45 protein-coding genes and 1 other RNA gene (2 of these 46 cut by a window edge) are annotated in these 57,671 nt (G+C 70.9%); 15 read left to right on the plus strand and 31 right to left on the minus strand.

Going from position 1 to position 57,671, the window contains the following annotated elements; translation table 11 throughout:
• The 3 genes from DEJ02_RS01985 to DEJ02_RS01995 form a co-directional block, all read left to right on the plus strand.
• Positions 1-366: the 3' portion of an HRDC domain-containing protein gene (locus DEJ02_RS01985; protein ID WP_258378644.1), read on the plus strand. The gene continues 972 nt to the left of window position 1, outside the view; the window shows 366 of its 1,338 coding nt (coding positions 973-1,338); the start codon falls outside the window, past its left edge; its stop codon occupies positions 364-366.
• A gap of 128 nt (positions 367-494) precedes the next feature.
• Entirely contained in the window at positions 495-1,712 is a 1,218-nt protein-coding gene (locus DEJ02_RS01990; RefSeq protein WP_027465475.1) for a thiolase family protein, read from the plus strand.
• Between the two features lie 2 nt (positions 1,713-1,714).
• Complete coding sequence (locus tag DEJ02_RS01995) at positions 1,715-3,853, plus strand: 3-hydroxyacyl-CoA dehydrogenase NAD-binding domain-containing protein (RefSeq protein WP_111031818.1); 2,139 nt, start codon at positions 1,715-1,717, stop codon at positions 3,851-3,853.
• Positions 3,854-3,984: 131 nt separating this feature from the next.
• Here DEJ02_RS01995 and DEJ02_RS02000 read toward each other — a convergent pair whose 3' ends face one another.
• The 6 genes from DEJ02_RS02000 to dut form a co-directional block, all read right to left on the minus strand.
• Complete coding sequence (locus DEJ02_RS02000; protein ID WP_146249203.1) at positions 3,985-4,572, minus strand: hypothetical protein; 588 nt, start codon at positions 4,570-4,572, stop codon at positions 3,985-3,987.
• A 305-nt stretch (positions 4,573-4,877) separates the two neighbouring features.
• Entirely contained in the window at positions 4,878-6,815 is a 1,938-nt protein-coding gene (gene dxs / locus DEJ02_RS02005) for a 1-deoxy-D-xylulose-5-phosphate synthase (protein WP_111031820.1), read from the minus strand.
• A 109-nt stretch (positions 6,816-6,924) separates the two neighbouring features.
• Positions 6,925-9,741 carry an aconitate hydratase AcnA gene (gene acnA, locus DEJ02_RS02010; protein WP_111031821.1) on the minus strand — a complete coding sequence of 939 codons (2,817 nt, stop codon included), beginning with the start codon at positions 9,739-9,741 and terminating at the stop codon, positions 6,925-6,927.
• A gap of 128 nt (positions 9,742-9,869) precedes the next feature.
• Entirely contained in the window at positions 9,870-10,649 is a 780-nt protein-coding gene (locus DEJ02_RS02015) for a DUF3159 domain-containing protein (RefSeq protein ID WP_111031822.1), read from the minus strand.
• A gap of 32 nt (positions 10,650-10,681) precedes the next feature.
• A complete protein-coding gene (locus DEJ02_RS02020; protein ID WP_027465470.1) occupies positions 10,682-11,404 on the minus strand; it encodes a DUF3710 domain-containing protein in 723 nt (240 codons plus the stop codon).
• Entirely contained in the window at positions 11,401-11,892 is a 492-nt protein-coding gene (dut, locus tag DEJ02_RS02025) for a dUTP diphosphatase (RefSeq protein ID WP_071403948.1), read from the minus strand. Before dut ends, DEJ02_RS02020 begins: the two co-directional genes overlap by 4 nt.
• A 63-nt stretch (positions 11,893-11,955) precedes the next feature.
• On the opposite strand from dut, the gene DEJ02_RS02030 reads away from it, so the two are divergent.
• Entirely contained in the window at positions 11,956-12,387 is a 432-nt protein-coding gene (locus DEJ02_RS02030) for a DUF3093 domain-containing protein (RefSeq protein ID WP_111031823.1), read from the plus strand.
• A 128-nt stretch (positions 12,388-12,515) separates the two neighbouring features.
• Here DEJ02_RS02030 and DEJ02_RS02035 read toward each other — a convergent pair whose 3' ends face one another.
• Positions 12,516-12,815 carry a DUF4193 domain-containing protein gene (locus DEJ02_RS02035; protein ID WP_017886098.1) on the minus strand — a complete coding sequence of 100 codons (300 nt, stop codon included), beginning with the start codon at positions 12,813-12,815 and terminating at the stop codon, positions 12,516-12,518.
• A gap of 298 nt (positions 12,816-13,113) precedes the next feature.
• On the opposite strand from DEJ02_RS02035, the gene sepH reads away from it, so the two are divergent.
• Positions 13,114-14,142, plus strand: coding sequence for a septation protein SepH (gene sepH / locus DEJ02_RS02040; RefSeq protein ID WP_181440251.1), 1,029 nt, complete (start codon positions 13,114-13,116; stop codon positions 14,140-14,142).
• Positions 14,143-14,172: 30 nt separating this feature from the next.
• On the opposite strand, the gene DEJ02_RS02045 is transcribed toward sepH, so the two are convergent.
• Positions 14,173-15,339, minus strand: coding sequence for an alkaline phosphatase family protein (locus tag DEJ02_RS02045; protein ID WP_181440252.1), 1,167 nt, complete (start codon positions 15,337-15,339; stop codon positions 14,173-14,175).
• 43 nt (positions 15,340-15,382) lie between these two features.
• Here DEJ02_RS02045 and DEJ02_RS02050 point away from each other — a divergent pair, with 43 nt between their 5' ends.
• Complete coding sequence (locus tag DEJ02_RS02050; protein WP_111031869.1) at positions 15,383-17,869, plus strand: DNA topoisomerase (ATP-hydrolyzing) subunit A; 2,487 nt, start codon at positions 15,383-15,385, stop codon at positions 17,867-17,869.
• A gap of 243 nt (positions 17,870-18,112) precedes the next feature.
• On the opposite strand, the gene DEJ02_RS02055 is transcribed toward DEJ02_RS02050, so the two are convergent.
• Positions 18,113-20,239, minus strand: a complete 2,127-nt coding sequence (locus DEJ02_RS02055; RefSeq protein WP_071403953.1) for a type IIA DNA topoisomerase subunit B — start codon at positions 20,237-20,239, stop codon at positions 18,113-18,115.
• A gap of 167 nt (positions 20,240-20,406) precedes the next feature.
• On the opposite strand from DEJ02_RS02055, the gene DEJ02_RS02060 reads away from it, so the two are divergent.
• On the plus strand, positions 20,407-20,631 hold the full coding sequence (locus DEJ02_RS02060) for a hypothetical protein (protein WP_017886093.1): 225 nt from the start codon (positions 20,407-20,409) through the stop codon (positions 20,629-20,631).
• 133 nt (positions 20,632-20,764) lie between these two features.
• Here the strand turns inward: DEJ02_RS02060 and DEJ02_RS02065 are convergent, their stop codons facing one another.
• The 5 genes from DEJ02_RS02065 to DEJ02_RS02085 form a co-directional block, all read right to left on the minus strand.
• Complete coding sequence (locus tag DEJ02_RS02065; RefSeq protein WP_111031825.1) at positions 20,765-21,538, minus strand: type 1 glutamine amidotransferase; 774 nt, start codon at positions 21,536-21,538, stop codon at positions 20,765-20,767.
• Complete coding sequence (locus tag DEJ02_RS02070) at positions 21,535-22,794, minus strand: MurT ligase domain-containing protein (protein WP_111031826.1); 1,260 nt, start codon at positions 22,792-22,794, stop codon at positions 21,535-21,537. Before DEJ02_RS02070 ends, DEJ02_RS02065 begins: the two co-directional genes overlap by 4 nt.
• A gap of 6 nt (positions 22,795-22,800) precedes the next feature.
• A complete protein-coding gene (locus DEJ02_RS02075) occupies positions 22,801-24,060 on the minus strand; it encodes an RNA polymerase sigma factor (protein ID WP_027465462.1) in 1,260 nt (419 codons plus the stop codon).
• A 193-nt stretch (positions 24,061-24,253) separates the two neighbouring features.
• Positions 24,254-25,573 (minus strand): nitrate/nitrite transporter, encoded by a 1,320-nt coding sequence (locus DEJ02_RS02080; protein ID WP_111031827.1) that lies wholly within the window; start codon positions 25,571-25,573, stop codon positions 24,254-24,256.
• 157 nt (positions 25,574-25,730) lie between these two features.
• Positions 25,731-26,660: a proteasome assembly chaperone family protein gene (locus DEJ02_RS02085; RefSeq protein ID WP_027465460.1), complete on the minus strand. Its 930-nt coding sequence runs from the start codon at positions 26,658-26,660 to the stop codon at positions 25,731-25,733.
• 76 nt (positions 26,661-26,736) lie between these two features.
• Between DEJ02_RS02085 and DEJ02_RS02090 the strand changes: the two genes are divergently transcribed.
• The 3 genes from DEJ02_RS02090 to sucB all read left to right on the plus strand — a co-directional run bounded on the left by DEJ02_RS02090 (position 26,737) and on the right by sucB (position 31,330).
• Positions 26,737-28,227: a leucyl aminopeptidase gene (locus DEJ02_RS02090; protein ID WP_111031828.1), complete on the plus strand. Its 1,491-nt coding sequence runs from the start codon at positions 26,737-26,739 to the stop codon at positions 28,225-28,227.
• A gap of 156 nt (positions 28,228-28,383) precedes the next feature.
• Positions 28,384-29,757: a dihydrolipoyl dehydrogenase gene (gene lpdA / locus DEJ02_RS02095; protein ID WP_111022800.1), complete on the plus strand. Its 1,374-nt coding sequence runs from the start codon at positions 28,384-28,386 to the stop codon at positions 29,755-29,757.
• A 70-nt stretch (positions 29,758-29,827) separates the two neighbouring features.
• Positions 29,828-31,330: a 2-oxoglutarate dehydrogenase, E2 component, dihydrolipoamide succinyltransferase gene (sucB, locus tag DEJ02_RS02100; protein ID WP_111031829.1), complete on the plus strand. Its 1,503-nt coding sequence runs from the start codon at positions 29,828-29,830 to the stop codon at positions 31,328-31,330.
• An 87-nt stretch (positions 31,331-31,417) separates the two neighbouring features.
• Here sucB and DEJ02_RS02105 read toward each other — a convergent pair whose 3' ends face one another.
• On the minus strand, positions 31,418-32,227 hold the full coding sequence (locus DEJ02_RS02105) for a hypothetical protein (RefSeq protein ID WP_146249204.1): 810 nt from the start codon (positions 32,225-32,227) through the stop codon (positions 31,418-31,420).
• 128 nt (positions 32,228-32,355) lie between these two features.
• On the opposite strand from DEJ02_RS02105, the gene DEJ02_RS02110 reads away from it, so the two are divergent.
• Positions 32,356-33,072: a DUF4191 domain-containing protein gene (locus tag DEJ02_RS02110; RefSeq protein WP_027465455.1), complete on the plus strand. Its 717-nt coding sequence runs from the start codon at positions 32,356-32,358 to the stop codon at positions 33,070-33,072.
• A 576-nt stretch (positions 33,073-33,648) separates the two neighbouring features.
• On the opposite strand, the gene DEJ02_RS02115 is transcribed toward DEJ02_RS02110, so the two are convergent.
• Positions 33,649-34,104 (minus strand): RDD family protein, encoded by a 456-nt coding sequence (locus DEJ02_RS02115; protein WP_071244549.1) that lies wholly within the window; start codon positions 34,102-34,104, stop codon positions 33,649-33,651.
• A gap of 141 nt (positions 34,105-34,245) precedes the next feature.
• On the opposite strand from DEJ02_RS02115, the gene glnA (DEJ02_RS02120) reads away from it, so the two are divergent.
• The gene (gene glnA, locus DEJ02_RS02120; RefSeq protein WP_027465453.1) at positions 34,246-35,670 is read left to right on the plus strand and encodes a type I glutamate--ammonia ligase; all 1,425 of its coding nucleotides are present in this window, start codon (positions 34,246-34,248) and stop codon (positions 35,668-35,670) included.
• Positions 35,671-36,064: 394 nt separating this feature from the next.
• On the opposite strand, the gene DEJ02_RS02125 is transcribed toward glnA (DEJ02_RS02120), so the two are convergent.
• From DEJ02_RS02125 to DEJ02_RS02150, 6 genes are all read right to left on the minus strand, one after another.
• Positions 36,065-37,492, minus strand: coding sequence for a UDP-glucose/GDP-mannose dehydrogenase family protein (locus tag DEJ02_RS02125; RefSeq protein WP_111031831.1), 1,428 nt, complete (start codon positions 37,490-37,492; stop codon positions 36,065-36,067).
• Complete coding sequence (locus DEJ02_RS02130) at positions 37,489-39,075, minus strand: glycosyl hydrolase (protein ID WP_111031832.1); 1,587 nt, start codon at positions 39,073-39,075, stop codon at positions 37,489-37,491. Before DEJ02_RS02130 ends, DEJ02_RS02125 begins: the two co-directional genes overlap by 4 nt.
• Positions 39,068-40,702 (minus strand): glycosyltransferase family 2 protein, encoded by a 1,635-nt coding sequence (locus tag DEJ02_RS02135; RefSeq protein ID WP_111030163.1) that lies wholly within the window; start codon positions 40,700-40,702, stop codon positions 39,068-39,070. The genes DEJ02_RS02130 and DEJ02_RS02135 overlap by 8 nt, the downstream gene beginning before the upstream one ends.
• A 548-nt stretch (positions 40,703-41,250) precedes the next feature.
• Positions 41,251-44,202 (minus strand): bifunctional [glutamine synthetase] adenylyltransferase/[glutamine synthetase]-adenylyl-L-tyrosine phosphorylase, encoded by a 2,952-nt coding sequence (locus DEJ02_RS02140; protein ID WP_111031833.1) that lies wholly within the window; start codon positions 44,200-44,202, stop codon positions 41,251-41,253.
• A 36-nt stretch (positions 44,203-44,238) separates the two neighbouring features.
• Positions 44,239-45,576 carry a type I glutamate--ammonia ligase gene (gene glnA / locus DEJ02_RS02145; protein ID WP_027465449.1) on the minus strand — a complete coding sequence of 446 codons (1,338 nt, stop codon included), beginning with the start codon at positions 45,574-45,576 and terminating at the stop codon, positions 44,239-44,241.
• Positions 45,577-45,701: 125 nt separating this feature from the next.
• On the minus strand, positions 45,702-45,881 hold the full coding sequence (locus DEJ02_RS02150; RefSeq protein WP_111023013.1) for an SPOR domain-containing protein: 180 nt from the start codon (positions 45,879-45,881) through the stop codon (positions 45,702-45,704).
• A 184-nt stretch (positions 45,882-46,065) separates the two neighbouring features.
• Between DEJ02_RS02150 and map the strand changes: the two genes are divergently transcribed.
• From map to rnpB, 3 genes are all read left to right on the plus strand, one after another.
• On the plus strand, positions 46,066-46,929 hold the full coding sequence (map, locus tag DEJ02_RS02155) for a type I methionyl aminopeptidase (RefSeq protein WP_071403965.1): 864 nt from the start codon (positions 46,066-46,068) through the stop codon (positions 46,927-46,929).
• 41 nt (positions 46,930-46,970) lie between these two features.
• Positions 46,971-47,720, plus strand: a complete 750-nt coding sequence (gene ppgK, locus DEJ02_RS02160; RefSeq protein ID WP_027465446.1) for a polyphosphate--glucose phosphotransferase — start codon at positions 46,971-46,973, stop codon at positions 47,718-47,720.
• A gap of 172 nt (positions 47,721-47,892) precedes the next feature.
• Positions 47,893-48,253, plus strand: an RNA gene (rnpB, locus tag DEJ02_RS02165) — RNase P RNA component class A.
• A gap of 548 nt (positions 48,254-48,801) precedes the next feature.
• Here rnpB and DEJ02_RS02170 read toward each other — a convergent pair.
• The 9 genes from DEJ02_RS02170 to DEJ02_RS02210 all read right to left on the minus strand — a co-directional run.
• Positions 48,802-49,536 (minus strand): zinc ribbon domain-containing protein, encoded by a 735-nt coding sequence (locus tag DEJ02_RS02170; RefSeq protein ID WP_027465445.1) that lies wholly within the window; start codon positions 49,534-49,536, stop codon positions 48,802-48,804.
• Between the two features lie 2 nt (positions 49,537-49,538).
• The gene (locus DEJ02_RS02175) at positions 49,539-50,384 is read right to left on the minus strand and encodes a Nif3-like dinuclear metal center hexameric protein (RefSeq protein ID WP_111031834.1); all 846 of its coding nucleotides are present in this window, start codon (positions 50,382-50,384) and stop codon (positions 49,539-49,541) included.
• A 134-nt stretch (positions 50,385-50,518) separates the two neighbouring features.
• Entirely contained in the window at positions 50,519-51,616 is a 1,098-nt protein-coding gene (locus tag DEJ02_RS02180) for a hypothetical protein (RefSeq protein WP_111031835.1), read from the minus strand.
• 106 nt (positions 51,617-51,722) lie between these two features.
• Positions 51,723-52,346: an alpha/beta hydrolase gene (locus tag DEJ02_RS02185; RefSeq protein ID WP_111031836.1), complete on the minus strand. Its 624-nt coding sequence runs from the start codon at positions 52,344-52,346 to the stop codon at positions 51,723-51,725.
• A 64-nt stretch (positions 52,347-52,410) separates the two neighbouring features.
• A complete protein-coding gene (locus DEJ02_RS02190; RefSeq protein ID WP_111031837.1) occupies positions 52,411-53,394 on the minus strand; it encodes an AraC family transcriptional regulator in 984 nt (327 codons plus the stop codon).
• 129 nt (positions 53,395-53,523) lie between these two features.
• Positions 53,524-53,937: an ATP-binding protein gene (locus DEJ02_RS02195; RefSeq protein ID WP_110863868.1), complete on the minus strand. Its 414-nt coding sequence runs from the start codon at positions 53,935-53,937 to the stop codon at positions 53,524-53,526.
• Positions 53,937-54,272, minus strand: coding sequence for an STAS domain-containing protein (locus tag DEJ02_RS02200; RefSeq protein ID WP_017886068.1), 336 nt, complete (start codon positions 54,270-54,272; stop codon positions 53,937-53,939). The genes DEJ02_RS02195 and DEJ02_RS02200 overlap by 1 nt, the downstream gene beginning before the upstream one ends.
• Before the next feature lie 59 nt (positions 54,273-54,331).
• On the minus strand, positions 54,332-55,540 hold the full coding sequence (locus DEJ02_RS02205) for a multidrug effflux MFS transporter (RefSeq protein WP_258378645.1): 1,209 nt from the start codon (positions 55,538-55,540) through the stop codon (positions 54,332-54,334).
• 181 nt (positions 55,541-55,721) lie between these two features.
• Positions 55,722-57,671, minus strand: partial view of a phosphoenolpyruvate carboxylase gene (locus tag DEJ02_RS02210; RefSeq protein WP_111022923.1) — the 3' portion only. 708 nt of this gene lie beyond the right edge of the window; only the last 1,950 of its 2,658 coding nucleotides appear in the window; its start codon lies off the right edge, out of view; it ends in the stop codon at positions 55,722-55,724.

Genomic DNA, 57,671 nt, shown 5'->3' on the forward strand with positions numbered 1-57,671 from the left:
GTCGAGGAAGGTCGCACCACCGAGGACCTCCCCCGTCTCCGCGGTGCCGGCGAGGCGACGCTGCCCCCGCCCCGCGCCTGGGCGGACCGCAACCCGGCCGCCGACCGCCGGTACAAGGCCGCGCGCGCCGCGGTGACGAAGCGTGCCGAGGAGCTCGACATCCCCCTCGAGAACCTGCTCACGCCGGAGACACTCCGGCTCGTGTCGTGGGCCCCGCCGTCGCCGGTCTCGACCGAGCTGGTCGGCGCAGCCCTCGCCGAGCACGACGCCCGCCCGTGGCAGGTCGAGGAACTCGCGTCGATCATCGCGTCGGCCTTTGTCGCTGCTGCACAGCGGCCCGCGGCGACGGACGACGACGAGTCGTAGGAACTGCCCAACCGGCATGCGGCCGCCCAGGCTGGGGGCATAGCGTCGGGAGGGTCGCCGGGCGAGGCCCGGCCAGGCCGGAGCGACCTGCGTTCCGGCCCGATCGATGAGGATCTGGGAGGCCCGGATTGCCAAAGGCATCAGACGTCGTGTTCGTGGACGGCGTTCGCACACCGTTCGGACGAGCCGGCGAGAAGGGGGTGTTCTGGAAGACCCGGTCCGACGACCTCGCGGTGCACGCGATGCGCGGACTGCTCGACCGGAACGCCTTCGACACCGCAGCGGTGGACGACGTCGCCGTCGCGGCCACCACGCAGCAGGGTGACCAGGGGCTGACGCTCGGGCGCACCGTCGGCATGCTCGCGGGTCTGCCGAAGTCGGTGCCCGGCTACGCGATCGACCGCATGTGCGCCGGTGCCATGACGAGCGTCACGACGCTCGCCGGCGCCATCGCCTTCGGCGCCGCCGACATCGCGATCGCCGGTGGTGTCGAGCACATGGGCCGGCACCCGATGGGCTTCAACGCCGACCCCAACCCGCGCTTCGTCGCGGAGCGCATGGTCTCGAGCGACGCCCTCGTCATGGGCGCCACCGCCGAGCGCCTGCACGACCGCTTCCCCGCGATCACGAAGGACCGCACGGACGCCTACGCCGTCCAGTCCCAGCAGCGCTACGCCGCTGCCTGGGCGAACGGCAAGCTCCAACCGGACGTCATCCCGGTCGAGGTCAACAAGGGCGACGGCTGGGACGTCGTCAGCACCGACGAGCCGCCGCGACCGGGGACCACCCTGGAGGCTCTTGCCGCGTTGAAGACGCCGTTCCGGCCCCACGGACGGGTCACCGCCGGCAACGCCGCGGGTCTCAACGACGGTGCCACCATGAGCCTGCTCGCGTCCGAGGACGGCGCGAAGCAGCACGGACTGTCGACGAAGATGCGCATGGTCTCGTTCGCCTTCGCCGGCGTCGAACCAGAGGTCATGGGCGTCGGCCCGGTCCCCGCGACCGACAAGGCCCTGTCGAAGGCCGGCCTGTCGATCGACGACATCGGCCTGTTCGAGATCAACGAGGCGTTCGCCGTCCAGGTGCTCGCGTTCCTCGACAACTACGGCATCGCCCAGGACTCCCCGAACGTGAACGCCTGGGGCGGCGCGATCGCCGTCGGCCACCCGCTCGCGTCGAGTGGTGTCCGGCTGATGAACCAGCTCGCCGCACAGTTCGCCGAGCGACCGGACGTCAAGTACGGCATCACCACGATGTGCATCGGGCTCGGCCAGGGCGGCACCGTCATCTGGGAGAACCCGAACCACAGCAAGTCGGCCGAGCGTTCGGCTCGGAAGGGGGCGTGACCATGACCATCGTCGACAACGACCGACTGGCCGAACTCAGCGAGGACGAGGTCGTCACGCACTCGTTCGTCAAGCACGTCACGATGCCCTCGGGTGGCACGCTGGCGCTCATCACGCTCGACAACGGCAAGGACTACAAGCGGCCGAACACCCTCGGGCCCCGCACGCTCCGTGAGCTGTCCGGTGTGCTCGACACCCTGAAGACCGAGGCCGCCGCCGGCACGATCCAGGGCGTCGCCATCACCGGCAAGGAGTACTGCTTCGCGGCCGGGGCCGACCTGTCCCAGGCAGCCGCAGTCCCGTCGCGCGAGGCCGCCCACGACCTGGCCGCACTCGGGCACGCCACGCTCCGCAAGTTCGCCGACCTCGGGGTGCCGTCGTTCGCGTTCGTGAACACCCTGGCGCTCGGTGGTGGGCTCGAGATCGCCCTGCACTGCACCTACCGGGCGTTCTCGTCCGCGGCGCAGGGCATCGGCCTGCCCGAGGTGTTCCTCGGCATCATCCCCGGCTGGGGCGGCGCGACGCTGCTCCCCCGCCTGATCGGTCCGGAGCGCGCGCTCCGCGTCATCGTCGAGAACCCGCTCAAGAACAACCGTCTGATGGACGGCCCGGCCGCGGTCGAGATCGGCATCGGCGACGTGCTCGTCCCGTCCGTCACGTTCCTGCCCTCGGCCGTGGCCTGGGCGGACGGCGTGATCACCGGAACGACCAAGGTGGTGCGGAAGAACGAGCCGGGCATGCTCGAGAAGGCCGCATGGGGCACCGTCGTCAAGGTCGCCCGCGGACAGGTCGCGTCGAAGATCGGCACCGTGCCGAAGTCGCCGTTCCGGGCGCTCGACCTCGTCGCCGCCGCCAAGTCGGGTTCGCTCGACGAGCGGTTCGCCGACGAGGACGAGGCCCTCGCCGACCTCATCTCGGGCGACCAGTTCGCCGCGTCGATGTACGCCTTCGACCTCGTGCAGAAGCGTGCGAAGAAGCCCGTCGGCGCTCCCGAGGGCGTCGAAGCGAAGAAGATCACGAAGGTCGGTGTCCTCGGCGCCGGGCTGATGGCGTCGCAGTTCGCGCTGCTGTTCGCCCGACGCCTGGGCGTCCCCGTCGTCATCACCGACGTCGACCAGTCCCGTGTGGACGCCGGCGTCGAGCGGATCCGCGGCGAGGTCGCGAAGCTGCTCGACAAGGGCCGGATCTCCCCCGACGACGCGAACCGCATCACCGCACTCGTCAGCGGCTCGGTGTCCTACGACGCCTTCGCCGACGCCGACTGGGTGATCGAGGCCGTCTTCGAGGAGATGACCGTCAAGCAGGAGGTCCTCCGGAAGATCGAGCAGGTCATCGCACCGGACGCCATCCTCGCCACGAACACGTCGTCGCTCTCCGTCGACGAGATGGCGTCGGTCCTCACCAACCCGGAGCGGCTCGTCGGCTTCCACTTCTTCAACCCGGTCGCGGTCATGCCGCTGCTCGAAGTGGTGCGTGCCGCGAAGACCTCGGACGAGGCCCTCGTCACGGCCCTCGCCGTCGCGAAGACCCTGAAGAAGACCGCGATCATCACCGCGGACCAGCCGGGCTTCGTCGTCAACCGGGTGCTCGCGCGGGTGCTCGGCGAGGCGATGCGCGGCGTGGAAGAGGGCACCTCGTTCGACACCGTCGCCCAGGGTGCCGCACCACTCGGCCTGCCGATGTCACCGTTCGAGCTGCTCGAGCTCGTCGGGCTGCCGGTCGGCGCGCACGTGCTCGATTCGCACCACGCGGCCTGGCCGGAGCGCTTCTACCCCGGTGACGGGCTGAAGAAGATCGCCGAGCACGGGACGATCCTGACCCGCGACAAGAAGGGCAACGCGACCGGGTACGACCCCGCCGCCGTGAAGCTCGTCGCGCCGTCCAAGAAGGATGCGAAGCCCGTCGACGCCGCCGAGATGCAGCGCCGGTTCGAGGACGCCCTGGCCGACGAGCTGCACCGCATGCTCGAGGACCGGGTCGTCGAGCACGTCCAGGAGATCGACCTCGGGCTCATCCTCGGTGCGGGCTACCCGTTCCAGGCCGGTGGGATCAGCCCGTACCTCGACCGTTCCGGAGCGTCCGAGCGGGTCTTCGGCGGCACCTTCCACGAGCCCCGGATCGTCGGCCCCGCCTCCCGCTAGAGCCGACTCGGTCTCGAAGGCCGCACCGCCGCACAACCAGAGTCACCCCGAACCGCGGATCGCCGTGGTTCGGGGTGACTCCGGTTGTGCCGGACGATCGCGAACCGCCGCCATCGTCAGCAGCCCGGACGTCAGCCGCCCACGCAGTCGTTGCTGCCGCTGAAGCACGGTGGCACCGACGGCCGCGGCGCCGGCGGATCGGGCGGCTCGTTGTCGTACGACGTGAAGTAGGCACCGCTGTGCGTCACGACGAGCACGTAGTCCGCCCCGCTCGCCCGCACGGCATCGTCTCGTCGGTCGACGCCGAGTCCCGGCGCGGACTGCACGACGGACGATCCGTCCGGTTGCCACAGTCCGAGTGACTGGTCCCAACCCCGGACCCGGACGACGGCGAACCGGTCCTGGCCGACATCGCTGCCGAGTGCGATCGGCTGCCGCCCACCGACGTCGACCAAGGACGGTGTCGATCCGTCCGGCCGGATCGCCTGCGCCACGAGGTCCTCGTCGGTCAGGCCGCCCGCACGAAGCGCTGGGCCGACGATGCGCACCGCGTCGACCGGTGTGGTCGCACCGTCGATCGTGTAGACCGCTCCGGCGTCGAGCCGGCACGTGGTTCCTGCAGCGGGCTGGAGGAAGCCGGAGTTGCTCGCGTGCCCGCAGGAGTCGGTCCAGGTGGCATCGACCCGGTGGACCGCTTCCCCGCCATCCCAGTCGATCACGCGGTGCATCGTCTGTCTGGCACCGACCCGGGCATCAGCACCGAGCTCCGGCGCGACCGAACCGTCGTTCATCGCCGAACACCCCGAAGTCAGCGCCAACACGCCGAGGCAGAGCCCCACCGTCATCGTCCTGAGCCCCCGTCGCATGTGGCGATCCTGCCAGACGTCCCCGTGGCACATGCCCCTCGCGGCATGGCAGCACGGCGGCAAGGCGGCCTCCCACCGAACCAGGTTCCGGACACAGCACCGCGGAGGAACGTGGTGCCGTGTCCGGAACCTGGTTCCGAGCGGTCGGCCGTCAGGCGTCAGCGGTCGGACGCCGCCGACTCGCGGGACCGCGCGGGCTTCGCCTGCGGCAACTTCGTCCCGACGACCTGATCGATGACGTCGCGGGCGATGGCCTGCGCCGTCAGCCCCGCGTCGGCGAGGATCTGCGACCGGGTCGCGTGGTCGATGAACGCGTCGGGCAGCCCGAGCTCGTTGACCCCGGTGTCGACCCCGGCGGCACGGAGGTCCTGCCGCAGGCGGGTCCCGACGCCGCCGACGCGCACGCCGTCCTCGATGGTGATCACGAGTCGGTGCGTCCGCGACAGCTCGATCAGCGACGTCGGGATCGGCACCACCCAGCGCGGGTCCACGACGGTGACGCCGATGCCCTGCGCCTCGAGCAGCGCCGCGGCCTCGAGTGCCACCGGCACCATCGACCCGACGGCGACGAAGAGCACGTCCTCGACGTCGTCCGCGGCGGCGTGCAGGACGTCCACACCATCGGGGAGACGACGGACCGCGGGGATGTCCGGTCCGACCTGCCCCTTCGACCACCGCAGCACGGTGGGGGCGTCGTCGACGGCGATCGCCTCGCGGAACTCCTCGCGCAGGGTCGCAGCATCGCGGGGTGCGGCGATCCGGATCCCTGGCACCACCTGCAGCAGCGCGAGGTCCCACATGCCGTGGTGGGAGGGGCCGTCCGGGCCGGTGATCCCGGCACGGTCGAGCACGAACGTCACGCCGGCCTTGTGCAGGGCGACGTCCATCAGCACCTGGTCGAACGCGCGGTTCAGGAACGTCGCGTAGAGCGCCACCACGGGGTGGAGTCCCCCGTAGGCCAGGCCCGCGGCGGTCGTCACGGCGTGCTGCTCGGCGATGCCGACGTCGTAGACCCGGTCGGGGTGCTGCTCCTGGAACAGGTGGAGCCCGGTCGGTCGGAGCATCGCCGCCGTGATCGCGACGATCCGGGGATCCGAGGCACCGGCTTCGGCCAGGGAGGACGCGAACACCGAGGTCCACGACGGACCCGATGCGGCGTCGAGCGACTCCCCCGTCTCCGGGTCGATGTGCCCGACGGCGTGGAACTGGTCGGCCTGGTCGCGCAGGGCGGGCTCGAAGCCGTGGCCCTTCTCGGTGATCGCGTGCACGATCACGGGAGCGCCGTACTCCTTGGCCTGCCGGAGTGCTGCCTCCATCGCCTGTTGGTCGTGGCCGTTCACCGGGCCGATGTACTTGATGTCGAGGTTCGAGTACAGCGCCTCGTTGTTCGTCAGCCGCGACAGGAAGCCGTGCAGGCCCCCGCGCATGCCTCGGTACACGGCACGACCCGGAGCGCCGAACCGCGCCGCCACGGCCTGCGTGCCCTCGTACAGGGCTCGGTACTCGCGGCGGGTGCGCACGGAGCTCAGGAACCGTGCCATGCCACCGATCGTCGGGGCGTAGGAGCGGCCGTTGTCGTTGACGACGATGACCAGTCGCCGGTCGTTGTCGTCGGAGATGTTGTTGAGCGCCTCCCACGTCATGCCGCCGGTGAGGGCGCCGTCCCCCACCACCGCGACGACGGTGCGGTCGGTCTGCCCGGTCTGCCCGAACGCGCGGGAGATGCCGTCGGCCCACGACAGCGAGGACGACGCGTGCGAGGACTCGACGATGTCGTGCTCGGACTCGCTCCGCTGCGGGTAGCCGGCGATGCCGCCGCGTTCGCGCAGCTTCGAGAAGTCCTGGCGCCCGGTGACGAGCTTGTGCACGTACGACTGGTGCCCGGTGTCGAAGACGAACGGGTCGTTCGGCGAGTCGAACACGCGGTGCATCGCGAGCGTCAGCTCCACGACGCCCAGGTTCGGCCCGAGGTGCCCACCGGTCTTCGCGACCTCGGCGACCAGGAAGCGCCGGATCTCGGCGGCGAGGTCGGTCATCTGCGCGTCGGAGAGACGCTTCAGGTCGCGCGGCGACGTGATGCTGGCGAGCAGGCTCACGGGCGCTCCTTTCGTGGGGCTGTCGGCCCACTCTATGCGCGTGGGGACAGAACGGACTGGAGGCGCGGTGCCAGCTGGCACCGCGCCTCCAGGCAGTATCCGGGTCGCGTCAGACGAGCGAGCGGAGCACGTACTGCAGGATGCCGCCGTTGCGGTAGTAGTCGGCCTCGCCGGGGGTGTCGATGCGGACGACCGCGTCGAACTCGATCGGCTGCTTGCCGGCCGGCGAGTGCTCGCTCGGCGTCGCGGTGACGTGCACCGTCTTCGGGGTGCGGCCCTCGTTCAGCTCGGTCAGCCCGGAGATCGAGACGACCTCGGTGCCGTCGAGCCCGAGGGACTCGACGGTCTCGCCCGCCGGGAACTGCAGCGGGACGACGCCCATGCCGATGAGGTTCGAGCGGTGGATCCGCTCGAAGCTCTCGGTGATGACCGCACGGACACCGAGCAGGTTCGTGCCCTTGGCCGCCCAGTCGCGGGACGAGCCGGAGCCGTACTCCTTGCCGCCGAAGATGACGAGCGGGGTGCCCTGCTCCTGGTAGTGCTGCGAGGCGTCGTAGATGAACGACTGCGCACCGTCCGGCGTCGTGAAGTCGCGGGTGTACCCGCCCTCCACGCCGTCGAGCAGCTGGTTGCGCAGACGGATGTTCGCGAACGTGCCGCGGATCATGACCTCGTGGTTGCCGCGACGCGAGCCGTAGGAGTTGAAGTCCTTGCGGTCGACGCCGTGCTCGGCGAGGTACTGGCCGGCGGGGCTGTCGGCCTTGATCGAACCGGCCGGCGAGATGTGGTCGGTCGTGACCGAGTCGCCGAGCTTCGCGAGCACCCGGGCGCCGGAGATGTCCGACACCGCGTCGGGCTGCATCGTCATGCCCTCGAAGTACGGGGGCTTCCGGACGTAGGTCGACTCCTGGTCCCACTCGAAGGTGTCACCCGTCGGCGTCGGCAGGTTCTTCCAGCGGTCGTCGCCCTCGAACACGGAGCCGTACTCGTGGGTGAACATCTCGGTGTCGATCGACTCGTCGATGACCTGCTGCACCTCGGCCGCGTCGGGCCAGATGTCGGTCAGGTAGACGTCGTTGCCGTCCTGGTCGGTACCGAGGGCGTCCTTGTCGAAGTCGAAGTGCATCGACCCGGCGAGGGCGTAGGCGATGACCAGCGGCGGGGACGCCAGGTAGTTCATCTTGACGTCGGGGTTGATCCGGCCCTCGAAGTTGCGGTTGCCCGAGAGCACCGCGGTGACGGCGAGGTCGTTGTCCTGCACGGCCTGCGAGATCTCCTCGGGCAGCGGGCCCGAGTTGCCGATGCAGGTGGTGCAGCCGTAGCCGACCGTGTAGAAGCCGAGCTGCTCGAGGTAGGTGGTGAGACCGGCCTTCTCGTAGTAGTCGGTGACGACCTTCGACCCGGGCGCGAGGGTGGTCTTCACCCAGGGCTTCGCGGTGAGGCCCTTCTTCGCGGCGTTCCGGGCGAGGATGCCGGCGGCCATCATGACCGACGGGTTCGACGTGTTCGTGCACGAGGTGATCGCAGCGATCGCGACGGCACCGTGGTCGATCGTGAACGGGTCGGCCCCGTCCATGGCGACCTTCGTCGGCGCCGAGGCGGTCGACGGTGCGCTCGACACGTGCACGTGCTCGTGCAGCGCCGTGTCCTCGTTCGTCGAACCGGCGGCGATCGGGTCGGAGGCCGGGAACGTCTCCTCGACCGCGTCGTCGAGGTCGGTCTGCTCGGACGGCGTCGTGTAGTTGTTCAGGTCGAGCTCGAACTGGTTCTTCGCGTTCGTCAGCTCGATGCGGTCCTGCGGACGCTTCGGGCCCGAGATGGAGGGCACGACGGTGGAGAGGTCGAGCTCCATGTACTCGGAGTAGTTCGGCTCGACCGAGGCGTCGTGCCACAGGCCCTGGGCCTTGGAGTACGCCTCGACCAGGGCGATCTGTGCCTCGTCGCGACCGGTCAGCCGCAGGTAGTCCAGCGTGACGTCGTCGACCGGGAAGATCGCCGCCGTCGAACCGAACTCGGGCGACATGTTGCCGATGGTGGCGCGGTTGGCGAGCGGGACGGCGCCGACGCCCTCGCCGTAGAACTCGACGAACTTGCCGACGACGCCGTGCTTGCGGAGCTCCTGCGTGATGGTGAGCACCACGTCGGTCGCGGTCACGCCGGCCGGGATCTCACCTGAGAGCTTGAAGCCGACGACCTTCGGGATGAGCATCGACACGGGCTGGCCGAGCATCGCGGCCTCGGCCTCGATGCCGCCGACGCCCCAGCCGAGCACGCCGAGGCCGTTCACCATCGTGGTGTGCGAGTCGGTGCCGACCAGGGTGTCCGGGTACGCGTAGGTCTCGCCGTCGAAGTCACGCGTGTAGGTGACCTTCGCCAGGTACTCGATGTTCACCTGGTGGACGATGCCGGTGCCCGGCGGGACGACCTTGAAGTCCTCGAACGCGGTCTGGCCCCAGCGGAGGAACTGGTAGCGCTCACCGTTCCGCTCGTACTCCAGGTCCGTGTTGCGCTGCAGGGCGTCCGTGCTGCCGAACAGGTCGGCGATGACGGAGTGGTCGATGACCATCTCGGCCGGGGACAGCGGGTTGATCTTGTTCGGGTCGCCGCCGATGTCCGCCATGGCCTCGCGCATGGTGGCGAGGTCGACGATGCACGGCACACCCGTGAAGTCCTGCATGACGACGCGTGCCGGCGAGAACTGGATCTCGGTGTCGGGTTCCGCGTCGGGACGCCAGGAGCCGAGCGCCCGGATCTGTCCCTCGGTGACGTTCTTGCCGTCCTCGGTGCGGAGGAGGTTCTCGAGCAGCACCTTCAGGCTGTAGGGCAACTTCTCGTGCCCGGGAACCGAGTCGATCCGGTGGATCGCGTAGTCGACACCCCCAACCGACAGTGTGTCCTTCGAGCCGAAGCTATTGACTGCAGCCACCGTGCCGCCTCCCTACTGATCGGTTTGCCCTCATCCTCGCGGGCCGTGGACCGTCCCACCAGCAAGGCAAACCTAATCCCGAGGACGCGTGCGCGCCCTGCGAGAACTATCTTGATGTCGAGAGAACTCTACACCGGGGTGACGTCGTCGCGTCGGACGAACACGGTGCGGACCAGCAGCCACGTCACCCAGAGCACCGCCGCGTACAGCGGCACGCCGAGGATCAGCTTCAGCCCGGCGAGCAGTTCGACCTGCGCCGTCAGGTACAGCGGGACCTCCACCGCGAGCCGGACCGCGAACAGCCCGACCCAGATCCAGGTGGCGACCGTCAGCACGCGGCGCTTGACCGGATCGGCGCGCCAGTCGACGTGCGAGCCGTCCTCGTTCGCGGGCAGCAGGAAGCCGACGACGAGTCCGATGAGCGGCCAGCGGATCGCCAGCGTGATCAGCAGCCCGACGAGCCAGACCGCGTTGATGACGATCCCGGGGATGAAGTTGCTCTCCGCTCGGCCGGTGATGAGCGCCAGGCCGGCAGAGACCGCGACGCCGAGGATGCCCGCGAACGACATCGTCACCGACTGCCGCTGCAGCAGCCGGAGCACCACGAAGACCAGCCCGACGGCCACCGGGATCACGACGCTCGGCACGAGCTCCTTCGTGATCGCGTAGACGACCAGGAACGCGAACCCGGGCAGCACCGACTCGGCGAGCCCACGCACCCCGCCGACCGCGCCGAGGAGCGCCCGGCCGGACGGTGCCTCACCGGGTGCCACGCGGGCGATCCCGGCGTTCTGCACGGCGTCACGGAACTGCGCGGAGAACGACGGCGTCACCGATGACTCAGCCGCCGGTGCGGCGGGGTCGGAGCCAGCCGTCTCGGGTCGTGGGGTGTCGTCGTGGTCCGGCACCGGGCCTCCAGGCGGGGTTGGTCGTCAGTCGGTCAGATCGCGGTCTGCGTCGACTTGGGCATGTGCAGCGGGATGAGGTCGCGCGGCGGCATCGGCGTCGTGCCGCGCACGACGACGACGCTGCGGAAGAGCTCCTCGATCTCGCTCGCGTCGTCGGGCTGCTCGGCGGCCTTGCCGGCGATCACGCCGCGCAGGAACCAGCGCGGGCCGTCGACGCCGACGAAACGGGCCGGGCGGGAGCCGGCGGTGCCGCCGTCGCCGTCCACGGCGACCGGGACGGACGCGCGGAGCTCGGGGCCGAACGGGCCGTCGACCTCGGTCACGACACCGCCCTGGCGCTCGATCTGCTCGGCGATCTGCGCGCGGATCTCGTGCCAGAGGCCGGTTGAGCGCGGTGCTGCGAACGGCTGGACCTGCAAAGTGGACTCGTCGTAGTCGAGCCCGACCGCGACGACGCGCTGCGAGCCCTCCTCGACCTCGAGGCGCAGGTGCAGGCCCTCGCGCGGGAGCACCTTCACCCCGCCCAGGTCGACGTAGGGGCGGACCAGGTTCGCCTCGGTCTCGTCGTGGGGGCCGTTCTCGGCCCGGTCCTCCGGAGCGGACTTGTCCGTCGGGGCGACCGCGTCGACCTCGTCGAGGTCCGCGTCGGCATCCGTCGCGATGTCGACCTCGGGGGACGTGTCCGCGACCTCGATGTCGTCGGCGACGGCGTCCGCCACCTCGACCTCGTCCCGCTTGCGTCGGCCGAACTTCATGCGCGCGTTCCTTCCTGAGCGTCTGCGGCGGCACCGGTCACGGCGTCGCTCCGGTCACCGTAGCCCGACGAGCCGAACCCGCCCTGTCCGCGGACGCTGTCCGGCAGGTCGTCGACCCGGGTGTAGGTCACCTGCGGCACCGGCATCACGATCAACTGGGCGATGCGGTCGCCGACGTGCACCTCGTACGGTTCCGTCTGGTCGGTGTTGAGCAGGGCGACCTTGATCTCCCCGCGGTAGCCGGAGTCGACGGTGCCGGGGCTGTTCACGATCGTGATGCCGTGCTTCGCCGCCAGGCCGCTCCGTGGGACCACGAACGCGGCGTACCCCTCGGGCAGTGCGATGCGCAGCCCCGTGGCGGCCAGGTGTCGCTCCCCCGGCTGCAGCACGAAGGCCTCGGTGGAGACGAGATCGGCACCCGCGTCGCCGGGGTGGGCGTGGCCGGGAGCGTGCTCCCCGGTCCAGAGGACGTCGACTGGTTCGGTCACGTGACGAGGGTAGTGCAGCCGTGACCGTTCCGTGACCTCGCTCGCTCGTGATCGAATGGACCCGTGACCCTGTACCGCGAACGACTCTGGGCCCCGCCCGCCCTCTACCTGGCGACGGCGCTCGTCATCCCCGCCACCCTGCTCGTCTTCCTCCCCATCAGCGTCCTGGCCGGCGTCCTCGTGGCGATCGGGATGGAGCTCGGGGTCCTGGTCCTCCTGTGGGCACTCGCACCCACCATCGAGGTCACCGACACCGAGTTCCGCGCGGGCAGGGCACACCTCCCCCGCACGCTCGTCGGCACGACCGAGGCGTTCGAGGGTGCAGCGGCCACCGAGCAGCGCGGGCCGGCACTCGACGCCCGCGCCTGGACACTCTTCCGCGGCTACGTGCGCGGGGTCGTCAAGGTCGAGGTGCACGACGACGCGGACCCGACGCCCTACTGGCTGGTCAGCGTCCGGCACCCGGGCAAGGTCGTCGAGGCGCTGCGGTCCTGACGGACCACGGCCCACGGCCTGGAGGCGCGGCTCGGCCCCGCCTCGCAGCACACGACGAAGGCCCCGCATCCCTGGAGGATGCGGGGCCTTCGCTGATCGTTGCGTCGAGAGCGACGCGGCTGTGCTCGCTAGAGCGAAGCGCACTCCGCGCAGACCGGTCCGAGCTTCGACTCGTGGTCGAGCTGGGAGCGGTGCTTCACGAGGAAGCACTCGACGCAGGTGAACTCATCGACCTGCGGGGGCAGCACCACGACGTCGAGGTCGACGTCGCTGAGGTCCTGCCCGGCGAGTTCGAAGCTGCCGGGGTTGTCGGAATCATCGTCGACGACCCCCGACATCTTGTCGGGAACGCGCTCCTTGAGGGCCTCGATCGACTCTGAGTCAGAGTTGTCGTCGGTCTTCCGGGGGGCGTCGTAATCGGTGGCCATGCCCATCCATTTCTCGTATCGAGAGGTCGTCGCCGGGTGATCGGCGGCGACAGTTTGCACCACGCCCCGCCAGAGCGCAAACCGAGTGCTGCGGCGGGTCGTGCTGGCTGTGCAACCCATGACCGGAACCGGACATTCCCGACACCCGTTGCCGGAGCGCCGCGCGCCCGGGATCGGCCGTGCGGATGTCCGCGGCACGCCCGTGCGCCTCCCCGGAAACCACCCGTCGTCCCTGCATACTCACGGGGTACGACAGCAGGACCGTACGCGACGCTGGGAAGGCGGAACCATGCAAGACGTGAGAGTCATCGGAGTCGAGTCCGGCGCACTCCTCCTGGCGACCGACGGCGGCACCGAGTTCCGGTTGCCCGTCACGTCGTCGCTGGCAGGCCAGGTGCGCCAGGCGAACCCCGACGCCGGTCCGCAGAAGCGGGTCTCCCCCAAGGACGTCCAGGCGCGCATCCGTGGTGGCGCCGACGCCGCCGACGTGGCCGCCGCGCTCGACGTCGACGTCGAGTACGTCCGCCGCTTCGAGGGCCCGGTCCTCGCCGAGCGCGCCTTCATCCTCGACGCCTCGCACCGTGTGCCGGTCACCCCGGTCGACGACGAGGCCCCCGACACCTTCGGCCCCGCGATCACCGCGAAGCTCGAGGCCGGCGAGGCCACCGCGATCACCTGGGGCTCCTGGAAGCACCCGGAGAGCGGCTGGCAGGTCCGCGTCCGCTACACCGCGGGCGAGGTCGAGCACGACGCCCAGTGGCACTTCGACCCCAAGACCTCGACCCTCGTGCCGGACAACGGTGACGCGCACCGGCTGTCGCACACCGACGACGAGGGCATCGCCCCGCGTCTGCGTGCGGTCGAGTTCGAGCAGCAGGACGACGACGGCACCCGCTTCGACTCCGGTGCCTTCCGCGTCGACGAGCCGGAGCAGCCGGCCGCGGATCCCGAGCCGTCCCAGCACGCGCCGCTCCGTGCACCGCTGCCCCGCATCGGCCAGGCCGCCGTGGAAGAGCGTGCTCCCGGCAACGAGACCGCCGACCTGCTCGAGGCACTCCGCCGTCGCCGCGGTGAGCGCGAAGCAGCGTCCTTCGGCGAGCAGCGCGACGAATCCGCCCGCGGTACCTCCATCAGCGTCGTCGACATCCCGCTGCAGGGCTTCGAGGACGGCGGCGCGCACGACACCGCACCGCAGTCGACCGATGCCCGCCCGGCCTCGGCGCCCGAGCCCGAGAGCCGTGGCGAACGCAAGAAGCGCAACCGCCGCTCGATGCCGAGCTGGGACGAGATCGTCTTCGGCACCCGCCCGGACGACGACCCCGCCTGATCGGCACGTCGCCGGTCGGCGCTGGCGCCCTCAGTGGGCGAACGCGCCGGCGAGCCGGAGCGGCACGATGGTCTCCTCGTCGGTCATCGCCCCGTGCTGGCCGATCATGCGTTTCGGCGTCTCGTCCTCGCGCAGGGCACGGTCGTCGTTGAACGCCCACGAGCCGCGCGCCACGACGAGCACGTCGCCGATGCGCGGAACCACCTGGTCGGACACCTGCCCGAACCACCCGGCCTCGATCGCCTCGGCACGGCTGGCGACGTACGCCTTCTTGCCGTAGCGCGCCCGGAACGCTCCGACGAGGGCGCGGACGTCCGTGCCGGGTGCGACGGTGAGCTGCCGGCAGCGCGGGTCACCCGCGACGCCGACGACGTCGGTGAGCAGCAGCGGGTCGATGGCGATGTTCGCGTGCTCCGGCACGTCGAGCACACCGTGGTCCGCCGTCACCAGGACCCCCACGTCGTCGGCGGTCCGCGCGTCGAGGCGGGCGAGTTCCCCGTCGAGCAGCTCGAGGGCAGCCGTCCACCGGTCGGACTGCCAGCCGTACTTGTGCCCGATCGAGTCGAGCTCCGGCACGTACAGGTAGACGAGCGAGCGACCGGTGGCGGTCTCGGCCAGTGCGGCGTCGACACGCTGCGGGATGGTGTCCGCCGACACGTACCGGGCGCCGCCGAGCACGTTCGCGGTCATCCCGGACGAGCGGTACCGGTCCGGCCCGACGACGACGGGGTCGAGCCCGAGCTCCGTGGCCCGGGTGAACAGGGTCTGCGTCAGGAACCAGTCGGCGGGCACCTCGGTGTCCCAGCCGCCGAGCAGGTTCATCACGGCACCGGTGTCCGGGTTCCAGCCGCTGTACCCGACGACGCCGTGGGTGCCGGGCGAGCGGCCCGTGGTCAGGGTGCTCAGCGCCGCCGCGGTCGTCGTCGGGAACCCGCTCCGGAGCTTCTTCGCGGTGCCGGTGCCCTTCGCGCCGGTCAGCCAGCGGGCGTGTCCGGCCCGCGCCGCCAGCGCGGCGGAACCGAGGCCGTCGACCAGCACGACGATCGCCGAGCGGGCGGGGCGGAGGGTGATCCGGGCCTCCAGGCCGTCGTTCCGCAACCACGCGTCGTCCGCAGCGCCGAGCGCCACGAGGCAACTCGGGAAGACGTCGGCGAGGTTCGCGACGGCGTCGGGGGCCGTCGGTACGCTTGTTCCCATCCCACGAGTCTCCCAGACGACTCCGGTTCTCCAGAAAGGTGCCATGGCACGCACGGACGTAGTCGGCCTGCCCGACGGTGAGCGCATCGAGGACGTCGACGTCTCCGAGGAGATGCAGGGCTCCTTCCTCGAGTACGCGTACTCCGTCATCTACTCGCGGGCGCTGCCCGACGCCCGCGACGGCCTGAAGCCGGTGCAGCGTCGCATCCTGTACCAGATGGCGGAGATGGGGCTGCGGCCCGACCGCGGACACGTCAAGAGCGCCCGCGTCACCGGCGAGGTGATGGGCAAGCTGCACCCGCACGGCGACGGCGCGATCTACGACGCGCTGGTCCGGATGGCCCAGCCGTTCACGATGCGCGTGCCGCTCGTCGACGGCCACGGCAACTTCGGCTCCCTCGACGACGGCCCCGCTGCCGCCCGGTACACCGAGGCGCGGCTCGCCGAACCGTCGATGGCGATGACCGAGGGCCTGGGCGAGGACGTCGTCGACTTCGTCCCGAACTACGACAACCAGATCATGCAGCCGGGCGTGCTGCCGGCGGCGTTCCCGAACCTGCTCGTCAACGGCGCCTCCGGCATCGCGGTCGGCATGGCGACCAACATGGCGCCGCACAACCTGGGCGAAGTGGTCGAGGCCGCGAAGCACCTGCTCATGAACCCGCAGGCCAGCCTCGAAGAGCTCATGGAGTTCGTCCCCGGTCCCGACCTGCCGTCCGGCGGCACGATCGTCGGGCTCTCCGGGGTCCGCGACGCCTACGCGACCGGCCGTGGATCGTTCCGCACCCGCGCGAAGGTGAGCGTCGAGAACCTCACCCCGCGCAAGGTCGGGCTCGTCGTCACCGAGCTGCCCTACCTGGTCGGCCCCGAACGCGTCATCGAGAAGATCAAGGACGGCGTCCAGTCCAAGAAGCTCGTCGGCATCTCGGACGTCAACGACCTGACCGACCGCAACCACGGGCTCCGGCTCGTCATCGGCATCAAGAGCGGTTTCAACCCCACCGCCGTACTCGAGCAGCTCTACAAGCACACCCCGCTCGAGGACGGCTTCGGCATCAACAACGTCGCTCTGGTCGGCGGGTCACCGCGGACCCTCGGGCTCCGCGAGCTGCTCGACGTCTACGTGCAGCACCGGCTCGACGTCGTCACCCGCCGGTCGCAGTACCGGCTGGCACGACGCAAGGAACGGCTGCACCTGGTCGAGGGCCTGCTCATCGCGATCCTCGACATCGACGAGGTCATCCAGGTCATCCGCACCTCCGACGACTCCGAGGCGGCGCGCAACCGCCTGCGCGACGTCTTCGACCTGTCCGAGGTGCAGGCCGAGTACATCCTCGAGCTGCGCCTGCGCCGCCTGACGAAGTTCTCGCGGATGGAGCTCGAGGCCGAGCGCGACCAGCTGCTCGCCGACATCGCCGCCCTCGAAGAACTGCTGGCGTCCGACGAACGGCTCCGCGCGCAGGTCGCGCTCGAGCTGACCGAGGTGTCCGACAAGTTCGCGACCCCGCGCCGCACGCTGCTCACCGAGGCCGACGCCCCGGTGAAGGGCGGTCGGAAGGCCGCGGTCGACCCGGAGTCCCTGCAGATCGCCGACTCTCCCTGCCGCGTGCTGCTCTCCACCACCGGGCGGCTCATCCGCGTCGACATCCCGACGTCGGAGCTCGGCATCGTCCGCGTGCCGAAGCGCTCGAAGCACGACGCCGTCCGCTCCGCCGTGGTGAGCACGGTGCGGGGACAGATCGGCGCGATCACCTCGACCGGTCGTGTCCTCCGGCTCTCCCCCGTCGACGTCCCCGCGGTACCGCCCGCCGCGGTCCGGCTCGACGCCGGCGTCCGGGTCACCGACTTCCTGGCGCTCACCAAGGGCGAGACGGTCGTGGCGATCGTCGACCTGTCCGGCGCGTCGTCGGACTCGCTGGCGATCGGCACCGCACACGGCGTGGTCAAGCGCGTCGTCCCGGGCGCCTGGCCGGACAAGCCCGAGTTCGTCGCCATCGGCCTGAAGCCCGGTGACCAGGTGGTCGGCGCTGCCCAGGCCCCGGAGTCCGACGACCTCGTGTTCATCAGCTCGAACGCGCAGCTGCTGCGGTTCCCGGCGTCCGTCGTCCGGGCGCAGGGGCTGCCCGCCGGTGGTGTGGCTGGCATGGCCCTGGCCGACGGTGCCTCGGTGATCTGGTTCGGCTCGGTCGCACGCTCCGACGACGCCGTCGTCGCCACGGTGTCCACCACCTCGACCGCCCTGCCCGGCACGGACGCCGGTCGCGCCAAGGTCTCCGCACTGTCGGAGTTCCCGGCGAAGGGCCGTGCCACCCAGGGTGTCCGGGCGCACGCGTTCCTGAAGGGCGAGGACGGGCTCACCGTGGGCTGGGCCGGCATCGCGCCGCCGCACGCCGTCGGCACGGACGGCGCCGCGCGGACCCTGCCCGACTGGCTGTCGAAGCGTGACGGGTCGGGTGCCCCGCTCGAGGCGGTCATCGGCTCGATCGGCGGCAGCGCCGCGACGCTCGACGGCACCGCCGGCGAGGCGTAGGCGCGCGCTGGCGCGCGTTGGTTTCGCGCGTGGCGACACCTCACGCTCGTCGGACCCCGTGAGGTGTCGCCCAGCGCGTGAGAACGCAGGGCGCACCGGCCTGGAGGCGCGAGGCGGCCCCGCCACGGGCCTCCCATCCGCCGTCGCGGAAGCGACAGAACCCCGCCAACAGTCGGCGGGGTTCTGTCGCTTCCGCGGGATGGAGCGGGGGCGTCGGCCGAGCGGTGTCGCTTTCGCGACGCGCTACGCGTCGATGCGGTCGCGGTCCAGGCCCTCGCCGGCCAGGATGAACTCCTTGCGCGGCGCCACGTCGTTGCCCATGAGCAGCTCGAAGACCTTCGCGGCACCCTCGGCATGGGTCACGTTCACCCGGCGCAGGGTGCGGTGCGCGCGGTCCATCGTGGTCTCCGCCAGCTGGTCCGCGTCCATCTCGCCGAGGCCCTTGTACCGCTGGATCGGCTCCTGGTACTTCTTGCCCGTCTTCTCGAGCTTCTTCAGCACCGTCTGCAGCTCCTGTTCGGAGTACGTGTACAGCGTGTCGTTCGGCTTGCCGCGGTTCACCACGACCACCCGGTGCAGCGGTGGCACGGCGGCGAAGACCCGACCCTGCTCGATCATCGGCCGCATGTACCGGAAGAACAGCGTCAGCAGCAGGGTGCGGATGTGGGCGCCGTCGACGTCGGCGTCGGACATGATGATGATCTTGCCGTAGCGGGCTTGGTCGATGTCGAACGTGCGGCCAGAACCGGCGCCGATGACCTGGATGATCGACGCGCACTCGACGTTCGAGAGCATGTCCGACACGGACGCCTTCTGCACGTTCAGGATCTTGCCGCGGATCGGCAGCAGCGCCTGGTACTCGCTGTTGCGGGCGAGCTTCGCGGTGCCCAGCGCCGAGTCACCCTCGACGATGAAGAGCTCCGTGCCCTCGGTCTCCTGCGAGCGGCAGTCGGCGAGCTTCGTCGGCAGCGACGAGTTCTCGAGCGCGTTCTTGCGGCGCTGCGTCTCCTTGTGTGCCCGCGCCGAGATGCGGGTCTTCATCTCGGACACGACCTTCTCGAGCAGGGCGGCCGACTGTGCCTTCTCGGTGCGCTGCGTCGAGGTGAGGATCTCGGTGATGCGCTTCGACACGACCTGGTCGACGATCTTGCGGACCGCCGGGGTGCCGAGGATCTCCTTCGTCTGCCCCTCGAACTGCGGCTCGGGCAACCGCACGGTCAGCACGGCGGTCATGCCGGCGAGGACGTCGTCCTTGTCGAGCTTGTCCTGCCCGACCTTGAGCTTGCGGGCGTTCGCCTCGACCTGAGCACGGACGGCCTTGACGACGCCGGACTCGAACCCGGCCTGGTGCGTGCCGCCCTTCGGCGTCGCGATGATGTTGACGAAGCTGCGGAACACGGTCTCGTAGCCACTGCCCCAGCGGAGCGCCAGGTCGACCTCGCACTCGCGCTCGACCGAGGTAGAGACCATGTGGCCCTTGTCGTCGAGCATCGGCACGGTCTCGGTGAAGGTGCCGGTCCCCTGCACGCGCCAGACGTCGGTGAGGGGGCTGTCGACGGCGAGGTGCTCGACGAACTCGCCGATCCCGCCCTCGTACCGGAAGCGCTCGACCACCGGTCCGGCGGCCACGGTGGTTCCCGTCGCCTCGGCCCGGGCGGCAGCAGCCTCGATCGACGCCGCGCGCTCGTCGGTGATGGTGATGCCGAGGCCGGGCACGAGGAACGCGGTCTGGCGTGCCCGCGTGACGAGGTCGTCGGTGCTGAACCGGGCGTCGGCGGTGAAGATCTGGCGGTCCGCCCAGTAGCGGATCCGGGAGCCGGTGACACCCTTCTTGACCTTGCCCACCACACGCAGCTCGCTACCAGAGGTGAAGGGCGCGAAGGGGGCGTCCGGGCCGATGCCCTTGCTGTCGTCGAAGATGCCCGGCTCGCCGCGGTGGAACGACATGGCGTAGGTCTTGCCGCCCCGGTCGACCTCGACGTCGAGGCGCTCCGACAGCGCGTTCACGACCGAGGCGCCGACCCCGTGCAGGCCACCCGAGGCCGCGTAGGACCCCGAGCCGAACTTGCCGCCGGCGTGCAGCTTGGTGAACACGACCTCGACCCCGGTGAGGCCGGTCTTCGGTTCGACGTCGACGGGGATGCCCCGGGCGGTGTCCCGGACCTCGACCGAGCCGTCGGCGTGCAGCACGACACCGATCTCGTCACCGTGTCCCGCGAGGGCTTCGTCGACCGAGTTGTCGATGATCTCCCACAGGCAGTGCATGAGGCCCCGGGAATCCGTCGAGCCGATGTACATGCCCGGCCGCTTCCGGACCGCCTCGAGCCCTTCGAGGACGGAGAGATGGCGTGCGGAGTAGTCGGAGCTCACCGTCGGAGTTTACCGAGCGGCACCGACAGCACCGTGGGGACACTCGCACTGGGGCCAAGCGATCCGCGCTGAGCGAAACAGGCCCCGACAATGCGTCGCTCTCAGGCATCACGTGTTGAAATGGTGCAACCACCCGGCACCACCTGCGATCCGTGAGGAGCACAGCAATGACCCAGACCGTGCAGGACCCCTCCATCGACGAAGTCAGCAACCACCAGCTGACCGCCGCCGACCGTTGCGACAGCTGCGGGGCGCAGGCCTACATCCGAGCCACCATGTCGAGCGGCGAGCTCTACTTCTGCGCCCACCACGGCGCCGAGTTCAAGGACAAGCTCGCGGCGACCGCCATCGAGTGGCACGACGAAAGCAGCCGACTCTACGAGTCGAAGTAGTCGCGACCGACAGACAGACAGGAGGCGCGGTGCCAGCTGGCACCGCGCCTCCTGTCTGTCTGCAGCCCGGTTCAGAACGCGCGGAGACGACGAAGGCCGGGCCCCGTCGGGACCCGGCCTTCTGTTTCGTGCGTCAGGCGATGCGCTTGAACGCCTTGTCGACGTAGCGGTCGACCGTGGCGCGCGCTTCGCGTGCGTAGCGGTCGATGGTCGCCGTGCGCTCGGCGTCCGGTGCGTACTCGCGGCCGAGGCGCGCGGTTGCTGCGGCGAGGACGCCGTCGGTCAGCTGCGGGTTGAGCGGCAGGACCGGACCCTGGGTGTGCGTGCCGAAGGAGTTCCCGACGATCGCACCCTCGACCGGGGTGCCGGCCTGGTTGCCGCCACCGGAGACGACGTCGGCAAACGGGGTGACGCCGGCTGCGAGCTCGATGCGGGTTGCGTGGTCCTCGAAGCCGGCGAGACGCTTCGGTGCTCCGGGGAGCAGCGGGTACCGGGTCTCGAGGACGAAGTAGTTCACTCGGCGCTCGGCACCGCGGACGGCTCGGGCGTCGAACACGCCGAAGCCGGCGACCGGCGCGCCCTCGGTCGGCACGACCTCGTTCGTCGCGAGGTCGAACCCACCGCCGACCGCGATGACCGGCACACCATCGGTCGCGAACGCACGGAGCGCCCCGCCGATTCGTGTGACGTCGTCGCCCAGAGAACGCATCGCGCTGAGCGGACCGTTGCCGATGACGACGACGTCCGCCGTGGTCGGCAGGTCGTCACCGGGCGCGTACTCGAGCACCTGGGTCTCGATGTCCGCGGCGGTCGCACGTCGGACCAGCGCCGCGACGTTGCCACGGTCGCCCGAGACACCCATCTGCCGGGGGTAGACGTGCAGGATGGTCAGCCGGTCGGCCGTCATGCGGTCTTCTCCATGTCCGGGTGGCCGAGGGCCTTGCGGGCGATCATCATGATCTCGTAGTTGACGATGAAGTTCTTCGTCCCGCGGGTCGTCGAGCCGAGCTGCTCCATGTGCTTGATGGCCGCTTCGACGTCGGGCTCGACTCGGCCGATGCGGACACCGGCGTGCTCGAGCGCGATCGCGATCTGCCACGCCTTGTCACCGGAGACGACGTCCACGTGGTCGAGCTTCGAGAAGTCGATGTCGTAGATCCAGGAGATGTCGGGCGTGCCCTCGTCGATCGCCATGAGGACCTGCTCGGGCTGGTCCGGCAGGGCGTCGAGGTTGAGCTGCAGGCTCGCGGCGTTCTTGAACATCGTGAACTCGGCGGACTCGCCCGCGATGGGCAGTCGCTCGCCACGGCCGTACGCCGGCTTCATCGTGCCGAAGGCCTTGGTCACGGCGTCCGCGCGGAACTGCGCACCGAGGGCCGCACTCGCCGTCGCGGTGGCCGCAGCGGCGTCGACCGCGTAGTGCAGGCCACGGGCGGGCAGGCGGACCGGGATCTCGGCGCCGTCGAAACGGATGGTCGCACCGTCGCCCGTGTGGGCCACGACCTCGGCGTCGGCGGCGTGCTGGGCACGGTCACCGGCGTCGAACGAGTCGGCGTTCTGCAGACCGTTCGGCGCTCCGGCGATGACCTCGTCGCTCGCACCGAACCGCAGGACACGCTGCCCGGGGGTGCCGGAGTAGCCGTCGAGGAACTGGTCGTCGTGGTTCGTGATGACGTTCGCCGTCGACAGTGCGGCGGTGTCGAGCATCATCGTCGCCACGCGCTCGGTCTCGAAGAACCGGTACAGCTGGTCGACCTGGACGTTGAGCATCGTCACCGTCGAGGGCGACAGGATCCCGGCGAGCTCGACCGCGAAGGCCTCGTCGACCTCGAGGATGCCGATGTCCGCCTTCAGGCGACCGGTCAGCGAGACCTCGGACAGCAGGGCCGACGCGATGCCCTGCGGCAGGTTCGCGCCGGAGGGGTTCGTGAAGACCCGCAGCCCGTGGGCCCGCACGATGTCGGAGATCATGTGCGTGGTCGTCGACTTGCCGTTCGAGCCGAGCACGAAGACGACGCCGTTCGGGAACTGCTTCGTCACGTGCTGCAGGAAGTCCGGCACGAGCTTCAGGACGATGAACCCCGGGTAGGCGGACCCGCCGCCCCGCGCACGAGCGAGGGCACGGAGGATCCGCCCGATCAGGATCGGGATGAAGAAACGCATGCCGGCTTACTCGAGGTAGTCGCGCAGCGACTGCGACCGCGACGGGTGGCGGAGCTTCGCCATCGTCTTGGACTCGATCTGACGGATGCGCTCACGCGTCACGCCGAACGTGTCACCGATCTGGTCGAGGGTCTTCGGCTGGCCGTCACCGAGGCCGAAGCGCATGCGGATGACGCCCGCCTCGCGCTCGGACAGGGAGTCGAGCAGGCTCTCGAGCTGCTTCTGCAGCATCGTGAAGCCCACCGCGTCGGCCGGCACGACCGCCTCGGTGTCCTCGATGAGGTCACCGAACTCCGAGTCGCCGTCCTCGCCCAGGGGCGTGTGCAGCGAGATCGGCTCGCGGCCGTACTTCTGGACCTCGACGACCTTCTCCGGTGTCATGTCGAGCTCGCGGGCGAGCTCTTCCGGAGTGGGTTCGCGACCGAGGTCCTGGAGCATCTGCCGCTGGACGCGGGCGAGCTTGTTGATGACCTCGACCATGTGCACGGGGATGCGGATGGTGCGGGCCTGGTCGGCCATGGCGCGGGTGATGGCCTGACGGATCCACCACGTCGCGTAGGTCGAGAACTTGAAGCCCTTGGTGTAGTCGAACTTCTCGACCGCACGGATCAGGCCCAGGTTGCCCTCCTGGATGAGGTCCAGGAACTGCATGCCACGACCGGTGTAGCGCTTCGCGAGCGAGACGACCAGGCGGAGGTTCGCGCCGAGCAGGTGCGACTTCGCACGCTGACCGTCACGGGCGACCCAGCGCAGTTCACGCTCGGCGGGCTTGGAGAGCCCCGTCGCGTGCTGCAGCTTGTCCTCGGCGAACAGGCCGGCCTCGATGCGCATCGCGAGCTCGACCTCCTGCTCGGCGTTGAGCAGGGCGACCTTGCCGATCTGCTTGAGGTAGTCCTTCACCGGGTCGGCGGTGGCACCCGTGATGGTCGTCGAGTAGACCGGCGCCTCGTCGTCGTCGGTCTGCGAGATGACGAGCGCACCGGCGGCGACCGCGGCAGCGGCGTCCGGCTTGGCCGTCTTGTCGTCGGTGTCGTCGGCCTCGTCGGTCGGCTCCTCGACGGGCTCGTCGGAGGCGATCGCCTCGTCGACGGCGTCGGTCTTCTTCGCCTTGGGCGCCGCCTTCTTGGCGGGCGCCTTCTTGGCGGGGGCCTTCGTGGCGCGCTTCTTCGGCGCTGCGGTGCCCTCGGTGTCCGTGGCGTCCTCTGCCACAGCGCCCTCGGGCTCGGTGTCCTTCGTGGGATCGATCGTCGTGCTCCGGGCAGCCATGCGATCACCTCTCTCGTCGTGCCACGTTCGTGGGGTCGTGGCCTCCCTCGCCGCCCAGGTCCCGCGCCGCAGTCCCCCGCGTCGTACGAGTCCTACCGTTCCGGGCAGCACTAGGACCCATGTCAAGTCCCCCGAGTTCACCGGCGCACCGAAGTGCTCCGACAGACAGGGGTCCCGAACGGGTCCGTGATCATTATTGCACGTGCCGCTTCCGCAGGCGTGCAACGAGTGCAACCCAGAGTGGCCCGACGCGTATTCCCTCTTCCGAGTGCAGCACCCGGCGGGTCCGACGGCGGGCGTGCAGGAGCATCCCGACGCCGAAACCGACCACGACGTACTGCACGGTGAGGGCGATCCGGAAGTTCTCCCAGGCGAACACCCCGGTGCCCGAAGCCCGCGCAGCGACGTCGAGGACGACGCCGATCAGGTACATCATCACGAAGGCCGCCAGGAAGCCGCCGACGTTCACGACGCCGTTCGCCGAGCCGAGCGATCCGACCGGGTTGAAGGTCCGGGCGAAGTCGAAGCCGATCAGGGAGCCGGGCCCCCCGATCCCCATCGCGACGACGAGCAGCACGAGCAACCACGTCGGTGGGTGCCCGGGCCAGAGCAGGATCGCCGTCCAGAGCACCGCGAGCAGGACGACCACGCCGAGCACCAGGTTCGACCGGCGCATCGGGAACCGCGCGCAGAGCACGCCGAGCACCGGACCAGCGACGAACCCGACGACCACGATGATCGTGAGGAACCCGGCAGCCTCACCCGGGGAGTACCCGAGCCCCCGGAGCATCGGCACGCCCCACAGCAGCGAGAACACCGTGCCCGAGGACTGGGTGACGTAGTGCGACCAGAACCCGAGCTGCGTGCCCGGGCGCCGGAGCGCGTGCCCGAAGGTGCTGAACGCGGCACCCCACGAGTGCGGCAGCGGGATCGTGTCCGTCCGCACCGGCACGGGACCGTTCCGCACGAAGACCGCGGCGAGCACCAGGCCGACAGCGCTGGCCGCGGCCGCGACGCCGAACGCCGGGGTCCAGCCCACCGTGTGCAGGAGCACGGCGAACGGGAACGCCGACAGGATCTGGCCGATCTGCCCGAGGTTGCCCGTCCACTGCGAGATCTGCGGCAGGATCCGGCCGCTGAACCACATCGGCACCAGGCGGATCACCGAGATGAAGGTCATGGCGTCACCGGCACCGACGAGCACCCGCCCCGCGATGGCCGGCCCGATCGACGGGGACACCGCGACGATCGCCTGTCCGACGACCAGCAGCGCCGCACCGAGGAGCACCAGCCGGCGCGGGCCCACGCGGTCGAGGGCGATCCCCACCGGGATCTGCAGCCCCGCGTAGACGGCGATCTGCACCACGGCGAGGGTGGACAGGACCGCGGCGGAGACGGCGAACCGGTCCTGCGCGTCGACGCCGGACACCCCGAGCGAGGACCGCTGCACCACGGCGAGGACGTACGCGAGGACCGCGACGCCCCAGATCAGGAAGGCACGACGGGAGTTCACCGGTCCAGGCTACCGACGCGTCCCCGCGTCGATGCGCGACGAGCGTCGTCGACGCGCGTCACGTCGTGCGGGCGACCGGAGGACGGCCTGGAGGCGCGGTGCGGGGCCGCCACGGGCCTCCAGGCCGCCCTGTGGGGACGTCCGGATCCCGCGACGGTCAGTCGGTCGCGTCGCCCTGGGTGCGCCGGTCGGCGAGGAAGCGCTCGAGCTCGGCCGCGATGGCGTCGGCGGTCGGCACCTCGCCGTCGACGCCGGTGAGCGGCGACGCGACGGGGTTGCCCTCCATGTACGTGTCGTGCCGCTCCTCGAGCACCGAGACCAGGCGCTGCAGCTCGGGGTTGCCGGCCACCTGCTCCTCGACGCGGGTGAGGAACTCGCGGCCCGACTCGCGCAGGGCGTCCGTCGGGAAGATGAGCCCGGTCGCGGCGGCGATGCCGGACAGCGCCGCGACGGCGGCGTCGGGGAACTCGGTGTCGGACAGGTAGTGCGGCACGAGCAGCACGAGCCCGGTGACCTGCGCGCCCGTCTCGGCGAGGCGGTGCTCGACCAGGTGCAGGACGTTCGCCGGCGCCTGGGTCTCGGGCTTCCAGACGCTCATCTGCTCGACGAGGTCGGCCCGGGTGCCGGAGACGGTCAGGCTGATCGGACGGGTGTGCGGGACCGGCATCGGGATGGACTGCACCCACGTGGTGTCGGCGACCTGCAGGTCGGCGGCGAGCCCGGTGACGGCGCGGACGAAGCGGTTCCACTGGAAGTCCGGCTCGTAGCCCGACAGGAACAGGAACGGCTGGCCGATCTCGTCGCGCACCAGGTGCAGGGCCAGACGGGGCGGCTCGACGGCGCTGATGTGGTCGTGCTCGAAGGTGATGACCGGGCGACGGGCCCGCCAGTCGAGCAGCACGTCCGGGTCGAACTCGGCGACGAGCTCGGTGTCGAGGTCCTCGAGGATCGAGTTCGTCACCTGCGCCACGGCCGATCCGGCATCGGCGAAACCGGTCAGCCCGGCGATCAGGTGCAACCCTGCTGGCACGGTCGGGGCGTCCGCGTCGAACGTGTAGAGCTCCTCGGGGTGGTTCACCGTCCCCATGCTAGGCGGGGCCTCCGACGTCCCCGGTGCGCGACGACCACGCCGACAGCGAACAGGCCGTCGGTAGGGTTGGAGCATGGTCCGACCGACGCTCTCCACCACCAGTTCACCCCCCGAGACCACCACCGCCGACGTGCTCGTCGTCGGGGTCCGCCCGGGCTCGTCCGGCGAGGCCGACAGCCCCGCCGTGCTCGCCCCCACCGCCCTCGGCACGCTCGACGCCCTCGCTGGCCTCGACCTCGCCGCGATCGGGGTCACCGGCGCGAAGGACCAGCTCGTCCGGCTGCCGGCTACCGGCGTCGGTGCGAAGTCGGTCGCGCTGATCGGCCTCGGCTCCGCCACGGGCGCCGCGGCGATCCGCGCTGCGGCCGGCAGTGCCGTGCGACAGCTCCCCCGGGTCGACTCGATCACGCTCGCCCTGCCCACGGACTCGGCCGAGCTCGTCGACGCCGCCCTCGAGGGCGCGGCGCTCGGCGCGTACGCCTTCACCCGGCACAAGGGCACCGGCACCAAGGCCCCGGCCCGCGGTGACCAGCGCATCGAGGTCGTCGCCCCCGCCGACGTCGCAGCCGACGCCGCCGTGCGCCCCGCGATCGTCGCCGACGCCGCGTCGCTCGTGCGTGACCTCGTGAACACCGCCGCGGGCGACCTCGGGCCGCAGGACGTCGCCGACGTCGCGACCGGGTTCGCCTCGGACCTGCCGCTCACCGTCGAGGTCCTCGACGAGCAGGCGCTCGAGGAGCAGGGCTTCGGCGGCATCCTCGGTGTCGGCCGCGGGTCGGCGCGTCCCCCGCGTCTGGTCGTCGTCCGGTACGCGCCGGAGTCCGCCACGAAGCACCTCGCCCTCGTGGGCAAGGGCATCACCTTCGACTCGGGCGGCCTCTCGCTCAAGCCCGCGGCGTCGATGCTCGGCATGAAGACCGACATGACCGGTGCCGCCACGGTGCTCGCCGCGACCGTCGCCGCCGCCCGCCTGGGGCTGAACGTGCGCGTGACCGCGTGGCTCGCCCTCGCCGAGAACATGCCCTCCGGCACCGCGACCCGCCCGGGCGACGTCCTGACGCTGAAGAACGGCACCACGGTGGAGGTCACGAACACCGACGCCGAGGGCCGCCTGGTGCTCGGCGACGGGATGGCCGCCGCGTCGCTCGAGCAGCCCGACGCGCTCGTCGACGTCGCCACGCTGACCGGCGCCCAGGTCGTCGCGCTCGGCGACCGCACCACCGGCCTGATGGGCAGCGACGACCTCGTCGCGAAGGTCCGTGCCGTCGCCGAGGGCGTCGCGGAGCCGATCTGGCCGATGCCGCTGCCCGAGGAGCTCGAGGCCCGGCTGTCCAGCGACGTCGCCGACATCGTCAACGCCACGGTCGGCAACCCGGCCGGTGGCATGCTGCTCGCGGGCAAGTTCCTCGAGCGCTTCGCCGGCGAGGGTGTCCCCTGGGCGCACCTCGACATCGCGGGTCCGTCGGAGAACAAGGGCGGCGGGTACGCCTGGTTGGGCAAGGGTGCGACGGGCGTGATGGTCCGGACGCTCATCGCTCTCGCAGAAGACCTCCAGTCCGAGTAGTAGGTTTGGTACCGGTGGGAACGGCGCACCGACGCGCCTCCCACCGGTACTGCACGGGACGGGACCGGAACCACGCGGTCCGACCGTCGGACGCCGCCCTCCGCGGTGTCCACGTAGGGCCCGATCGGCCCGACACGCACGAGGGAGTTGCACCAGGTGACGGAACAGACTTACGACGTCGTTGTCCTCGGTGGCGGGAGTGGTGGGTACGCCGCTGCGCTCCGGGCCGCCGAACTCGGCATGAGCGTCGCGCTCATCGAGGGCGACAAGCTCGGAGGGACGTGCCTGCACCGCGGCTGCATCCCGACGAAGGCACTGCTGCACGCGGCCGAGGTCGCCGACGCGACGCGCGACGCCGAGAAGTACGGCGTGGTCGCGGAGTTCGCCGGTGTCGACGTGCCCAAGGTCATCGACTACCAGCAGGGCATCATCAACTCCAAGTACAAGGGCCTGCAGGGCCTGATCAAGGCCCGCGGCATCACCGTGGTCGAGGGCTGGGGTCGTCTGACCTCGCAGAACACCGTGCAGGTCGGCGACCAGACCGTCACCGGCAAGAACATCGTGCTCGCGACCGGCTCCTACTCGAAGTCCCTGCCGGGGCTCGAGATCGGCGGCCGCGTGATCACCTCCGAGACCGCACTCCGCATGGACTACGTCCCGAACAAGGTCGTCATCCTGGGCGGCGGCGTCATCGGCGTCGAGTTCGCCAGCGTCTGGAAGTCCTTCGGGGCCGAGGTCACCATCGTCGAGGGCCTGCCGCACCTGGTCCCCGCCGAGGACGAGTCGATGTCGAAGCAGCTCGAGCGTGCGTTCCGCAAGCGCGGCATCGAGTTCTCGCTCGGTGTCCGGTTCCAGGGCGTCGAGCAGCACGAGAACGGCGTCGTCGTCACGCTGGAGGACGGCAAGACCTTCGACGGTGACGTCCTGCTCGTCGCGGTCGGCCGTGGCCCGGTCACGCAGAACGTCGGCTACGACGAGGTCGGCGTTGCGATGGACCGCGGGTTCGTCACCACGAACGAGCGTCTCGCCACGAACATCCCGAACGTCTACGCCGTCGGCGACATCGTCCCCGGCCTGCAGCTCGCGCACCGCGGCTTCCAGCAGGGCATCTTCGTCGCCGAGGAGATCGCCGGCCTCAACCCGGTGGTCATCGAGGACAAGAACATCCCGAAGATCACCTACTCCGACCCCGAGGTCGCGTCGGTCGGGCTCTCGCAGGCCAAGGCCGAGGAGCAGTACGGCGCCGACAAGGTCGACTCGTACGAGTACAACCTGGCCGGCAACGGCAAGAGCCACATCATCGGGACCTCCGGCTCCGTCAAGGTCGTGCGCGTCGTGGACGGCCCCGTCGTCGGCGTCAGCATGATCGGTGCCCGCGTCGGCGAGCTCATCGGCGAAGCCCAGCTCGCCGTGAACTGGGAGGCCTACCCGGAGGACATCGCTCCCCTGGTGCACGGTCACCCGACCCAGAACGAAGCCCTCGGCGAGGCGTTCCTGCACCTCGCGGGCAAGCCGCTGCACGCGCTGTGACCGGCACCGGCCGCACTGTGACAATGACATCAACAACCACTGCAATCCCCCGCGAAGAGGAGTCCACCCGATGAGCGAATCCGTCAACCTCCCGGCGCTCGGCGAGAGCGTCACCGAGGGCACGGTGACCCGATGGCTGAAGAACGTCGGTGACCGGGTCGAGGTCGACGAGCCGCTGCTCGAGGTCTCGACCGACAAGGTCGACACCGAGATCCCGTCGCCGATCGCCGGCGTGGTCGAGGAGATCCTCGTTCCCGAGGACGAGACCGTCGAGGTCGGCACCGCCCTCGTGAAGATCGGAGACGGCTCCGGCTCGTCCGACGGCGGTTCGGACTCGTCCGACTCCGGCGCCGACGACGCGAACGCCGCCGCTGCCGAGGCCGAGGAGCCCGAGGCCGCTCCGAGCACGGAGCAGGAGGCCGAGACCCCCGCGCCCGAGCCCACCGAGCCCGAGTCCGCTCCCGCCGGTCAGACGCAGCCCGCCGCGCCGCAGGCACCGTCCGCCCCGCCCGCGGCAGCGCCGGTCCCCGCCGCCGCTCCGGTCCCGCCGCCCGCAGCAGCTCCGCCGGCAGCCGTGCCGGCCCAGGCCGCTCCTGCTCCGGCGTCCGCGCCGAGCACCACGGCCGCCGCAGCGGTGCCGAACCCCACGCAGGACGGCGCAGCCTCCGGCTACGTCACCCCGCTGGTGCGCAAGCTCGCCAACGAGCAGGGTGTCGACCTGTCCACGGTCACCGGCTCCGGTGTCGGGGGGCGCATCCGCAAGGAGGACGTTCTCGCCGCCGCCGCGAAGGCCCCGGCCGCCTCGGCGGCAGCAGCACCCGCCGCCGCGTCCGGCCCGTTCGTCGCCGAGGTCTCGCCCCTGCGCGGCACCCGCGAGAAGATGACCCGCCTGCGCAAGGTGGTCGCCGAGCGTGCCGTGCAGTCGATGACCTCGACCGCACAGCTCACGAGCGTCGTCGAGGTCGACGTCACGAAGGTGGCGCAGTTCCGCGACGCCCACAAGGCGGAGTTCCTCGAGAAGACCGGCTCGAAGCTCTCCTTCATGCCGTTCTTCGCCCTCGCGGCGTCCGAGGCACTGAAGGCCCACCCGAAGATCAACTCCACGGTCGAGGGGGACGAGATCGTCTACCCGGAGTCCGAGAACGTCTCCATCGCGGTGGACACCGAGCGCGGCCTGCTGACCCCGGTCATCAAGGACGCGGCCTCGCTGGACCTGGCGCAGTTCTCGAAGTCGATCGCGGACCTCGCCGAGCGCACCCGGAACAACCAGCTCAAGCCCGACGAGCTGGCCGGCGGTACGTTCACGCTGACCAACACCGGTTCGCGTGGCGCGCTGTTCGACACCCCCGTGGTGTTCCTGCCGCAGTCGGCGATCCTCGGCACCGGCATCGTCACGAAGCGTCCGGCGGTCGTGAAGGTCGACGGCCAGGAGGCCATCGCCATCCGCTCGTTCGTCTACCTGGCGCTGTCGTACGACCACCGGATCATCGACGGTGCGGATGCCTCGCGGTACCTCGTCGCGGTGAAGAACCGTCTCGAAGAGGGCAACTTCGCCCCGAACCTCGGGTACTGATCCCAGCAGCACGGCCGACGGCCCCGGTTCCCCTCGTGGGAGCCGGGGCCGTTCCCGTTCCGGGTGGGTTCGGCGTCACCAGCCGCGTCACCCGCCGCCGAGCAGGGTCAGGGCGGCGACCACCGACCCGACCGCGACGACGAGCCCCACGAGCACGCGGCGGAGCGGGAGTCGACGGTCCGCTCCGAGTGGGACGCCGTGCTCGACCACGTCCCGCAGGCGCTCGAGCAGTCCGTCCTGCCCGTCCGACGTCGGCGGTTCGGCGAACACGAGGTCGCTCGGCACGGGCGTCCACCGGAACGGCCGGGGCGCGGCGGCGGTACGAACGATGTCGAGTGCCGCTCGTGCGATCGGCCCGTCGCCGTCGAGGGCGTCCTGCAGCGCGTCGAGCACCGGTTGCTGGGCGGGATCGGTCGGGTCGACGCGGTCCCACACAGTCCGGGCTGCGAGCACGAGGGTGCGGGTCGCGTCGGTCGAGTGCGCGGTGGGTGTGGGGTGTGCGGTGCGCGTCGGGGTCGTCGGGGTCGTCGCGTTCGTCGGGCGGTCGCAGAGCACGACGGCACCGGAGTCGTCCACCAGTACGTCGTCGATGCCGGCGGCACCGAGCAGGACCGCGCCGTCGTGCACCGCCACCAGGAGCTCCAGGAGCGGGACCGTCAGGGTCACCGCGACGCCGGTGGTCGGGGTGCCGAGCCGGTCGAGCGCCGCCACGAGCGGTGTGCCGGTCGGCCGGTCGAGGTCGACCACGAGATGCCCCGTCGGGGTCCGGCCGACCGCGGCCACCGGGACGAGGTGGCGCTCTGCGGCCGCGGAGCGGTCGGCGACCCAGGTGAGCACGTCGTGCTCGTCGCCGCTCGCGATCCAGCGATCCGGGTGGTGGTCGGTGCTCGTCTCCATGGTGACCAGCGTGGCGGTGGCGCGGTGGGCCTCCAGGCTTTCCCGCACCACCTGTGGACAAGACGTGTTCGCGCACAGCCGGACACGCGACGGTCTCCCCAGGCGCACGGAGGCCGTATCCTGTTCGCATGGCACGCAGCTCTTCCACAGACAAGAAGGCGAAGGAGCCGGGGCGTCTCAAGCAGATGTTCCAGGTCTTCCAGATGACCCGAAAGGCCGACCCGTCGTCGGTCTGGTGGTTCGCCCTCGCCTTCGTCGGTCCGGTCGTCCTCGGTGTCCTGCTGGCGCTGCTCCTGCCGGGGCAGAACTGGCTCGCGATCGTCCTGTGGATCGTCGCCGGTGTGCTGCTCGGTGTGCTGCTCTTCCTCATCGTGCTCGGCCGTCTCGCCGAACGCGCCGCGTACTCGCAGATCGAAGGCCAGCCCGGCGCCGTCGGTGCCGTGCTGTCGAACTCGCTCCGTCGTCAGTGGCGCTCGAGCGAGATGCCGGTCGCGGTGCACGGTCGCTCGCAGGCAGCGGTCTACCGCGCCGTGGGTCGCCCGGGCGTCGTCCTGATCACCGAGGGCCAGCGTGGCAACCTCAACCGCCAGGTCGACGAGGAGCGCCGCAAGGTCCAGCGCATCGTCCCGAACGTCGCCGTGCACGTGCTGCACGTGGGTGACGGCACCGGTGAGAGCCTGACGCTGCACAAGCTGCCCCGTGCCATGAACAAGCTCAAGAAGTCGCTCAACCGCAACGAGGTCCTGGCGGTCGCGAACCGTCTCGACTCGCTGACGCAGAGCCCCGCGGCCTCGATCCCCAAGGGCATGGACCCGATGCGGGCCCGCGCCGGACGGCCGCGCTGACCGAAGCTCCACACACACGAGAACGCCCCCGACCAGATCTGGTCGGGGGCGTTCTCGTGCGTGCGTGGAGTGCCGGCGGGGGCGGGGGTGTTCGCGAAGCACGCACCGTGCGACCTTCGTTGAACCGTGCGAGGTCGTCCGCTCGGTGCGGGACTCCGACCGCGCACGGGGCGGGCCGACTCGCACCCGACGAGCAACCCCGCACGGTGCGACGGCAAGCGGCTGAGCCCTGCATGGTGCGCGGTTGCGTACTCGGTGCGAAGGGACGGAGCACGCACGGAGTACGCAACCTCGCACCCGATGAGCAACCTCGCACGGTGCGAGGGCGAGCGGCGGAGGCCCGGCGCGCAACCTCGCACGGCGCGAGGGCGCGGCCCCGGCCCCGGCCCTGAACCGTGCGAGGTTGTCGGCTCCGTGCGAGACTCCGACGGCGCACGGGGCGGGCAGACTCGCACCCGATGAGCAACCCCGCACGGTGCGAGGGCGAGCGGCGCATGCCCGGCGCCCTACCTCGCACGGTGCGAGGGCGCGGACGACAGCCGCGGTGCGCGCCCCGCACCCTCGGCCGGCCCCGGATCAGCGGCGGACGAGCACCGTCCCCGCGATTCGGTCGTGCGCACCGCGGCTGTCGCGGTCGATGATGAGCGCCGGGACCACCAGGCAGAGCAACACCGTCCGGAGGATCGGCCGCCACACCCCCACGTAGCCCCCGCGCATCGGGACGACCCGCAGTCCGACGCAGATGTGCCCGAACGACCCGGACAACAGGCAGATGAACACGATCTGCAGCACGGCGAAGATGGCGATCTGCACCCAGGAGTGCGCGATGTCGCCCGAACCGTTCACCGGCGACCAGACCCCGGTGACGTAGGCCACCAGGTCAGCCAGTGCGCCGTCGATCAGGAGCGCGACGACCCGCCGCCCGATCCGCCCCACACTCCGGGGCCCGGACTCGGGCAGACCGAGGTCCTTGCCCGGCCATCCGTCCGGGTGCTCGGAGGGCGCGGACGGACTGGGAGTGCTGCGGGCCATGGTCCCCAGCGTAGGCGACCGGCCGGGCGTAACACGCCCGAAACAAACCAGTCATGTCCGGGAAACCCCGTGTCAATAGCCTCGTCGGAGGTGCCTTGACCGGTGCCTCCGACATCACCCAACCCATTGGAGATCGGCCCCATGTTCAGCGATTCCTCCGAGGTCCTGGCCTTCATCAAGGACACCGACGTCAAGTTCCTCGACATCCGCTTCACGGACCTGCCCGGTGTGCAGCAGCACTTCAACATCCCGGCATCCACCGTCGACGAGGACTTCTTCTCGGTCGGCCAGCTGTTCGACGGCTCCTCCATCCGCGGCTTCGCGTCGATCCACGAGTCCGACATGCAGCTGATCCCCGATGTCACCACGGCGTACGTCGACCAGTTCCGCGCCGAGCGCACGCTCATCATGATCTTCGACATCTACAACCCGCGGAACGGCGAGATCTACGGCCGCGACCCGCGCCAGGTGGCGAAGAAGGCCGAGAAGTACCTCGCGTCGACGGGCATCGCGGACACCGCGTTCTTCGCCCCCGAGGCCGAGTTCTACATCTTCGACGACGTCCGCTACTCGGTCACGCAGAACGAGTCCTTCTACGCGGTCGACTCTGAAGAGGGCGCCTGGAACACCGGTCGGGACGAAGAGGGCGGCAACCTCGCCAACAAGACCCCGTACAAGGGCGGCTACTTCCCCGTGTCGCCGGTCGACAAGACCGCCGACCTGCGCGACGACATCACCCTCAAGCTGATCGACGCCGGCTTCGAGCTCGAGCGCTCGCACCACGAGGTGGGCACCGGCGGCCAGCAGGAGATCAACTACAAGTTCGACACGATGGTCCACGCCGCGGACGACATCCTGAAGTTCAAGTACATCGTCAAGAACACGGCCGACCAGTGGGGCAAGGTCGCCACGTTCATGCCGAAGCCGCTCTTCGGCGACAACGGCTCGGGCATGCACACCCACCAGTCGCTCTGGTCGGACGGCAAGCCGCTCTTCTACGACGAGAACGGCTACGGCGGTCTCTCGGACCTCGCGCGCTGGTACATCGGCGGCATCCTGAAGCACGCCTCGGCGCTGCTCGCCTTCACCAACCCGTCGATCAACTCGTACCACCGACTGGTCAAGGGCTTCGAGGCCCCGGTCAACCTGGTCTACTCGGCCGGCAACCGCTCGGCGGCGATCCGCATCCCGATCACGGGCACCAACCCGAAGGCCAAGCGCATCGAGTTCCGCGCGCCCGACGCCTCCGGCAACCCGTACCTCGCCTTCGCCGCGCAGCTGATGGCGGGCCTCGACGGTATCCAGAACCGCATCGAGCCGCACGAGCCGGTCGACAAGGACCTCTACGAGCTCCCGCCCGAGGAGGCCAAGGGCATCCCGCAGGTCCCCGGCTCCCTCGACGAGGCGCTCGACGCGCTCGAGGCGGACCACGAGTTCCTCACGAAGGGCAACGTCTTCACCGAGGACCTCATCCAGACCTGGATCGACTACAAGCGTGAGAACGAGATCCTCCCGCTGGCCCAGCGCCCGCACCCGTTCGAGTACGAGCTGTACTTCGGCGTCTGAGTCTCGCTGACACCACACGAAGGGCCCCGCACCGTCAGGTGCGGGGCCCTTCGCCGTGCCGGCCACGTTTCGGGCTGGCCGACACCTCACGGGCTGCGCCGCCCGTGAGGTGTCGCCCAGCGCGAGAGGACGCTGCCACCGTGCGCGCGGGGTGCGGACGCGACCGCCTGGAGGCCCGGTACCGGTCCGGCGGGCGGGCACCGGGCCTCCAGGCGGTCGCGACGCACGTTCCTTCCCATCGCAGCCGGACTGGAAAGCGGAATCGGGCGTACCTGGTCAGAAGTCCCGACCAGCTACGCCCGATTCGACCAGGTACGCCCGAAACGACCAAGCCCCGGGCGCTCGGGAACGGGGCCCGCGCCGCCCGGCACGGACCCCGTCTCGCGAACGGTGACTAGCGGCTCGTGGCCAACGCGTCGTTCGTCCCCGCTGCGACGCTCACGGGTGCACCCGTGACCGGCGTGGGACGTCCCAGGGAACGGACGGTCCACCCCGCTTTCACCCAGTCGAGGACCGGGAGGCAGTTGCGCGCGTCGATCACGACGCGGCGCCCGACGAGCTCGCCGAGGGCGACCGGGTCGGCGGTGATGATGTCGTCCCACTCGGTGAGCACGAGGACGACGTCGGCGCCCTCGATCGCGTCCGTCATCGAGGCGGCGTAGCTCAGCGTCGGGAACGAGCGCTTCGCGGGCTCCATCGCCTCGGGGTCCCAGAGCGTCACCTGGGCGCCGCGGAGGTGCAGCGCGGCGGCGACGTTGAGCGCCGGGGAGTCCCGGACGTCGTCGGTCAGGGGCTTGAACGCGGCACCGATGACGGCCACGCGACGGTTGAGCACCGATCCCCCGGCCGAGTCGATCGCCATGTCGATGACCCGCTGGCGCTGCCCCATGTTGATCTCGTCGACCTGCTGCATGAGGCCGACGACCTGGCCGGCACCGATCTCGTTCGCGCGGTACATGAGCGCCCGGATGTCCTTCGGCAGGCAGCCGCCGCCGAAGCCGAGGCCGGCGTTCAGGAACTTCCGGCCGATGCGGGCGTCGTGGCCGAGGGCATCGGCGAGCGTGGAGACGTCGGCGCCGGTGATCGCGCACATCTCGGAGATCGCGTTGATGAACGAGATCTTCGTGGCGAGGAACGCGTTGGCGCTCACCTTGACGAGCTCCGCAGTGGCGAGGTCGGTGGTGATGACCGGGGTGCCCTCGCTGATGGGTGCGGCGTAGACCTCGCGGATCACGGCGTCGGCGGCCTCGGACGCGCCACCCCAGACCAGACGGTCCGGGTGCAGGGTGTCCTCGACGGCCTTGCCCTCACGCAGGAACTCGGGGTTCCAGATGAGCTCGGCGTCGATGCCGGCGGGGGTGAACTCGCGGACGATGCCGCGGAGTCGCGAGGCGGTGCCGACCGGGACCGTCGACTTGCCGACGATGAGGCCCGGGTGGGTGAGGTTCTCGGCGACGCCACGGGTGGCGCTCTCGACGTAGGCCAGGTTCGCGGCGTGCGACCCGGCCTTCTGCGGGGTGCCGACGCAGACGAAGTGGACGTCCGCGGCGGCGACGGCCGAGGCGATGTCGGAGGTGAACCGGAGCTTGCCGCTGGCGACGTGCTTCGTGATGAGCTCGGGCAGCCCGGGCTCGAAGAACGGGACCTCACCGGCCGACAGTGCGGCGAGCTTCGACGGGTCGATGTCGACACCGATGGTCTCGAAGCCCATCTCGGCCATGGCGGCCGCGTGGGTGGCGCCGAGGTAGCCGGTGCCGATGACGCTGATGACGGGTGCGGGGCGGGTGTCGGCCGATGCGGTCGACTTCTTGGACTCGCTCATTGCGTGACCTCCTGCAGGTCGTAGTCGATGTCGTTGCGCTTGATGCCCTCGGCGAAGGCCTTGAGGGAATCTGCGCGGGAGTTGAGACGCCAGTCGTTCGTGGTGCGCTTGCCGTCGATGATGGTGGTCGCGGTCTCGCTGAAGTACGCGAAGCCGACGATGTCCTTGTTGGCGGGGTCCGCCAGCGCATCGAAGAGCGAGTTGATCCACTGCGTCTTCTGCGGGTTCGCGACACTCGTGCCGGTCTCGGTCGCCCCGATCTCGTTGAGCATGATGCCCTTGCCCGGCGCGATCTGGCGGAGCTGCGTGAGCGTCGCTCCGAAGGTCGTGCCGAACGTGGGCTGCTCGGTGGCGTCGCGGTAGTAGCCGCTCATGCCGACCCAGTCCACGTAGTCCGCACCCGGGTAGTACTGCCGCATGTAGTCGAGCGTCTGGTACTTCGGGTTGCCGAGCTTGTCGATGCGGCTCGGGGACCAGTCCCAGATGACGTACTTGTTCGCACCGTTCGCCTGGAAGACGTCGTGCACGTGCTGCCACATCTTCACGTAGGAGCCGGCCGGGTTCTTCTGGTCGTCACCCTCGGACCAGTTGTACCAGGAGCCGTTCATCTCGTGGTCGAGACGGATGACCATCGGCTGCCCGTTGGCCGCCAGCGCCTTGGCGTACTTCGTCAGGTAGGCGTCGAACGACCCGCCGGAGATGTCCTCGTTGGTGTACCCGGGGACGTACTTCTGGTCGTTGCCGGTCTGCGCCGGCACCGTCTCCCACGTCATGAGCGGGACACGGCCGTTGGCCCAGGAGCGCTGCACCGCGGGGGCGTTGAACTCCTGGTCGAAGCCCTGGAAGAAGCCGGTCATGTTCGACGCGGTGCCGACCTGACGGGAGACCTCGTCGTACTCGGCCCAGTTGAACGGGGACTGCGCGGTGTAGAGGCCGTACCAGCGCGACTGCTGGCCGAGGATCTCGGCCTTGGTCGGTGTGACGACCGGGGTGGCACCCGGGTCGGTCGACGGACCGGGGTTCGGCTTCGAGCCGCCACCGTTGCCGGAACCAGAGCCGGACCCGGACCCGTTGCCGGAACCGGAACCGGAGCCGCTGCCGTTGTCAGACGAGCCCGAGCCGGACCCGGACGCACCGGCCGAACCGGCACCGGACCCGCCGGAACCCGAGCCACCGCTGCCGGAACCCGCGGCGTTGACGTTGGACGAGCCTCCCGAGTCCTTCGCGGCACCGAGCTGGGACTGCAGCGACGCGATCTGCGCCTTGAGTTCCGAGATCTGGTCGCCACGCGACCCGGCCTGGGCCGTGCGGGAGTCGAGCTTGCCCTCGAGCGACCAGATGCGCTCCTGGGCGGCGTCGAGCTGCGTCTGCAGCTCGGCGGCGGACACCTTCTTGGCCTTCGGCGCCTCGACGCCGAGCGCCTGGTGCACGGCGGTCGAGACGGGGCCGGAGGGTGAGATCCACACCGACCAGGTGATGAGGCCGAGCGCCAGCACGATGGCCGTCGTGCCGATGGCCGTCCGGCGGGCGTGCTTGCTGGACTGCGCCCACCAAGCACTCGAGGAACGGATGAAGTCAGACAATGAGGAACGCCTCCAGGGCGAAGATCGCGATGCCGATCACGTACGGGATCGCTGCGTACGGGTTGTACCGGCGGGCTCGGGCGGGGGCCGGCGCGGCTGCTCGCTGGGCCTCCTGCTGCGCGACCGCGGCTGCGGCCTCACGGCGGGTGGCGAGGACGGTGGTGGTGGAGTTGGTCGCCGCGTCGGCGCCGAAGAGCTCGTCGAACGCACGGTCCACGGCCACCTGGTCGACGGTCTCGAGCGGAGCGGGCGAACCAGCGCCCGAACCCGCCTGCCCGGACCCGGCCGACCGGGCACGTTCGGCGTCGATCGGACTGACCGGGACCTGCGCCGTGGAGGACAGCGGCTGGACGGCGTCCGCCGGGTCCTCCTGCATCGGACCGCCGGCGTAGGCACCGGCCCGGGTCCCCCAGCCGGACGCGTGCGCCAGGCGGAAGAAGCCGATGAGCCGGATCGGCATCAGGAAGAACGTCGACACGATGATGAACATCGGCAGGCGGAAGAAGTCGCTCGGCTTTTCGGACAGGTGCCGCATCTGGCGGATCGCCATGCTCAGCACGCTCGAGATCACCATGAGCGCCGCGACGTAGACGAACCCGGTCGAGAAGCCGTACTGCGACAGGATGCCCTGGTACAGGTTCTCGCCCTGGCCGGTGAAGGCGCGGTAGATCCAGCCGGCGATCACGCCGAAGAGCATGAACGGCAGGATGATGTCGGTGATGAAGAACGCCGCGAGGACCGGGGCGTGGCCGAGCATCCACGGCAGCATCCGCAGCGTGTTGTACTGCGAGCCGCGGGCCCAGCGGAGCTGCTGCTTGAACAGCTTCTTCACCTGCAGCGGGGCGTCCGTGTAGACCAGCGACGTGTACTGGTAGACGGTCCGGTACCCCTCCTTGAGCGTGAGGTTCGTCAGTGTCCGGTCGTCCGAGACCTCGAGGAACACGCCCATGAACTTCTCGTGCATGAACCGGTCCATCACCCGCATGAGGATGCTCCGGCGGAACGCGATGGTGCGCCCGGGCAGGCAGCCGATCTGCCCGAGGACACTCTGTGCCGGCATCGAGTACAGCGCCCGCGAGTTCTCGAGCCAGTCGGCCCAGCGGGTGATCCAGCTGCGCTCCGGCTCGAGGATGCGCTGCCGGGTCGTGACGCCACCGACGGACTCGTCGGCGAAAGGCTTGAGGAGCTCCTCGAGCGCGCCGGGGGTCCAGACGGTGTCGGAGTCGACCAGCACGGTGATGTCGCCGTTGGACATCTCGGTGCCGACCTTGACGGCGTTGCGCTTGCCCGGGATGGGCGTGTGGGTCCAGCGGACGAGCGGGGCGAACTCGTCGCAGACCTCCTCGAGCGCCTCGTTGCGGGCACCGTTGATGACGACGATGATCTCGCCGGGCTGCTGCTCGACCATGCGGCCGATGACGTCACGGAAGAGGTCGAGCGGTTCGTCCACGACGGGGACGACGACGCTGGTGGTACCGACGAAGGTGCCGGTGAAGGGGCGGTAGCGGGCGGAGATGACGACCTTGAGCAACCAGAGCAACCAGATCACCGCGGAGTACACGGCGAACAGGTAGAACTCGGGGTGGCCTTCGACCATCTGCCTGATCTGCAGAATGAAGGTGAACACTGATCCCTGCTTCAACGTTCGAGGTGGAGATTCCGCTTCATCGGGGAATCAGGGCCGGTTCGGGTGATGCAATTGATGCAGAACCTGAACGCGCGCGCAACGCGGCCCCCGTCCGGGGGCGTTACAGGCGCGTTACGGGGTACACACCGGTCCCCCTCTCGGCCGGTCGGAGTGGTCCCCCGTGGTGCTGACAGCACTCCTGCGGACCACGCCTCGACGCAGGGTCGCCCCGATGGGCGACAGGTGCGGCCTGGAGGCACGAGTCGGTTCCGACGGAAAGCCCAGGTCAGCAGGTGGTCACGCGGCGTGTCGGGGGACGTCGGAAAAGGTCCCCTGGCGGTCCGGTGGGAGTTCGGTCACGGCCCGGTAACGAGCCGGGCTCTGTTTCGAACAGGGGTACGAAGAGGGTGCCGTCGGGGGACGTCGTGCGACACGGAGAATTAACCTTCGATGGCTGCTCAGGTCGGGTCCGTCCGCGGACGCTCGGGCGTGTCGCGAGGTGCTCGGCGCTGCGTCGGCGGAGGGTCAGGCGCTGCGTCGCGGGCGGGTCAGGCGCCGTAGAACTCGCGCTCGAACACCTGGCGGGCGCGCCGCGTGACGCCGAGGTAGTCGTCCTCGAGGCGGCTCGCGGAGCCCGGCGGGTACTCCATCAGGCGGGCGACGCCCTCGAGCTGCACGCGGTCGACGGGCAGCACGTCGGTGGTCTTCCCCGACCACAGCACGAGGGCACTGCGGGTGCGCGACGCGAAGCGCCAGGCGGCCCCGAGTCGCTCGCCGTCCTCGGCGCCGACGAGTCCGGCGTCGACCGCGGCGTCGAGCGCCTCGAGCGTCGACGTGGTCCGGAGCGACGGGATCTCGAGCGCGTGCTGCAGCTGCAGGAGCTGCACGAACCACTCGACGTCGCTGAGTGACCCGCGACCGAGCTTGAGGTGCCGGGCCGGGTCGGCGCCGCGGGGCAGCCGCTCCGACTCGACGCGGGCCTTGATGCGGCGGACCTCGCGCACCTGGTGGTCGTCGATCCGCTCCGGGTACCGGGTGCGGTCGGCGAGGTGCTCGAAGTCACGCAGGAGCTGTGCGTCGCCGACGGCCCCGCGGGCGCGGAGGAGCGCCTGCGCCTCCCACGTGAGCGACCAGCGGGCGTAGTAGGCGCCGTAGGACTCGAGCGTCCGCACGACGGGACCGTTCTTCCCCTCGGGGCGCAGGTCGATGTCGAGGTCGAGCGGGTGGATGGTGTCCTCGGTCAGGCGGTTCAGCTCGCGCACGATGGTCTGGGCGGTCCGGGACGCGACCTCGGGCGCCAGGTCCGGTGCGCGGTACACGTACAGCACGTCGGCGTCCGACCCGACGCCGAGTTCCCGCCCGCCGTACCGGCCCATCGCGATGATGCCGAACTCGAAGCCCTCGGGCGCGTCCCGGCGGGCGAGCGCGAGGGCGCCGGCCAGGGTGGCCTCGGTGACGTCGCTCAGGGCCGGGCCGAGGCCGTCGACGTCGAGGGAGCCGAGCACGGCGGCCATGCCGAGCCGCAGGGTCTCCCGACGTCGAGCCGACCGGAGCAGCGCCGCGGAGCCGTCGACGTCGTTGCCGTGCCGGGCGGTGGTCGCGGTCATCTCGGCGAGAAGGGAGTCGATCGGCCGCGGACGCAGGAGCGCCTCGGGTTCGTCGAGCCAGGCGACCGCCTCGGGGAACCGCTCGAGCAGCCCGGACAGGAACGCCGACTCGGACAGCACCGTGGTGAGCGAGTGTGCGGCGCCGGACGAGTCGCGCAGCATGCGGAGGAACCAGCTCGACTCCCCCAGCCCGTCGCTCAACCGCCGGAAGGCCAGCAGCGCACGGTCCGGCGCCGGTCCCTCGGCCATCCAGCGCAGGAGCACCGGGAGCAGGTTCCGCTGGATCGCCGCGCGTCGGCTCGTGCCCTGCGTGAGGGCGCGGATGTGGCCGACGGCTCCGGCGGGGTCGACGAACCCGACACCGGCGAGCCGGTCGACGACCTGGTCGTTGGTCAGGACGATCTCGTCCTCGGTCGAAGCCACCGCGGACAGCAGCGGCCGGTAGAACAGGCGCTCGTGCAGCCCGCGGACCTCGAGCTTCACGGCGCGCCAGCGGGCCTCGAGCGCCGGCGCCGACGCCGCGACGCCGCTCGACCGGGCGAGCACCCGCAGCTCCTCTTCGTCGGAGGGCATGAGGTGCGTCCGCTGCAGGCGCCGGAGCTGGATGCGGTGCTCGAGCACCCGGAGCAGGGCGTAGTCGGGCCCGAACCGAGCGGCCTCGGCACGGCCGACGTACCCGGCGTCGGTGAGGGCGTCCATCGCCTCGAGCGTCGACCGGACCCGCACGGACGGGTCGTCACGGCCGTGTACGAGCTGCAGGAGCTGCACGGTGAACTCGACGTCCCGCAGGCCGCCGGGGCCGAGCTTGAGCTGGCGGTCGACGTCGGCGTCGGGGATGTGCTCGGTCACCCGCTCGCGCATGCGCTGCACCGACTCGACGAACCCCGGCCGGGTGGAGGAGTTCCACACGAACGACGCGACGGCCTCGGCGTACCGGGCACCCAGGTCTGCGGATCCCGCGATCGGGCGGGCCTTGAGCAGCGCCTGGAACTCCCACCCCTTCGCCCAGCGCTCGTAGTACGCCACGTGCGAGTCGAGCGTGCGGACGAGTGCGCCGTCCTTGCCCTCGGGCCGGAGGTTCGCGTCGACCTCCCACAGGGCGGGCTCGGCGGCGAGGTCGGTGATCGCGTGCATGGCGGCGATCGCGATGCGGGTGGAGACGAGCACGGCCCGGTCGGTGGGGACGTCGTCGGTGGGCTCGGTGACGAAGATGACGTCGACGTCGCTGACGTAGTTGAGCTCGCGGGCGCCGGCCTTGCCCATCGCGATCACCGCGAGCGGTGTCGCCGCGACGTCGGCCGCCGGGAACGGGACCTCGCGCCGGGCGATGTCGACCGCGGCGTCGAGGGTGGCTCCTGCCAGGTCGGCGAGGCCCGCCGCGACGGCCGGGAACGCATCGGTCGGCACGGCGTGCAGCACGTCGAACAGGGCGATCTGGGCCAGGTGCCGGCGGTAGCGCACGCGCAGGCGCATCCGGGCGTCCTCGCCCGTGGCACCGTCGACGGCCTCGGTCAGCGACGCCGTGTACCGCTCCTGCGACCACGGTTCGCCGACCGTTTCGAGCAGCAGTGCCAGCTCGGCCGGACGGCGGTGCAGGAACTCCCCGAGGCCGATCGACGCGCCGAGCAGGCGGATCAGGCGCTCGGTCGCGGCGTCGTCCGTCAGGACGGGGCGGAGCTCGTCCGGCGCGCGCTCGAGCAACCGCTCGAGCATCCGCAGGGCGCCGTCCGGATCAGCGGTGCCGCCCCAGAGTGCGGCAGACCCGGCGACCGGCAGCGGCACGTCGGGGCCGAACCGGGCCTCCAGGTCGGCAGCCCGCTCGAGGCTCTCCGACAGCTCGGCGAACCCCAGACGGGCCAGCTCCGAACGTGACGTCGTCGTCCGACCGGTCATGTGGAACGTGCTCCCGAGGGGTCAGGGCGCTCGGTTCTAGAGCGCGCCGAGGTTGGTGTCGAGCTCGAACGGGGTGACCTGGTCGCGGTAGCGCTTCCACTCCTGCCGCTTGTTGAGCAGCACGAAGTTGAACACCTGCTCGCCGAGGGTCTCGGCCACCAGCTCGGAGTCCTCCATGAGGCTCAGGGCGTGGTCGAGGCTCGCGGGCAGCTGGCTGTAGCCCAGCGCCCGGCGCTCCGAGTCGCTGAGGCTCCACACGTTGTCCTCGGCCTCGGCGGGGAGCTCGTACTCTTCCTCGATGCCCTTGAGCCCGGCCGCGAGCAGCAGCGAGTACGCCAGGTACGGGTTCGCCGCCGAGTCGATGCCGCGGTACTCGATCCGCGAGGACTGACCCTTGTTCGGCTTGTAGAGCGGCACGCGCACCAGGGCCGAGCGGTTGTTGTGACCCCAGGTCACGAAGGACGGGGCCTCGTCACCGCCCCAGAGCCGCTTGTAGGAGTTGACGAACTGGTTCGTCACCGCGGTGATCTCCGGCGCGTGCTTGAGCACCCCGGCGATGAAGTGCTTGGCGGTCTGCGACAGCTGGTACTGGCCACCGGCCTCGTAGAAGGCGTTCTGGTCGCCCTCGAACAGCGAGACGTGGGTGTGCATGCCGGAACCGGGCTGGCCCGAGATCGGCTTCGGCATGAACGTCGCGTAGACGCCCTGCTCGATCGCCACTTCCTTCACCACGGTGCGGAAGGTCATGATGTTGTCCGCCATCGTCAGTGCGTCGGCGTAGCGGAGGTCGATCTCGTTCTGCCCGGGGCCGGCCTCGTGGTGCGAGAACTCGACCGAGATGCCGAGGTCCTCGAGCATCCGGACCGACCGGCGGCGGAAGTCGTGCGCGCTGCCGCCGGGGACGTTGTCGAAGTAGCCGGCCTGGTCGACGGGCTGCGGTCCGCCGTCCTTCCACTCGCGGCTCTTCAGCAGGTAGAACTCGATCTCGGGGTGCGTGTAGAACGTGAACCCGCGGTCACTCGCCCGCGCCAGGGTGCGCTTCAGCACGTTGCGGGGGTCGGCCACGGCGGGCTGCCCGTCCGGCGTCGTGATGTCGCAGAACATCCGCGCGGTGGGGTCGATCTCGCCGCGCCACGGCAGGATCTGGAAGGTCGAGGGGTCCGGGTGTGCCAGGACGTCGGCCTCGTAGGAACGGGTGAGGCCCTCGATCGCGGAGCCGTCGAACCCGATGCCCTCGGCGAACGCGCCCTCGACCTCGGCCGGGGCGATCGCCACCGACTTCAGCGTCCCGATGACGTCCGTGAACCAGAGTCGGATGAACTTGATGCCGCGCTCCTCGATGGTGCGGAGCACGAAGTCCGTCTGCTTGTCCATGCACGACCTTTCCGTGTATCGGGTGGCCGCTGGCGGGCCTCGTCCCAGGCTAGTGGTCCGGCGGTGTGCGCGGGGCCGTGCGACGCGCCGTCACCGGGGCGCCGGCGGAGCGCCGGCCGCGGTGCTCAGCGGTCCTCGGCGTCCCACTTCTCGTTGTTCGCGGCGATGCGGTCGAGCGCGTGCTGCGCCTCCTCGCGCGTCGCGAACGGGCCGATCCGGTCACGCTGCGGGGACTGCGGGCCCTGCTCGACCTGGCCGGTCTTGTCGTTGAACCACCACTGGGACTCGATGCGTTCTTCGCTCATGTCGCCCACCGTACCCACGTGACCGCCTGGAGGCCCGGTGCCGGTCCGGCGGACCGGCACCGGGCCTCCAGGCAGTCACGTCCACCACGTCGGGCCGCACCCCGGGGCGGTCGCGCTCGGCGCGTCGGGCTGCGCCCTGGGGCGGTTGCGTTCGGCGCGTCGCGCCGCGGCTAGAGTGGTCCGCATGCCCCGGGACGAACACGGACACCTGACCGCCGGCCGCATCTCCCCGCACCGCGCCGTCCCGAAGGACATCGAGCGTCCGGAGTACGTCGGGAAGGTCGAGCCCCACGAGCACGGTCTCGGTGACACCTACACGCCGGACGAGGTCGAGCGCATCCGGGTCGCGGGACGCATCGCGTCGCAGGCCATCGACGCCGTCGGCGAGGCCATCCGCCCGGGTGTGACCACCGACGAGCTGGACCGCATCGGGCACGAGTTCGTCGTCGCGCACGGTGCCTACCCCTCCACGCTCGGGTACCGCGGCTACCCGAAGTCGCTCTGCTCGAGCCTCAACGAGGTCATCTGCCACGGCATCCCCGACGACACCGTCCTGCAGGAGGGCGACCTCGTCAACATCGACATCACCGCCTACAAGGACGGCATGCACGGCGACACGAACCGCACGTTCGTCGTCGGGCAGGCCGCGCCCGAGGTGTCGGACCTGGTGACCCGGACCGAAGAGGCACTGCGTCGCGGCATCAAGGCCGTCGCCCCGGGCCGGCAGGTCAACGTGATCGGCCGTGCGATCGAGGCGTACGCGAAGCGCTTCGGCTACGGCGTCGTCCGCGACTACACCGGACACGGCGTCGGTCGGGCGTTCCACTCCGGCCTGATCATCCCCCACTACGACGCACCGCAGTACGACACGGTGATCGAACCCGGCATGGTGTTCACCATCGAACCCATGCTCACGCTCGGCGGCATCGAGGCCGACATCTGGTCCGACGACTGGACGGTCTCGACCCGTGACAAGTCGTGGACCGCGCAGTTCGAGCACACCCTCGTCGTCACCGAACGCGGCGCGGAGCTCCTCACCGTCTCCTGACCGGACACCTCCGGCAGGCAACCGAAAGGCACGACAACCTCATGACCTCCCTCGCAGTCGGCGTCGACATCGGTGGTACGGGCATCAAGGGCGCGATCGTCGACGTCGCGTCCGGCGCCCTCACCACGGACCGCATCAAGAAGGCCACGCCCGAGGGCGGGAAGCCCCAGGACATCACGGCGGTGGTCAAGGAGATCATCGGTGAGCTCGCTCCCGGTGACGACGTCCCCGTGGGCGTCTGCTTCCCGGCGATCGTGCGGGACGGCAAGACGATGTCCGCCGCGAACGTGTCGAAGAAGTGGATCGGCTTCGAGGCCGAGGCGCTGTTCGAGAAGGAACTCGGCCGCTCCATCCACTTCGTCAACGACGCCGACGCCGCCGGGTTCGCCGAGCAGCAGTTCGGTGCGGCCAAGGGCAAGGACGGCCTGGTCATCGTGACGACGCTCGGCACCGGCATCGGCACCGCGCTCATCAACGACGGCGTGCTCATCGTCAACTCGGAGCTCGGGCACCTGGAGATCGAGGGGCACGACGCCGAGTCGCGCGCCTCGTTCGCCGCCAAGGAGCGCGACGACCTGTCGTGGAAGCACTGGGCGAAGCGTCTGCAGAAGTACTACTCGACGCTCGAGGCCCTGCTCTCCCCCGAGCTGTTCGTCGTCGGCGGCGGGGTCTCGAAGCAGTACGAGGAGTTCCTCCCGCTGCTCGACCTGCAGGCCGACATCATCCCCGCGACGCTCCGCAACAACGCCGGCATCATCGGTGCCGCGACCCTGGCGGCGCGCAGCGTCTAGCGCTGGTCGCGCGTACCTGGTCGGGGGTACTTGGTCGCGTGTGTACCTGGTCGAATCGGGCGTACCTGGTCGGAACTTCCGACCAGGCACGCCCGTTCTCATCAGGTACCCGTGCCTGTGGGGCTCCCCTCGCGTCGGGCACCGCGGAGCCGGGTAGACTCGCTCCAGCGAATGGGTCGGTGAGACGGTCGCGTCGCTCCCCCGGGAGCGCCGAGGAACGTCCGGGCTCCACAGAGCAGGGCGGTGGGTAACACCCACCCGGAGCAATCCGCGAGACAGTGCCACAGAAAGCAGACCGCCGGCGGCAACGTCGGTAAGGGTGAAACGGTGGTGTAAGAGACCACCAGGGGTCCGGGTGACCGGATCCGCTCGGTAAACCTCGCCCGGAGCAAGGTCAGACAGAGGACGTTGAGGCTGCTCGCCGAGTCCTCGGGTAGACCGCTGGAGGCCGACGGCAACGTCGGTCCGAGAGAGATGGCCGTCACCGCCGTGCAAGCGGCGGGACAGAACCCGGCGTACGGCCGGCCCATTCGCCCCTCCTCCGTGCCGCGTTCGTCGGCGTCGGTCGGCGTGCGCGGCGCGCGCGGTCAGGACTCCCCGCTCAGGTTCGCCGAGCGGTCACCAACCGTCGGCCGGCACGGCCGCAGCCGACCGTTCGTGGCCGCTCGGCGGCACGCACCCGACGCGTTGCGCCCAGCCCACGACGGACAGGAGGCGCGGTGCGGCGCCGCCACGGGCCTCCCGTCAGGCGGCACGCACGGTCACGACTCCCGGCTCAGGTTCGCCGAGTGGTCACCAACTGTCGGCCGGCAGGGCCGCAGCCGACAGTTCGTGACCTTTCGGCGCCCGGCGAGCGACGCGTTGCGCCCAGCCCACGACGGACAGGAGGCGCGGTGCGGCGCCGCCACGGGCCTCCAGGCTGGCGGCGCGCGCGGTCACGACTCCCCGCTCAGTTCTGCCGAGTGGTCACCAACTGTCGGCCGGCACGGCCGCAGCCGACGGTTCGTGACCTCTCGGCGGCACGCACACGAGGCGTTGCGACCAGCCCAGGACGGACAGGAGCCCCGGACGTCGCTCGCGTCTACAGCCCGGACTCGGCCGTCCGCACCAGGATCGCGTCGCTGTCGGGGCACAGCACCACGTCGTCGGGCGCAGCCCGGCGGATGGTCTGCAGGTCGGAGTTGTTGAGCGCCACGCCCGAGGCCGTCGACACGCCGCCCTGCAGCAGCGAGGCGCCGAAGCCGTAGCGCGCACGCTGCCGGTCGTACAGGGCGAGCAGCTCGGCCGGCACCTTGGCGGCGACGTCGGCGCGGGCCTGCTCGGCGGACTCGCGGTCGGCCGTCAGCCGGGCGATCTCGGCGTCGCGCTCGGCGACCAGGCCACCGCGGGCGGCCTCGACGTCGGCGAGCTTGGCCTCGATGTCACCGACCCGGGCGCGGAGGCCGTCGAGGTTCTCCATGATCTCGAGCTCGGCGGTCTCGAGGCCGCCGATGCGCCGCTGCAGCGAGTCGAGCTCGCTCTGCAGTCCGGCGGCGTCCTTCGCGTTCGCGACGTTCTGCAGCATCGTGGTGTCGCGTTCGACGCGGGCCTGCGCCACTGCGGTGTCGGATTCCAGGCGGGCGAGGTCGCGCTCGGCGTCCTCGACCTCGCCGGTGGCGGCGACGAGTTCGCTTCGGAGCGCAGCAGCCTGCTTGCTCAGCTCGGTCAGCTGGTCGCCCTTCTGCAACGACGTGATGCGGTGCGCGATGCGGGTGACGTCGTTGTCGAGACGCTGGACGTCGAGGAGGATGACCTGGTCCTCGGGTGCTGCCTTCATGGTCAGGCTCCTTCTGTGGGGGTGGTGGGTTCGGCGGCCGGCAGGACGGCGAAGTCCCACGGGTCGGTGCGGAGGTCGCTCACGGTGACGCGGACCCCGGCCCGGGTGCGCAGCTGCTCTGCGGCGACGTCGAGCCAGAGCCACTCGGTGGCCCAGTGCGAGGTGTCGATGAGCGCCGGCCCGCCGCCGAGGAGCGCCTGTTCGCGGAACTCCGAGGCCGGGTGGTGCCGCAGGTCGCTCGTGATGTAGACGTCGGCGTCGAGCACGGCGGGGTGGCCGAGCAGCGAGTCGCCGGCACCCGCGCAGAGCGCCACGGTGCGGACCGGCTGGTCGAAGTCACCGGAGACGCGGACCCCGGTGGCCGTGGGCGGCAGCAGGTCGACGAGCTTGCGGGCGAGGGCGCCGAGGGTCGTCCCCTCGGGCAGCACGCCGACGCGCCCGATGCCCGTGTCGGGGTCGGCTCCGGCGTCGAGCGGGCGCTGCGTGGTCAGCCCGAGACGGTCGGCGAGGACCGCCGAGGTGCCGGTCGTCACGACGTCGGCGTTGGTGTGCGCCGCGAGCAGGGCACTGCCGCCGCGCACCAGCGTCGCGAGGACGCTGCCCTTGTAGGTCGACTCGGCGATCGTCGTCACCCCGCGGAGCAGCAGCGGGTGGTGCGTGAGCAGGAGCCCGGCACCGAGTTCGACGGCTTCACGGGCGGTGGCCGGGACCGCGTCGACGGCGAGGTGCACGTGCTCGACGGTGGCGTCCGGGTCGCCCGCGACGAGCCCGATGGAGTCCCATGACTCAGCACCGGCGGCGGGCCACAGGTCCTCGATCACGGCCTGGAGTTCGCGGAGCGTCGGCATCCCGTCAGTCTACCGAGGCGACCGCCCCGCACGGGGCAGCCGGTCCGTCTGGGGTGATCCGGGCCTCCAGGCAGTGCAGCCGGAGGCGGGGTGACCGGAAGCGGTGCAGCCGACCGCGCCGCGGCCGCGGGGCGTCAGCGACGACCGAGCAGGCCGAGCAGGCGGTCGACGAGTCGCGACCACCAGCCGGCCGGGGCCGGTGCTGCCGCGGTGTCGGTGTCGGTGTCGGTGTCGGTGTCGGCTTCCGTCGCGTCCGCGACGGAGGCCGGGAGGACGGGTGCGGCGACTGCGTCCGGCAGGACGACCGGCGTGCTCGCGGTGACGCCCTGGTGCGCGGTGAGCGCGGCGGCGAAGGCCGCGCGGTCGATGACCGTCGGTCCGGTGGCGGGCAGGACGAGCGGGGTGGGTCGCGTGGCCGCGGACACCGGGGACACGGCTGGGAGGCCCAGCACCGGTCGGACGGGTTCGTCGCGTTCCGGGGTGACGAGTGCCACCACCGGCGCGGCTTCCGCGGTGGGTGCGGTTGCCTGCGCTGCTGCAGGGACGCTCCGTGCTGCGCGGGTCGGCACGGGTGCCGGCCGGGTGACGAGCGCCACCGGCGCGGTCGCTGCGCGGCGGGCTGCGGCACGGTCGCGGCGGTCCGCCTCGGCGGCGGCGTCGGTGAGCAGGTCGGCGAAGACGGTGTGGGCGAAGGCGCGGGCGGCCGTCACCTCGGGGTCGTCGGAGCCGGCGACGGTGGCTTCCCACGCGGCGAGGCGGGCGAGGTCCTCGTCACGGCGGCGGACCTCGTCCTCGAGCAGGACGATGCGCTCGATGCTGCTGCGGCCCGTGGACGACGACACCTCCACCGCGAGGTCCTCGATGCGCAGGGCCAGACGCTCCGGCGGCTCCGGGAACGACGGGGCGCAGACCGCGGCGTGGCGGGCGCGGTCGCGGCGGAACGCGGGGGCGGCGACGGGTGCCGACCGGGTCGTCTCGTCGGCCGGTGCCGGGGTGGCGACGTGCGCCGGGGCGGTCGGCTGCTGGGCAGTCGTCGCGTCGGAGGTCGCTCGGTCGGCGATCGTGGTGGTGTCCGCGGCGTGTCCGGGGCGCTGCACGGGGCCGGTGACGGGCGGGACGACGAGGTCCGGCACGTACGGGGCACGGGTCGCCGGTGCGTCGCGGAGCCACTCCTCGAGCTCGCGGCCGAACGGGTCCACGAGCGGGGTGCGTGCGCCGGACTGGGTCTCCATGTCCGAAGGATAAATATCGCGCGGGCCGAAACGCGGGACATCCGCGGTGTGTCGCTGCACCGCCTGCCATATCGCGGCGGAGTTGAGCGGCGTGTCGCGCCCGTCGTCACCGAGGTGGGCGCAGGCCGTCCTCGAACGCCCGCAGCAGTTCCCGGCCCGCGGGCCAGTCCCCCACGCCGCTCGCGACGTTCACGTGCCCGAGGGCACCGACGCGGACGACGTCCGCGCCCATCGCGTCGGCGAACACGAGCGCCCGGTCCGCGCTGCAGTACGGGTCGTCGTCGCTCACGACGAGGCGCGTCGGGACCCGCTGGGCCGAGGGCACCGGGCGCGGCGTCACGAAGCCCGATGCCTCGTCCGGGAAGGTGTCGCCGAGCGGGTCGGGTGGGGCGACGAGGAAGGCACCGGCGACGAGCGCGGGAGCATCCGCCGTGGTGGCGAGCCAGTCGGCGACGGCCAGGACGCCGAGGCTGTGGGCGATGAGGACCGGGGGCTCCGGGCACGAGGCCACGGCCGTCGAGATCGCGGCGCGCCAGTCGTCCGGGTCCGGATCGCTCCACGAGGCGGGGGCGATGCGGACGGCGGCGGACTGCTGGTGCTGGTCGCGCTGGCCGTGCTGGTCGTGCTCGTCGTGCTCGTCCTGCTGCTCCCGCTCCCAGACGGACTGCCAGTGGTCCGGGTCCGAGTTCCAGATGCCGGGGGCGATGACCCACGGTCGCGATCTGCTCACCCGGGCAGCGTAGCGAACCGTCGAGGCACCGTTCCGGAGTGTGACGCGCGGTCCACTGCCCGGCTCAGAGCTGCGGGACCGCGCCGCGGGGCTGCTGCAGCGTGTCGCGCGGGTACTGGCCGAAGCGGGACGCGTACGCCGCCGAGAACCGGCCGAGGTGCGCGAAGCCCCAGCGCAACGCCACGCTCGCCACCGTCAGGTCGCCCGCAGACGCACGCCGGAGTTCCTCGTGCACGCGGTCCAGCCGGATGCCACGGAGCATGGCGTTCGGCGCCGTGCCCACCTGCCGCTGGAACGCCTGCTGCAGCCCCCGGACGCTCAGGCCGACGTGCTCGGCGACGTCGGTCGTGGTCACGGGTGTGTGAGCGAAGGCGTGCATGAACTCCACGGCCTCGCGGACGCGACCCGTGGCTCCCTGTGGCAGCGCGACGTCGGGGGCGATGGACTCGTGGGGGAATGTGCGGAGGAAGGCCAGCGCGGTCTCACGCACGGTCTCGGCGAGGGCCAGCTCGGTGAGCGGCGCCGGACCGAGCACGATCGCTGCGGCGCGCTGCACCCGGCTGTTCCAGGCGCGGAGGTCCTCGGGCCGGGGCGCGGCGGTGTGGTCGAACACGAGGGGGCCGGGCCGGGTGCCGTGCACCTCGGCGGCGACGCGCTCCAGGTACGTGCGGTCGAACTGCACGAGGCTCTGTCGGACGTCCTGCAGGTCGAACACGAACGGACGCCGCGTCGGGAACACCCGCGGGGTCCCCGGTGCGAAGTCGACCTCCTGGCGACCGACATCGACGCGGCCACCGCCGTCCGACGTCCACATCACGACGTACTCATCGGGGACCTCGACCTCGCCCTGCATCCGCCCGTCGAACCGGGTGGAGCGGAACGTCATCGATCCGTCGCCCACGACCTGGAACCGGTACGCGAACGGACGATCGGTCCGGGACGCCGAGAACCCCGTGCTCTCGTAGGCCTCTTCGTACAGTTGCACGGCCGCGTCGAGTCCGGCGCCGGACGTCTCGAACCGGATCCGGGGATCAGGGTCGACAGTCATCGCGCGAATCGTGACACGGTGTCCGGGAAACGCGACAATCGCCGACCCGTCATTGCGGTTTGCGGCCCACGGAGTGCGCTGGGCGGACGACCGGTGGGCTCCGTCGGTGCAGGACGGACGTGCTCCCGCTCAGTGCCGGGAGCGCAGCACCGTCCAGCGGTTCCGGTCGGCGACGCGTTCGTACCGCAGGTCGTCGACGACCATGCGGACGAGGGCGAGCCCACGACCGCCCTCGGCGAAGTCGTCGGGCAGCACGGCGGCGTCGGGATCCACCGTCGCCGCGACCCCGTCGTCGGACAGCAGCGCCTGGAAGCGCTCGTCACCGATCTCGAGCCGGAGCTCGCACGAGACACCGTCCGGGCGGGCGCCGTGCTCGATGACGTTCGAGGTGAGTTCGACGAGGGCGAGTTCGAGGGCCATCCGGTCCTCGGCGGTGACGGACGGTTCGTGCTGCCACACGCCCGCGAGGAAGTCGTGCACGGCGGACACGTCGTCCGGAGGGCACGCCAGTGCGAGCATGTGCTCGGCGACGGGGGCGGTCATCACCAGTCGGTCACCGCGGCGTCCCCGTCGGGGTACGTCCGCAGGATCTTGTCGATGTTGGAGAGCTTGAGCACCATCTGGACCTGTTCCGACGGCGCCGCGATGCGGAGGTCGCCGCCGGCCTGACGTGCGGTCTTCAAGCTGCCGACCAGGGCGCCGAGGCCGGAGGAGTCCATGAACTCGACCCCGGAGAGCTCGACCACGAGCCGCGAACGCCCGTTGCCGACGATCTGGGCGACGGTCTCGCGGAAGGTGGGCGCGGAGACCATGTTGAGCCGGCCGCTGCACTCCAGGACGGCGGTGTCGGTCTCCGCCTCGTGTACGACGATGTCCATCTCGGTGGGTCTCCTCAGATCGGTGCGCCTTGCAACCAGCAACCTACCGGCTCGGACCGTCAGTTGTGGGACCGGTTTCGCCGCGTCGCCGTCACCTGGACCACGACGGCCGCGGCCATCAGCGCTGCCATCACCCCGCCCATCGCCAGTGCGGTGCCGCCGAGGGCGCCGGCGAGCGGGGTGCCGAGACCGCCGATGCCGAAGGTCAGGCCGCCCTGCAGGGCAGCCGCCGTGCCCGGGTGCGCCGCGCCGACGTGCTGCGTGCGGGTCATCGCCGCCGGCAGGACGAAGCCCCACGCGGCCGTCACGACCGCGAGGGCGCACCACACCGGCACCGGCCCGAGCCCGAGGAGCGCCGACACCAGCACAGCCGTGGCCCCGACCGTCCCGACGACCAGACCCAGGGTCAGCAGGGCGTCCTCGCTGAACCGCCCGACGAGCCGGCCGAACAGCAGGGTCGTGACGATCATCATCGATGCGTTCGTGGCGAAGACGAGCGTGTACAGCCCCTCGGAGAACCCGAACTCCGACTGGAACACGAATGAGCTCGTCGCGATGTAGGCGAAGAACCCCACCGTCGACAGCACCCCGCTCAGCACGTAGGCCCGGAACCGCGGGATCGCCAGGAGCTCGCGGATGCGCTGCCCGTTCGCCGCGAACCCGACGCCACCACGGCGCTCCGGCGGCAGGGTCTCGCGGAACCGCAGCACCACCGCCACGAAGAACACGGCACCGAGCACGGCCAGCACGACGAACATGAGCCGCCACGTCCCGACCGTCAGCACCGCTCCCCCGGCCAGCGGGGCCACCACGGGTCCGATCGCGTTGATGGCCGCGAGCGTGCCGAACACCTTCGCCATCCGGGTGCCGCTCGTCACGTCGGACACCATCGCCCGACCGGCCACGGCGCCCGCAGCACCGGCGAGTCCCTGGGCGACGCGGGCCACCACCAGCGTCACGACGTCGGGGGCGAGCGCGCAGCCGACCGACGCGAGGGCGAACAGGGCGGTCCCGACGACGAGCATCGGCCGACGACCGATCCCGTCGCTCACCGGTCCGACGAGCAGCTGGCCGACCGCGAAGGCCACGAGGAACGCCGTGAGCGACAGCTGCACCGCGCCGGGCGTGGTGCCGAGGTCGCGTGCGATGGCCGGGAGTGCGGGGATGTACATGTCCGTCGCGAACGGCGAGACCCCGACGATGAGCGCCAGCGGCACGATCGGGGGCAGCACGGTCGTCGTCGGTCTCGGGCTGCGCTCCGTCGTCACCTCGGACACGCTACGCGTCCCCGAATCGATTCGACAGGCACTTCGTGAGCAGCAACGGTCGGTTCGCGGTGCCGGAGGCGACCGTTCCTGCTCAGGAAGTGCGGGCCCGGGACGTGCGCGGGGACGGACGGGAGGCCCGGTGCCAGTTGGCACCGGGCCTCCTGTCCGTCGGGTGGGGGCGTCAGCCCGTGTTCTGCAGGCCGGCCGCGATCCCGTTGACGGTGAGCAGCAGGAGCCGGTGGTCGGCGTCCGTCGGGTCCGTGCTGCCGGACGTGCGGATGGCGCGCAGCGCACGGAGCTGCAGGTGCGACAACGCGTCGACGTACGGGCTGCGGAGGCGCACGGCGCGGGCGAGGACGGGTCGGTCCTCGAGCACGTCGCTGCCGCCGGAGACGCGGAGCACCCAGTCGCGGGTGCGGACCATCTCGTCGAGCACCTTCGCGGCGAGGTCGTCGCGGTCGGCGAGCTCGAGGTACCGGCGGGCGATGTGCTCGTCGGTCTTCGCGAGCGACATCTCGACGTTCTTGATCATCGCGGCGAAGAGCGGCCACTCGGCGTAGGCGGCGCGGAGGACATCGACGTCGCCGACGGCCTCGAGCGCGGAGCCGAGCCCGTACCAGCCGGCGAGGTTGATGCGCGCCTGCGTCCACGAGAACACCCACGGGATGGCGCGGAGGTCCTCCAGCGACTCCACCGACAGGCCGCGACGGGCCGGGCGGGAGCCGAGGGGCAGCAGGCCGATCTCCTCCATCGGGGTGACCCGGGCGAACCAGGGCGCGAAGCCGTCGGCCTTGACCAGGTCGTAGAAGGCGACGCGCGAGACGTCGTCGAGCTGCTGGGCGAGGTCGGCGAACCGGGCGGCCGCGGCGGCGGTGCGCGCCTCGTTCGACGGCGTCGACGCGAACAGCGTCGCCGAGGCCATCTGCTCGAGGTGGCGCGCGGCGATGTCCTGGTCGCCGTACTGGGCGAAGATGACCTCGCCCTGCTCGGTGAGCTTGAGTCGGCCGTCGATCGATCCCGGCGGCTGCGCGAGGACGGCCTCGTTGGCGGGACCGCCGCCCCGGCCGAGCGAACCGCCCCGGCCGTGGAACAGGGTCAGCTCGATGTCGTTGTCGCGGGCCCAGTCGGCGATGCGGGCCTGCGCGTCGTACAGCGCCAGGTTCGCGGACACCGGGCCGACGTCCTTCGACGAGTCCGAGTAGCCGAGCATGACCTCGAGCCGACGGCCGGTCGCGGCGAGACGTCGCTGGAAGGCCTCGGTGCGGACCGCCTCGTCGAGGATGTCGACGCTGGCGTGCAGGTCGGCGAAGGTCTCGAACAGCGGGATGACGTCGAGCACCGGCGCAGCCTCGGCGGACCCGAGCGCGGCGACCGCGAGCTCGTGCACGTTCGCCAGGTCGGCCGGGGACTGCGTGAACGACACGATGTACCGGTTCGCCGCGCGGACGCCGTAGCGGGACTGCAGCCCGGCGATCGTGCGGAAGACGGCGAGGACCTCTTCGGTGGTCTCGCTCAGTTCGCCACCGGCGCGGATCTCCGCCAGGGCGGTGCGGTGCACCTGCGAGTGCTGGCGGACCTCGAGCTCGGCCAGGTGGAACCCGAAGGTCTCGACCTGCCAGATCAGGTTCTGCAGCTCGCCGTTCGCCGGGCGGATCGCGCCGGCGGCGATGAGCGACGCCTGGATGGTGCGGAGGTCGGCCAGCAGCGCCTCCGGGCCGTCGTAGGCCAGCGGTGTGGTGCCGGTCCGGGTGGCGTCGATGCGCGCGGCGACGAACAGGAGCGCACGACGGTGGGTCTCGTTCGGTGCGCGGACGCCGATCCGCTCGGCGATGCCCGGGTCCAGGGACTCCTGCGCGGCGACGAGGGCGGTGAGGCCGGCGTCGGCGGGGGTGTCGCTCGCGTCGAGCGTCAGGGCGCTGCCGATGCGGGTGGTCGCGCGGGCGAGGCCGAGCAGGATGTGCTCCGCCGCGATCTCGGCGGCCTGGCGGGTGACGTCGGCCGTCACGTGCGGGTTGCCGTCGCGGTCGCCGCCGATCCAGGTGCCGAACCGCACGAACGCGGGCGCGATCACGGAAGCGCGGCCGGCGTCGTCGCCCTGCAGCCGGTCGTCGAGCAGGCGGTACACCTGCGG

This window comes from Curtobacterium sp. MCLR17_042, assembly GCF_003234695.1.
GTDB lineage: Bacteria > Actinomycetota > Actinomycetes > Actinomycetales > Microbacteriaceae > Curtobacterium > Curtobacterium flaccumfaciens.

Coding starts and splice junctions, on each gene's coding strand:
- DEJ02_RS01995 (WP_111031818.1), top strand. CDS start 1,715: ATGACCATCGTCGACAACGACCGACTGGCCGAACTCAGCGAGGACGAG.
- DEJ02_RS02020 (WP_027465470.1), bottom strand. CDS start 11,404: ATGAAGTTCGGCCGACGCAAGCGGGACGAGGTCGAGGTGGCGGACGCC.
- DEJ02_RS02035 (WP_017886098.1), bottom strand. CDS start 12,815: ATGGCCACCGATTACGACGCCCCCCGGAAGACCGACGACAACTCTGAC.
- DEJ02_RS02045 (WP_181440252.1), bottom strand. CDS start 15,339: ATGGGAACAAGCGTACCGACGGCCCCCGACGCCGTCGCGAACCTCGCC.
- DEJ02_RS02050 (WP_111031869.1), top strand. CDS start 15,383: ATGGCACGCACGGACGTAGTCGGCCTGCCCGACGGTGAGCGCATCGAG.
- DEJ02_RS02060 (WP_017886093.1), top strand. CDS start 20,407: ATGACCCAGACCGTGCAGGACCCCTCCATCGACGAAGTCAGCAACCAC.
- DEJ02_RS02065 (WP_111031825.1), bottom strand. CDS start 21,538: ATGACGGCCGACCGGCTGACCATCCTGCACGTCTACCCCCGGCAGATG.
- DEJ02_RS02070 (WP_111031826.1), bottom strand. CDS start 22,794: ATGCGTTTCTTCATCCCGATCCTGATCGGGCGGATCCTCCGTGCCCTC.
- DEJ02_RS02075 (WP_027465462.1), bottom strand. CDS start 24,060: ATGGCTGCCCGGAGCACGACGATCGATCCCACGAAGGACACCGAGCCC.
- DEJ02_RS02085 (WP_027465460.1), bottom strand. CDS start 26,660: ATGGGGACGGTGAACCACCCCGAGGAGCTCTACACGTTCGACGCGGAC.
- DEJ02_RS02090 (WP_111031828.1), top strand. CDS start 26,737: ATGGTCCGACCGACGCTCTCCACCACCAGTTCACCCCCCGAGACCACC.
- sucB (WP_111031829.1), top strand. CDS start 29,828: ATGAGCGAATCCGTCAACCTCCCGGCGCTCGGCGAGAGCGTCACCGAG.
- DEJ02_RS02105 (WP_146249204.1), bottom strand. CDS start 32,227: ATGGAGACGAGCACCGACCACCACCCGGATCGCTGGATCGCGAGCGGC.
- DEJ02_RS02110 (WP_027465455.1), top strand. CDS start 32,356: ATGGCACGCAGCTCTTCCACAGACAAGAAGGCGAAGGAGCCGGGGCGT.
- DEJ02_RS02115 (WP_071244549.1), bottom strand. CDS start 34,104: ATGGCCCGCAGCACTCCCAGTCCGTCCGCGCCCTCCGAGCACCCGGAC.
- glnA (WP_027465453.1), top strand. CDS start 34,246: ATGTTCAGCGATTCCTCCGAGGTCCTGGCCTTCATCAAGGACACCGAC.
- DEJ02_RS02125 (WP_111031831.1), bottom strand. CDS start 37,492: ATGAGCGAGTCCAAGAAGTCGACCGCATCGGCCGACACCCGCCCCGCA.
- DEJ02_RS02140 (WP_111031833.1), bottom strand. CDS start 44,202: ATGACCGGTCGGACGACGACGTCACGTTCGGAGCTGGCCCGTCTGGGG.
- glnA (WP_027465449.1), bottom strand. CDS start 45,576: ATGGACAAGCAGACGGACTTCGTGCTCCGCACCATCGAGGAGCGCGGC.
- DEJ02_RS02150 (WP_111023013.1), bottom strand. CDS start 45,881: ATGAGCGAAGAACGCATCGAGTCCCAGTGGTGGTTCAACGACAAGACC.
- map (WP_071403965.1), top strand. CDS start 46,066: ATGCCCCGGGACGAACACGGACACCTGACCGCCGGCCGCATCTCCCCG.
- ppgK (WP_027465446.1), top strand. CDS start 46,971: ATGACCTCCCTCGCAGTCGGCGTCGACATCGGTGGTACGGGCATCAAG.
- DEJ02_RS02170 (WP_027465445.1), bottom strand. CDS start 49,536: ATGAAGGCAGCACCCGAGGACCAGGTCATCCTCCTCGACGTCCAGCGT.
- DEJ02_RS02175 (WP_111031834.1), bottom strand. CDS start 50,384: ATGCCGACGCTCCGCGAACTCCAGGCCGTGATCGAGGACCTGTGGCCC.
- DEJ02_RS02180 (WP_111031835.1), bottom strand. CDS start 51,616: ATGGAGACCCAGTCCGGCGCACGCACCCCGCTCGTGGACCCGTTCGGC.
- DEJ02_RS02190 (WP_111031837.1), bottom strand. CDS start 53,394: ATGACTGTCGACCCTGATCCCCGGATCCGGTTCGAGACGTCCGGCGCC.
- DEJ02_RS02195 (WP_110863868.1), bottom strand. CDS start 53,937: ATGACCGCCCCCGTCGCCGAGCACATGCTCGCACTGGCGTGCCCTCCG.
- DEJ02_RS02200 (WP_017886068.1), bottom strand. CDS start 54,272: ATGGACATCGTCGTACACGAGGCGGAGACCGACACCGCCGTCCTGGAG.